Origin of the sequence: Streptomyces sp. NPDC002463 (genome assembly GCF_042889835.1) — a bacterium.
Lineage (GTDB): Bacteria > Actinomycetota > Actinomycetes > Streptomycetales > Streptomycetaceae > Streptomyces > Streptomyces nymphaeiformis.
On record NZ_JBIARL010000002.1, the window covers coordinates 1 to 52924 of the forward strand.

A 52924-nucleotide genomic window follows, 5' to 3' on the forward strand; every position below is an offset into this window, starting at 1 on the left:
CAGCCCCACACATCGTCAACAGTGACGTCCCCACCCATGTCCGGCTCAACGAGCGTCGGGCCCAACAGTCGCAACAACTGCGGCTGCAGTACTAGGCCCCCACGATCGAGCTAACCGCTGAGCTCGCTCCCCCTGGCCTTGGAAAGGTAAGACTCCTCATTCAGATATTGGTTCCACGAATCCACGAAATGGGAGGCGAAATCGCCCACCCCGGAGACGTAGGACTCAATATCAGAGATCGAACGCCCCGCCTGCTGAAATATCTCATGGTATGGAAGGTTCCCATGTGCCAGATCATTCCGCGCCAGCGCCAGTTTTTGCAGAGATCCAGGCCATCGAGGATTCGGAAACGGATCCCCTGGCAGTTGGTAGATTTGCCAGAGTCGGTAGAAGTGCTCCGGCTTTAGAGTTTTGCCATCCAGTGGGGGCTGGGGATGACTTCTCTCAATAGGGAACCTTGCCACTTCACTGCAAGTTTCGAGAGTGGTGGCAAATGACCGACGGTCCCACATTTTGGAGTGATCTTGGAGGGTGCGCAGACTTTCGAACGTGGTATGCGCAACTACCTGACGAACGCTCGGTATCAGATCCATTGTCTGGATACCTGCGGAATTCAAATCTTCATGCGTCCGTTGCACGCAAGTTTTGATCAGTGACTCAAGCTCGGCCATCGTGCAAACAATGGCGAGTGCCCTTGCATCCCTACTGCCTGAGGTCCAGCCTGCTGTATCAGTCTGATTGGTTTGAGTGAACGCCAGGAATACCTTGAGCTCGCCAGTCCGCTTCAGCAGACGCGCCAGATGGTCAAGGATTTCCTTCTTCAAGCCATCATGCTTGACCACTGAAGATTTCCTTCGCCCGAGTCAGCCTGCGGTCCAGCATCGTGCGACTATTGCTTCCCCCGCCACTCGATGCTCGCAGTTCTCCATCCTCGATCCAGCCGGCTGCCGGAACGACTGGCTGACTTCCCGACTGGAAGAGTTCGGCAATCCCCACGAGGCACGCCTCGAACTGCACGAGGGGTGTAGTGCTCGTACTCGCCCGCAGGTACGGCCCATCACAGATCTCGTGGAGAAACCTGACCGACTTCTCGAAGATTTCGCGCTCGCCCACGTAGTCGAAACTCTTCTGAAAGAGCCCCATTGACTTGTTGAGGAAACCCTCGACTTTACCGTCGAACTTGTTGCGGTGATTCTTGTAGGCGAAGAACTTCAGTACCTGCTCGGCTTGAGTTCCGTCTTCCTGGCTTCCCTGCTTCAGTTTTAGCAGCTTACTGAGATCTTCATTTTGTGCCAACTCTTCGATGAAGACGTTGAACTCGCCCCGATAGACGCAAGCACGCACCTCCTGGGGCGTCAGGCGAATCCCGCCTCGATTAAGCCTTTCGAAGACATCGAAGCGAACGTCGAGATTACTCTTATCGGTCAACGCAACAACCTGCAATGGCTGCCGCCCAAAGAATACCTTGAGATTCTTGGGTAGTGACGCGAACGTTGCACCGTTCAGCTGGCTGAGCTTCTCCAAGCCCACAAGCTTCAGAGGTCCTGGACGATTCACTGCAGCGGCTTCTTCTGCATCGACAGAGAGGAAGTGCGCTAGAGACGATAGCCGCTGCAGGCCGTCAACGACCTCCCATTGAAAGCCCACATTCGTCGCGACGAAGATAGGAGGGATGGGGAGGCCCAAGAATACGGACTCTACGAATAGCGACGAGGCTTCCGCGTTCCAGCGAAACATGCGCTGATAGGCCGGCGCCACGTTCAGCTCTTCCTCAGCCATCATGCGAACAAGTTCACGGACTGAGAAATCGTGGGAAGCGACGTCAACCTTCCGCCGCTCTTCGTCCAGTTGTTGAATAAATGACTCCGGAAGCTGTTCAGTCATTCCAAACCCCACCCTAGGAAATATGTGACGTCGACCTAGTTTTTGCGCAGTGTTACTACGGTCTCGGAGACGTCGGCCTTCTTGTAGTTGCGAGCTGCTTTGTTCAGCGACGTCAGAGTACGCTTTACCAGATAAGGATCCTTGCGTAGAAGCCTCCAACCCCTCAATTCAGATTCCTCAACGCAGATATCTGCCAGCCTAACTGGAACGTCTTTGTAGTACGAGTCCTGCACGACGAGGTGCAGGAATCCGCCATTCCGTGTCACTCTGGTGATCTCGTTCAGTCCCTGACCGAGGTCGTTTAGGTACTGAATTGCTTGCTTTCGATAGTAGCCACTGGAAGCCTTGCTCGAATGGCTAGAAATGGCCTCAAGCATCGAAGTAGCTACTGGCCCCAACTTTAGGTCGGCTGCTTCTGCCTTCCTGATAAGCGTCGTCCCCATGAGGGCCGACCTCAAGGTTCGATCACGGGAAATGTCGATACCCAAGACAGCAAGCTCGCGGGTGTACGCCACCGCGTAGTCAATCCTCGTCAGGTATGGCGGTGAGGTCAAAACGACATCGACGGATTCGCTGGCTACTGGGAGCGCACTACTGAGTGCCGTCGAAAGTTGAACCGGCACATTCGAGGGATTTTGATTCTCAAGTACGCGGGATGTAAGGAAGTCTTGTTCGCGCAGAACTCGGGAATCAATTTCGGAACTTTCAAGCGAAATTAGATCCTCATCCGATTTGGCCCGCTTAACCCAGGTAGGGTTACTTCCTTCGAAGGAACGAGTTAGTGACCTTATCGTGCGGAACAGTGCAACATACGCCAACGTTGAAGTTCCGGGGTCAAGGGATGCCAGGTGTTGGGCCCAATCCCTAATGCGACCGGATGATTTTGGACAGAACCACGCAGCGAGTGGATCTCCTGATGCCTCTCCGTTGGCAGCGGGGACGTCTGTCGGAGATACCCGAACCGAGGCTGCATCGCAGGAGTTAGCGCGTAGCCGAGCAACCATATTTGCCACCGGGTTGCGATCGATGCCAATCGACCTAAACCCCTCGTGCTGTGCCGCGAGTGTCGTCGTGCCGCTACCATTCCACGGGTCAAGAATGACCGCTGTCTCCGGCAGCGCCTGCGAGGCCAGCAGTGCGCGAGCCCAGTCGTACGAAAACCCGGCATAGTAAGGGAATACGTCTGCCAGCCCTGAAGTATCCTCGGAAGGCCGCTTTGGGGAGAGACTTGAACGCCCATGACTCCGGTCCAAAGGAGACACCCCGGGCAACTCGGGTTGGGCGGCGCGATAACGCGCTGTAGCGGCGATCTCTTTCACTGTCCCTCGTCGGCACTCGGCAGATGCGATCAAGATAGTAACGCAGGATTAGCCCCTACCACGCTTCCCTCATCGGTGCAAGTCGCGTAGCGTCTTGCTGTGAAGGTCCCTGGGGCAGCCAACGGCTAGCGGTCCAGGCGCGGCTCACGCCCTAGTAAGGGAATGCGCAGACTTGCTGGCAGGGCTGCCCCCGTGCGTCAGGTCCGCCAGCGCTGCCCACCTGGGCCGCAGGCAAGGTGTCTCGTTTGGCCCACCCGTGGACGGGCGGAGGTACGCAGACTTCTTTCTGGCTTCTGACTGCTAGAAGGTGAACGTCGCACAAGCCTTCCGGAGACGTGTTCGAGAGGCGTGGCGACGCAAGTGGCCCCGGGGTAGTCCCGGGGCCACTCCTTTCAGATTGGGGCTACACCGTTACCCGAACGCTGCTGCCGGCAGCCGAGAGCTGTCGCCGCCTCCCTGAGTAGAGGGTTGCGAGGTCGACAGGCGTTGGCCGCGGCTTGTCGCTACGCGGAGGGCGTCCCGGAGGGCTCCGACCAGGTCCGCAGACAGGTCTCGAAGGGCCTTCGCATCCGTCTGCTCGTCGTCAAGTACTTCTAACGCGTGTGTCACGAGCTTGTCGGCTAGGCCGAGCTGGATTGCTTCAGTGGTGTCGGCGAGGCGAGACAGGTGGCTATTGGTGTCGTCAGTGCTCAGGTAGCAGGGCTTTCCATCGGGGCCCGACCACGGGAGGAGGCGGAGCTCGCTGTGGGCTTTCATCCTTCCGTCCTTCTCTCTTCGATCGTGTGGTGAGTGGTGAAGAGCGCCTCGGCGCGGTCGCCGGGGAGGATCAGGCGAGCCACCTCGATCACACGGCCTGTGATGTCGGCAGACACCCGCGTGATCGCGAGCACGGCCAGCGTCGTGCTGATCCGGAGGGTGGAGGCCTCTTCCGGGGTGGGGAGCCGGGCGGTGACCACTTCTCGGGTCTCCGCCCGTCCGGGGCGAGGCCACGGCAGTTCGCCCGGCTCCAGGTCGCGCGGGACGTAGATGCGGGCCAGGCTGTGCGGCCTCTCTCCCTGATGGGTGAGGCAGAGGAACTCCGTCAGTGGGGTGCGCGAGGGGACCTTGAGTAGGGGGATGAGGTCGCCGCGCGCTCGGAGGTTGGTGGTGCGGATCGTGACGTGGAGGTCTGCGTCCGGGGTGAGGCGGCCGTCGGTGTACGTGAGTCTGCGGAGAGGGCGGCGGACGAAGTTGCCCTTGCCGTGAATCTTCTCGATTAGGCCCTCGGCCTGGAGGAGCGCGAGGGCGTTGCGCAGGGTCGGGGTGCTGACCTTGTAGTCCGCGGCGAGTCGGGGCTCCGAGGGGAGACGGGCGCCGGCCTTCAGGTGGCCGGTGGTGATCTGGGTCCGGAGGTCCGCGGCGATGGTGTGGCGGAGGGACGGCATGGGGCGGTCACCACCTTCTGAGCACTCGTACGGCGATCAGTCGCGTACGGGTGTGCATGGTCAGGAGTTCGCCCGATTCGAACAGGAGGCGTTTGGCGCCGCCGGGCAGTTGGCGGACGTCAGCCACTCGGCACGGCTGACCGCCGATCTGGATGACGTCGCCGCGCTGCACGGTGGTCGTGGTGATCTCGACCGGGGACGCGAGGGCGCCGCGGGAGGGAAGGCCGTTCACGAGGTCGCCTCCGGTGACGTGGCCGCGGAGTGGCAGGAGCAGGCGCACGCCTCATAGACGACCGGGATGCCGATCGGTGCCGTCGTCGGGGAGGAGTGCGCGCACTCGTGGTGGGTGCCGATCCGGCATGCGCTGGACCGGTAGGGGGTGGTCGCCGCCGGGGGGACGCGGGTCATCCGTGGACCTCCGCCGGCGCGAAGCAGGTGTGGGCGAAGAGGTGGTGCCGGATCGGCTCAGAGCTCTGGCGGGCGCACTGCTCGCCGGCCAGGACGTACGGGCGGACGAGGGCCGTCTCTTCGCCCGGGAGGAAGTTCGTGCGGTCTCCGAGCTGCCAGAGGAACAGCGTCAGTTCGTCGGACGGTTTGGGGTGGATGAGCGTCGGGCGCGTTGGCGTTAAGGCCTCGCGGTGTCGGGCCCTTGGGGCGTACCGCTCTCTGGTGCGCCTGATGGCGCGGCGGATACGGTTGAGCATGCTGATCAGCTCCTATCGCTGATGGCCAGGTCCCCGGACATCGCCCGTCGCGGGGACCGCTTTGTTCACGGCGGCCCATAGGGTGCGGCCGCCCAGGCTGGTGGCCAGGAGACCGAATCGGTCCGCCGCAGCCACGACCTCCAGGACCTCCTGCCATGTCTCGGTGGGGAGGGACTCCGGTACCTCCGCTTCGATCGATGTGTGCCGCGGGTGCTCTTCCAGGCGTGTGGTGAGTCCGACGGCTGACAACCGGGCGGCGAGGGCCTCCGCGCTTACTTCTGGAGCAGGCACAGGGCAGCCTCCGTCACCGGCGATCACTTTGAGTGAAGCTAGTTAACTAGGTTAGAGCTAGTGGACTAGATTCTCCATATGTCTGAGCAGCCGCCCTACCTCCGCATCGCCGACGAACTCCGGCGGCGGATCGCGGAGCACGAGTGGACCCCTGGAGACCGGCTGCCCTCTCGGGCCCAGATCGGCCAGGAGTGCGGGGTGGGCGAGAACGTCGTCCGTCGGGCCCAGGAGCTGCTGATCTCCCAGGGGGTGCTGGAGGGGCGGGCCGGGTCCGGGACCTACGTGGCCGAGCCTCGGCGGCGGGTGCGGATGGTTCGGTCCGCGGCGCGAGAGCAGCCGGACGGGTCGCCGTTCCGGGCCGACATGAAGGCCGTCGGGCGGAGTGGCGGCTGGGAGAGCCGGACCGATGCAAAGGTGCCAGCGCCGGCCGAGATCGCTGCGCGGCTCGGGATCGGTGAGGGCGAGCCGTGCGTCCGGACCGTGTACGAGTTCCTCGCCGACGGGCGGCCCGTGCAGTTGTCGACGAGCTGGGAGTCGTACGACCTCACCGGCGGGACCCTCGTTGTCCTTCCCGAAGGTGGCCCGCACGCCGGGGCTGGCGTCGTGAACCGGATGGCCGAGATCGGCGTCATCATCAGTCACGCCGTCGAGCAGCCCGAGCCGCGGCAGGCCACTGCCGAGGAAGCGTCACTCCTCGGTATCCAGAAGGCCGCGCTCGTCACTCACATCCGGCGGACGTACTACAGCGACCAGGGGCGCCCCGTGGAGACGGCAGACATCGTCGTACCCGCCGCTCTCTGCGAGATCGTTTATGAAATCCCGATCAAGAGGTAGTTCCCCTCAGTCCCGCAGGTCTGGCCATCCATCCCTGTTTGAGTAGCTCTCAAAGCGGTACCGGGGCGAGCGCTGAGAGATCACACCGATCGGGGGAGCGGAAATGCGGTCATCGATGACTTGCCGCTATCGCTGCCTGTGCTTCCCTGTTGCGCTCATTCCGTGCTGCGCGCACGAGCTCCCTGGCTTGCTTGACGCGCTCCTCGTCGCCATGAGCAAGGGCAGCTGAAAGATCATCTTCTGCCACCCTTAGCTGCCGCTCCGCTTCAACCAGATTCGTGGGTAGCATGTGACATCCCTCATCGCTAGCTCGGCGCGTTGGTACGCTGCGCAAGCAAGTCTACCCACGGAACCGTCCCGTCGATCAGGGGCTGATCCGTGGTTGAGTCGCCGGTCGCCAAAATCAACCACGACGTGACGGCCGGCCAGGCGTGGGATCGTAGCTTCAGGGCTGTTTGCTTAACGTCCGTTTCTGCGTCTTCCAATATCTCCAGAGGCACCAGTCGGCCAGTTTTCAGGGCCCTTTTCTGTAGCCTCTCCTTGGCTTCCATCAACGGGCATTGCGCCAAGAGGACGTGGACCGAGCATCCGGCCTGGGATAGTTTATTAATGTACTCCGACATGTGGGCTGGGCGACCCAGTGAATCAATCAGAACATCTGTCGCACTGGCGCAAGCGCTCGGATAGTGAACACGATACGTCAAGTAGGAGGACTCATCCTGAACCACTCCACTGCCTAGGCCTGACTTGTACTCGGGTATCCTTTCTCGTATATCGTCACAGTTCACAACGGTGATTGGCGTCTTCGCGTTGCCGTACGTTGCTCGGTGTGAATCTACGAGTGGGGAAAGTCGTGTGGTTTTCCCGGATCCTGGAATGCCGCAAAACAGATATGCTTGCCTAGTCCTTCTGCGGCGAGTGGGTGACTTAAGCGCAGGGCAGGCGGCGCTGTGCACCGGCCTACGGAAGCGGTGCCAGCTGCCTGCGTCCTCGTATACGTCCGCAGTTGTGACGCCGCCATCTTCGGCAAGCATTTGAAGGTAATTAGCCAATCCTGGCTTTTCCGTGGACATGCGCAGGACGCCTGCGTTCCCATGCCACCAATCGCGTTCGTATCGAATAGCCCGGTCGAGTAGATCCAAGTAAAGTCTTTCGTACTCGCTGTACATGATTTCCCCTTGTGGTGCCCCATGTTTCGTCGCGACTTGCGCAGGGTGATTGGGGGACTAAATCAGGCCATGGCTATTGATTGCGACGCCGCTAGGCGCTTCGGCGAGACGACCGCTACCTCAAGGCTAAGATCCGGTCGCTTGCGCTGCATCTTGGTAGATTCTGCGGTCAGGAGAGCAATGGTTCAGGGCTCAGCGAGACGTTCCCGGCGGCTGTCTGGAGGTTTTGCTGCTCAGTCGCACGCAGTCGAGGCAGAGTTGATCTGAGAGGAGGATCCAAGAGACGGGCTCCGACCGTTGAGTGGCTGACGGCCCGCCACTACTGCCAGAGTCGGATGATTCCCGGGCCGCGCGTGGTCGCTCGATGACGACCGACAGTGACAGATTTGCTACCGCAGCTTGGGGTGAAGCCCTCAGGTCCGCGGTGCCGGTCCATACGGGGTTTCCGCCTAGGGTTGTCCGTCAGGCAAGGCGGGGGTTTCTCGCCAGCACGTCATGGCATACGTGGCGAGCATGCTCGCCATGGCTCCGAAGGCCCGCGAGCTGTATGTCCAGGCGCTGAGCGAGCTCGACGTGCCTATTCCTGACGAGGAGACGGCCGGCCGACGTCTCCTCGTGAGCCTCGCGTTCGGTCTCGTGCAAGGCGTGCTGAGTCCCAAGGAAGTGGGCGACGGCCTTTCGATGACCGTTACGGCACGCACCCAGGAGGAGACGCAGTTCCTCTCTGTCGTAGCGGAGTACAGCGAATGGATCGAACCGGACGATCTCCCGGCACGGGAACGCGAGCTACAAGCGGCAGCCCAGTTGTTGGCGGCTTCTACCGACCTTGGTCCCGGCATCCGTGTGCCAGCCTCGTGACACGACTGACCCACTGGCCTCGGCGCGCTCTCGTGCCAGATCTGTGCCAGATCGAGCGGTCAACCACGGACACCCGAAGTCCGGCGCGGGGTGAACGCCTGTCGAGAGCCTCGACGCGTGGCGCGCACGACGACCAGGGAGGGCGTATCCCCGTATGGCGCCAGGCTTACAAAGCAGATGTCGGCGGTTCGAAACCGTCCGCGCCCACCAGTGCAAAGGCCCTCAGTCGATCTTGGCTGGGGGCCTTTGGCGTCCATGTGCGAGATCGTTTACGAGATTCCCGTCAACCGGTGACGGAGGCTGCGATCGACTCGGGAGGGGTGCGGGTGCCGGATGATCTTCAGTTCAGGTGGGAACTGGTCGGTGTAGGGGGCGCCACGTACCGAATCGCCGATGGAACTTCGGAGCATCGAGCCCATGTCGGCTACTGCACGGACGCCCTCGCCGACCTGCTGTATGCCGTGACAGGGCTTTACGGGGACTCGTCCGGCGAACGCGTCTCGTTCGACCTTGAACCCGTGGAGACGAGGTGGCTGCTCCGGCGCGAAGGATCGGATGTGGCCATCACCGTCTTCGAGTTCCCGGACGGGGCGACGAGCTGGGGATCGTCTGACGAGACGGGCGGCACCCTTTCCTGGAGCTCTGCCCAGTCCCGTAGCGCGCTGGGTCACGCGGTGTTGGAAGCGGCCGAGAGCGTGCTGAGGGAGCACGGTGAGGCCGGGTACCTGGAGAAGTGGATGCGGTACCCGTTCCCGGTCGCCGCTCTTCAGGACCTCCGGCGATTGCACCGCCGAGGTGACGACTGCCGGCACGAGCAGTGCCGGAGCAGCCCTGAGTGGTGAAAGCAGCCGATGACGCCAGGGCGATGGTGGTGGCACAGCGAGCGGCTGTCCGATGAGGAGCCGGAGCTGTTCGTCCAGTACGACGTGGACATCTTTCCGGGCCTGGAAGTCGGGCATCCCGGGCACCTCGTCCATGTGGCGTTCGGCAGGGGCCATCCACCGGTCGGGGAGGCCGCGGACTATCGGCGGCCGTTCGCTGATCGGCGACAGGTGACATCCGGATCTGACATCAATGGCGGTGGACGACAGCAGTCCTGTGCGGCCCTTCGTGGTGTCCGCGAGCTTGGATGTGTGCTCGGCAGATGCCGGCGGTTGACTGGTGATCGTCCGGGGCGAGGGCGTGGCTTCGTGGCCGCCCGCTTCCGGGCTGGTGGGAGTGGGTGTGGTCGGATGAGGGGATGAGCACCCTGTACTTGTTCGCGAGCGCCGCCGAGCCCGTTTTCGATATTGCCCGTGTCATCGAGGACGCGCAGGCCGACGGCTGGGACGTCTGCCTCGGGCTCACCCCTACGGCGGCCCGCTGGCTCGCCGGGTCGCTCGACGGGCTCGCGGTGCTCACCGGGCATCCCGTGCGGTGGGACTACCGGCTTCCCGGTGAGCCGGATGTGTGGCCGGCCGCCTCGGCCGTTCTTGTCGCGCCGGCTACGTTCAACACGGTCAACCGTTGGGCGCTCGGCATCGCGGACACGTTCGTCGTCGGTGTCGTGGCGGAGGGCATCGGCAAGGGGATTCCCATGGTCGCCGTGCCGTGCGTGAACGCGGCCTACGCCCAGCACCCGCAGTTCGAGCGCTCCGTGGAGACGCTGCGGGGGGTCGGGGTCTCCGTGCTGTACGGCGAGGACGGGTTCGTAAGCCATGAGTCGGGGGAGGGGGCGGCCGGGCTCTTTCCGTGGCGGCATGCCCTTGATGTCGTGCGTGAGGCCGTCGTGGCCGGCTGAGCCGCGGTCCCCCTCGGCGGTGCAAGTTGACGTGGACGCGTCCTGGCCGGTGTACTCCGAGCATGGCTGAGGTGGGGGACGTGCCCGAACCAGGGGTGCAGGGCGGCGAGATGACGCCGCAGCGGTACATCGAGACCAGGCTCGTCCAGTACCAGGGCTGGTACGACGCCAAGGCGACCCGGATGAAGGCGATGCATCTGCGGATGCGGACCGTGTCCGTCGTCGGCGGTGCGCTCGTGCCGGTGTTCGTGAACCTGGACCTGGAGTTCGCGCGGATCACCGCCACCGTGCTCAGCGTCGTTGTCGTCGCCGCCGTCTCGCTGGAAAGCGTCTACCGCTACCGCGAGCAGTGGAAGAACTACCGCTCGACGGAACAGCTGCTCGGGCACGAGCGCGTCTACTTCGAGACCAAGGTCGGGCCGTACCACGACCTGGCCAGGCGCGATGCGTTCTCCGTCCTCGTCGCCCGCGTCGAGAAGGCCATCGCCAACGAGAACTCCGCCACCCTGAACGTCATGACCCTCGGCGGGCAGGTCAACTCCGACGTGCAGCAGCAGGGGATTCCCGCTGCCCGGAAGGAGCCGGGGCCGGAGCCGGAGCCGGAGACGAAGGCGGAGGAGGCCGAGCGGGGGGCCTAGCCTGTGGGCCCCGGTCTTGCGGGGCCCACAGCACTAGTTCCTCTGGGGCGTCAGCACCACTTGTAGTCCACCCGCGTCGAGTTGTACGCGCAGTTGTCGACCCATGCGCCGTTCGACTTCCGGAGCGTCGCCGTGTCCTTGTCGTTGTTCCAGACGTACGCGGCGCGGTTCTGGTAGACGTTCGCCGCCGTGTTCGTGCCGCGGCCCGTGCGGACCGTCACGATCTTGCCCGCGCCCAGCGTGAAGCCGCCGAAGGTGTACTTGTGGCCGGCCGCGTCCGTGACCGTCCAGCCCCGCAGGTTGACCGCTCCGGCGGTCGTGTTGCGTATCTGGACGTACTCGGCGTTGAGGCTGGTGTTGGACCGGGTGTCCGTGCCCGGGCTGTCGTAGTAGATCTTGTACAGGTGGACCGATCCGGCGGCCTGCGCCTGCGAAGGCAGCAGCAGGATGCCGGAGGCAGCGGCCGCGGTCACGGCCGCGAGCGTGCGTACGCGAAGCATGAAAGTCCCTCAGTTCTCTGCCGGGCACCCGCCGATGGGGCCTGGCGAGCCCACAGAATACGCACACCCTTCACTCCTTCCGCACAAGTTCCGGCCAGTTCCGGTCGACCGTCCTAGACTCGTCGTATGAGCAGCGTCCCGCTGCGGATCACCGTCCTCGGGTCCGCCACCCCCTTCCCCCGGCCGGGCAACGCCTGTTCCGGCTACCTCGTCGAGGGCGGCGGCGTGCGCGTCTGGGTGGACGCCGGGACCGGCACCCTCGCCGAGCTCCAGCGGTACGTCTCGCTCGGCGAGGTCGACGCCGTCTGGATCTCCCATCTGCACGCCGATCACAGCGCCGATCTGCTGACCGCCTACTACGCGCTGCTGTACGCCGGGCTCGATCTGCCGCTGCCCGTCCCCCTTTTCGGGCCGACCGGCATCGCCGACCGGCTCGCCGGCTTCCTTACGAATGGGCCCGACCGCAGCCCCGTCGAAAAGGCCTTTGCCGTGCAGGAGTTGCACGACGGGCATCTCGCCCGCGTCGGTGGGCTCAGCCTCCTGGCCCGTGCCGTCGAGCACGGCGGGCTGCCCGCCTTCGCCCTGCGCGTGGAGGATGCGGAGGGACGCTCGCTCGTGTACTCCGGGGACTGCGAGCCCTGTCCCTCGCTCGTCGAACTCGCCCTCGAATGCGATCTGTTCGTCTGTGAGGCGGACGGCCTCGTGCCCGGGCACCATTCCGCCGCTCAGGCCGGAGGGAGCGCTGCCGCCGCACGTGCCGGGCGGCTCGTCCTGACCCATGTCGGGCCGGTGACCTCCCCTGCCGACGCCGTCGCCCTCGCCGCCGCCGAGTACCCCGGAGATGTCGTCCATGCCGATCCCGGGCTTCGGTTCGAGGTCGGATAGTTGGGGGTCGGATAGTTGGGGGGTTGGGGGTTGGGGGTTGGGGGTTGAGCCCGAGCCCCAGCCCTCACCAGTGGCGTGTCCGCGTCCGGCTTACGCGTCGAAGTCGTACTCCAGGACGTACGACGACGCGTCCAGCGTCATCTCGTTGAGCTCCACCGCCATCCCCGGTCCAGTGAACGCCGTCCGTCCGATCAGCACCACCGGTGTCCCGAACTCCAGCGCGAGCCGGTCCGACTCCTCCGCCGTCGGCATCCGGCAGCGGATCTCCTCCCGGAACCGCACCGGCCGGTGCCCCAGCTCCGTCAGCCGTGCGTACGTGCCGCCCGGACCGGTGTCCGGCTCGGTGATCGGCGTCCCCCGTACGAGCTCCGCGGAGAGGTACGACACCGAGAGCAGCACCGGCTTCGCGTCGAGGACGAAGCGGCGGCTCCGGACGCAGACCGGCGCCCCCGGAGCCAGGTTCAGCGCTCCCGCGACCCGGTCCCCGGCCTCCGTCTCGCCCACCTCGATCTGGTCGACGACAAGGTCCCGGTCCTCGATGTCCGCCGACCAGACCGAACGGCCGCTGCCCCACTGGTCCCCGGCCAGGCGCGGGATGCCCCGGCGGCGCAGCGGACGGAAGACCCGGACGAAGACCCCGGCACCCTTGCGCGCCTCGGTGAGTCCCTCCGTACGCAGCACGGCCAGGGCCTGGCGAGCGGTCATGCGGGCCACGTCGTAGGTCGTCATGAGGTCGTTCTCGCCGGGGAGCCGGTCGCCCGGCGCGAAGGCGCCCGACTGGATCGCGGTTCTCAACTCGTCGGCGATGCGCTGGTACTTGGGCCGACGAGCGCTGTCCTGATCAGTCACGGGTGGACCACTCCCTTCGTTGCGGGACACCCTACGGCGCGCTCCTCGGCCCGGGGGTACGCCTGTACGCCGTCCCGCCCGGTCGATCCATCCATCGGGGGACATCTCTAGAGATACGTTGACAGGGCGGGGTCGCCGCGCTTCCCTGAGTGTCCCCAGGCTTCAGGATTCGGGACGGAGGGGATGCGTGCAGCCACTGCCCGAGGTCGGTGACCTCGTCCGCGACACCGCCACGGGGCGGGTCGGTTTCTATGTGGAGAGCGTCTCCGGGCGCTTTCTGATCCGCGCCGTCCACGGCGGCGGCGAGTGGGAGGCCGAGCCCGTCGACGTCCAGCCCGCCACACCTCTGCACGAGCTGCGGGCCCGTACCGCCGAGATCAACGCACGGAGCAGACGCGGGCTCGGTGGGTGACCCGCCCCTTCGAGGGTGCCGGCTTCGCGTTCGGAGCGGTTGTCAGTGGGGCGCGCCACACTGGAGGCATGTGCCGAAGCATCAAGACGCTCCGCCCGCCCGTCCTGCCCGAGGAGGCGACCGAGGACGACATCCGCGCCGCCGCCCTGCAGTTCGTCCGCAAGGTATCCGGCTTCCGTGCGCCCGCCGCCCACAACCGCGAGGTCTTCGAGCGGGCCGTGGACGAGATCGCCGACGCGACCGCGAGACTTCTCGACGGCCTGGAGGTGCGCGGCGCCCACCCCGCCGCCGTCAGGACGCGGGAGCCTCGGGCCGTCACCGCGTAAACGGGGGAGCCTCGAGCCGTCACCGTCAGGACGCGGGAGCTTCGGCCCGCCCCCGCGTAGGCGCGGGAGTCTCGGCCCGTCGTCGTCAGGACGCCGGCGCGGGAGTCGCAGCCGGGCGCCGTATGAGGTACGCGGCGAGGCCGCCCGCGAGGAACAGTGCGAGGGTCGACACCCCCGCGCTGAACCAGGTCGCGCCCAGCCACTGACCGCCCAGCCAGCCGAGCCCCACGCTGTACGAGGCCCAGGTCACGCCCGCCAGCGCCGACCACGGCAGGAACTCCTCGACCCGCCGCTTCGCCGCGCCCGCGCCCAGCGAGACCACGGAGCGGCCGGCCGGGGCGAAGCGCGCGAGGACCACGAGCAGTCCGCCACCCCGTGCGAGCGCGGTGCCGAGACGTTCCTGCGCCAGCGAGAGGCGGCGTGAGCGTCCGATCGCCCGGTCCAGCCTGGCCCCGCCGCGCAGTGCCAGGCGGTACGCGAGGAAGTCGCCGAGCACCGAGGCGCCGGCCGCGCAGAGGAGGAGGGGGAGGAGGGAGGGCACGCCGTGGGACACCCCGGTGGCCGTTGCCGCCGTCGTGGCCGCGGTGATCACCAGGAAACCGCTCGGCAGCACGGGGAGGAAGACGTCGAGCAGGATCGACGTCGCCACCACCGGGTAGATCCACGGGCCGGCGGTGAGCGACCGCAGCGAGCCCAGGCTGTCGAGCAGATTCACAGGCCAGAGCCTACGCGGGGGCGGGCGCCGGACCGCCGGTGGGTGCGATGCGGGGAGGCCCGGGCCCGTAACAGCCGCGGGCCGATGAGGACCGCGTGCTGAGGAGGGCCGCGGGCCGCTAAGAGTCACGGGCTGATGAGGGCCGTGTGTTCATGAGAGCCGTGTGCTCATGAGAAGGGCCGGAAACCGTGGTGTGGTTTCCGGCTCCTTCCGGTACGTGTGCCGTGAGCTCGGACCCTTGGGCGTGCGGTGCGGTCAGGCCGCGACCGGCGCGCCCCGCTCCTCCCGTGCCTTCGCGTCCGTCGCCTCTCCGGCGCCGAAGAGCCGGTCGAGGGCCAGGGCGCCCGGGCCCGTGAACACGAGCAGGGCGAAGGCCCAGCAGAACATGGCCGCGTTCTCGCCGCCGTTCTGGAGCGGGAAGAGCGCCTGAGGCTGGTGGACCTCGAAGTACGCGTACGCCATCGAGCCCGAGGCGAGGAACGCGGCGCTGCGGGTGCCGAGCCCGGCCAGGACCAGGGCGCCGGCGCCGAGCTGGATGACGGCCGCGTACCAGCCCGGCCACGTGCCGGCCGGTATCGCGGTGCCGCCGAGGAGCCCGAAGAGGGAGGAGGCGCCGTGGCAGGCGAAGAGCAGGCCGACGACGATGCGGAAGAGGCCGAGCGCGTAGGGCTGGGCCTGGTTCAGGCGGGCGGTGAGGCTCACGGGGGCGCCCGGGGTGCCGGGGGCGTTCTCGGCCCTGGTGGTGTTCGGGTCGGTCATGGGAGGGGACTCCTTCGGTCTGGCCTCGTTCGTGGGGAACGGGGCGCGGGGGGACGGAAACCGATGAGGCCGTAAGGTTAGGCACCCCTCACTAGTGCTTGCAAGTTCAACATTCGGCCACCGGGGAGTCTGTGGTCAGGCTCACTCCCCGGCGGCCGTCGTTGACGCGCGCTCAGGGGGTGGCTGGTCAGCAGCCGTTGAGGACGGACTCGAGGGCGCTCTTCTCGGCGGAGTCGATGCTGAGGTCGTAGGAGTACTTCACCTGCACCCACGCCCTGACGTACGTGCAGCGGTAGGCCGTCCGCGGGGGCAGCCACGTCGCCGGGTCCTTGTCGCCCTTGGCCTGGTTGACGTTGTCGGTGACGGCTATGAGCTGCGGCCGCGTGAGGTCGTTCGCGAAGGCCTGGCGCTGCGCGGTGGTCCAGGAGTTCGCGCCCGAGCGCCAGGCCTCGGCGAGCGGGACCATGTGGTCGATGTCGAGGTCGGACGCGAGGGTCCAGGTGGCGCCGTCGTACTCGGAGTACCAGCTGCCGCTGGTCGCGGCACAGTTGGAGTCGGTGACGACGTTCACGCCGTCGCGCTTGAGGACGGTCTCGCGCGTGTTGCAGGTGCCGGACTGGGTGATCCAGTGCGGGAAGAGGTCCCTGCTGTATCCCGTGGTGGAGCCTGCCGCCTTGACCGTGAGCGCGGCCAGGTAGGTGCGGGCGGTCGCGGCGCTGACCGGGGTCGGCATGGCGGCCTGCGCCGCGGGGGCGGTGGCGAGGAGGCCGGTGACGGTGAGGGCGGCGGAGGTGGCGAGAACGGCGAGTCGACGCGCGTAGATCATGCCGGAGGGCATGTGAACTCCCTTGATGTGGGGGGACCTTGGCCTGCTGCCGTCCCCGCTGGGTGCCGGGCGGTCGGGCCCGGTCATCGTGGCGGCGCGAGGTTTCCGTGGGGGGTGCGCCAGGTAACAGGGTGGCGACATGAGCACGTCACATCAAGAGGTGCGGCACTCCTGATGGAGCGCCAGATTCCGCCGGGTGGGCGGAGGTTCGGCGCGGGCGCGCCCCGTGCGCGGCCGGGATGTTTCGGCGCAAACCCCTCGTGCGCGGCTGGAAGGTCCGGCACGACCCCCTCGTGCGCGGCCGAAAGGTCCGGAATGAGCGCCTCTCGCGCGGCCGAAAGGTCCGGCGCGAACCCCTCGCGCGCCGCCGGGAGTTCCGTACGAACGCCTCGCGCGCGGCCGGAACATCCGGCCGCGCGCGAGGGAGGGGGGAGGGGAGAGGGGTTACGTCAGGACGGTCAGCGTGATCGAGCCGTCCGCCGCGGGCTCCACCCGCAGCCGGGTGAGGTCGGCGACGTGCACGTCCGGTGCGAAGGCCGCAGCGCGCGGGCCCACGCCCACGACGCGCATGCCGGCCGCGCGGCCCGCCTGGATGCCCGCCTCGGAGTCCTCGAAGACCACACAGTCCGCCGGGTCGAAGCCCAGCGTCGCCGCGCCCTTCAGGAAGCCCTCGGGGTCCGGCTTGCTGGCGCCGACGCTCTCCGCGGTGACCCGGGTCTCCGGCATCCGGAGCGCGGCCGCGCCCATCCGGGCCTGCGCCAGCGCCTCGTCGGCCGAGGTCACCAGGGCGTGCGGGAGGTTGGCGATCGCCGCCATGAAGGCGGGGGCGCCGGGGACGGGTACGACCCCGTCGAGGTCGGCGGTCTCCTCGGCCAGCATCACCCGGTTGTCCGCGTGGTTCTCCTCCATCGGGCGGTCCGGGAGGAGGACGGCCATCGTCGCGAACCCCTGGCGGCCGTGGACCACCCGGAGCACCTCGCCCGCGTCGAGCCCCTGCCGGTCCGCCCAGCGGCGCCAGCAGCGTTCGACGACGGCGTCCGAGTTGACGAGGGTGCCGTCCATGTCGAGGAGGAGGGCTCGGGCGGTGAGCGTTGCCGGGGTGGTGGCAGGCATCGGGTCTCCAGAAGGGGTGGCGCGGAGAACGAAGCGGTCCCGCCCACCGGTCAGGGAGTGCGGGCGGGGCCACTTTGTTCTTCTACGATACAAAACCGGGGGCCGTCTTGGCCAACCGGTCCACCGCCCTCAGGTGAGCGAGGTGCTCCGCTCCAGCGCCTCACGCGTGTTCGGGCCGTACACGCCCTTCGGGTCGCCCTCGATGTACATCCAGGACTGGTAGTTCTTCACCGCGCGCCAGACGTCCTGGTCGTACTTCCCGTCGATCTTGTCGTGGTACGCCCCCGCGAGCGTCAGTCGCATCTGGAGCTCGACCACCTCGTCGCCCTTCGAGCCGAGGCTCAGCGTGACCGCCGTCTCCTCGGTCGGCTGCGCGGACGGTGTGGCCGTCGTCGGCGCGGCGGTCGTCGGAGTCTCCGAGGGGACGGCGGCCGGAGGGGCGGCCTGGCTCGTCGACGCGCTCGGGCTCGCCGTGGTGCTCGGGGAGGAGGTCGGGGACGGCGACGCGGAGGTCCGCTCCGGGGTCGGGGAGGACGTGGTCGGCTCCGGGGTCTCGGAGGAGGGGGACGGCGCCTCCGACACGGCGACGTTCAGGGACGCGCTCGTGGTCACCTCCGGCACGGCCGCCCGGTCGTCGGTGTCGTCCGCGCCGCCGAGGACGGCCGCGGCCAGGGCCGCGGTGCCCGCCACGGCGACGGCGGTCACCGCCACGGCCATGACGCCGCGCCTGCGACGCCGGGCCCGCGCCTGCTCCTGACCGTGCCCGGGGGGTACGTCGCCGACGCCGCGGAGCAGCAGGGGCATCGTCTCGGAGGGGTCGCCCGAGGCGCCGGGGTGGACGAGGTCGGGGTACGGCTCCGAGCCGTGGCCGGTCGGGTACGGCTCCGAGCCGGGGCTGATCGGGTACGCCTCGGAGCCCGCGCCGCCCGCGTACGCCTCAGGGCCCGCCCCATCCGCGTACGCCTCGTGCGTCACCGGTATCGGTGCCGTGAGGTCTGCCGGTGCCGTGAGGTCGCCCGGGCGGATCGCCGCCAGCTGGGCGGTCGGCGGGTCCTCCGTCGCGTACGCCGGCAGATGGGTGGTCTGCTGCCCGTCGGGCCCGACCCCCGCCCCGTACGCCGGCATGTGCGCGGTCGGCTGCCCGTCCGGCCCAGGTCCCGCCACGCCGGCCTCCGCCCCGTACTGCAGGTCCGCCCCCGCCCCGTACTGCCCCTCGGGCGCGTCCAGGGTGACGTACGGCCTGATCCGCAGCGGGTCGAAGTCCTCGGCGCGCGCCATCTCCGCCGCCCTGGCGCAGGCGCAGCCAGGTCTGTGTACACCGCATTCAGGACAGACGTGTCCGGTCATGATGGGTCCCCTCCCCGATACCACTGCGAGCGATTATGCAGCCCGCCCCTGTACGGCGGGCGAACGGCCGTGCCCTTCCGCAGGCCATAACAGGACATTCAGATCAGGATGGAGGAGCCGCCGCCCACGGGATCCGGACACCGAGGCGGACACCGAGGCCGAGACCGAGGCGGAGACGAGACGGAGGCCCCATGGCCCAGGACACCAGCCCGTCCCAGCTGGGCGACGCCCCCGTGCCCGGGGAGGGGCAGAGCCGCCGCACCGTCGTCGTCGCGATCGGCGCGCTGCTGCTCGGCATGCTGCTCGCCGCACTCGATCAGACCATCGTCTCCACCGCGCTGCCGACCATCGTCAGCGAGCTCGGCGGCCTGGAGCACCTCTCCTGGGTGGTCACCGCGTACCTGCTCGCCTCGACGGCCGGGACCCCCCTCTGGGGCAAGCTCGGCGACCAGTACGGGCGCAAGAAGCTCTTCCAGGGCGCCATCGTCCTCTTCCTCGTCGGCTCCGCCCTCTGCGGCATCGCCCAGAACATGCCGCAGCTCATCGCCTTCCGTGCCGTCCAGGGCCTCGGCGGCGGCGGCCTCATGGTCCTGTCCATGGCGATCGTCGGCGACCTCGTCTCGCCCCGGGAGCGCGGCAGGTACCAGGGCCTCTTCGGCGCCGTCTTCGGCGGCACCAGCGTCCTCGGCCCACTGCTCGGCGGGCTCTTCACCGAGCACCTCTCCTGGCGCTGGGTCTTCTACATCAACCTGCCCATCGGCGTCGTCGCACTCTTCGTGATCGCCACCGTCCTGCACATCCCGGTCCGCTCCACCCGGCACACCATCGACTACCTCGGCACCTTCCTCATCGCCTCGGTCGCCACCTGTCTGGTCCTGGTGGCCTCCCTCGGCGGCACGACCTGGGCGTGGGGCTCGCCGCAGATCATCGGGCTCGCCGTCCTCGGAGCCGTACTCCTCGTCTGGTTCCTGTACGTCGAGCGCCGCGCCGCGGAACCCGTGCTGCCGCTCAAGCTGTTCCGGATCCGGACGTTCAGCCTCGTCTCGGTCATCAGCTTCGTCGTCGGCTTCGCGATGTTCGGCGCGATGACCTTCCTGCCGACGTTCCTCCAGGTGGTCCAGGGCGTCACGCCGACCATGTCCGGCGTCCACATGCTGCCCATGGTGCTCGGCGTCCTGCTCACCTCGACCGCCTCCGGCCAGATCGTCTCGCGCACCGGCCGCTGGAAGGCCTTCCCCGTCGCCGGCACCGCCCTCACCTGCATCGGTCTGCTGCTCCTCCACCGGCTGACCGAGACCAGCTCGACCTGGGCGATGAGCGTCTGCTTCTTCGTCTTCGGCGCCGGACTCGGCCTCGTCATCCAGGTCCTCGTCCTGGTCGTGCAGAACGCCGTCGCCTACCAGGACCTCGGCGTCGCCACCTCCGGAGTCACCTTCTTCCGCTCGATCGGAGCATCCTTCGGCGTCGCCGTCTTCGGCACGATCTTCACCAGCCGGCTCACCGACGAACTCGCCACGGTGTTCGCGAGCGCAGGCACGGAACTCCCGCCCGGCACCGGCCCCGGCCGGGTCGCCGCCGACCCGCGCGCCATCGCCCAGCTCCCGCCCGAGCTGCGGCCGTCCGTCCTCCACGCGTACGCCACGTCCATCACGGACGTCTTCCTGTACGCGGCGCCCGTCGTCCTCGTCGCCTTCGTCTTCGCCTGCTTCCTGAAGGAGGACAGGCTGCGCGGCTCGGTCCCCACGCCCGACGCCGGCCAGACCGTCGCCACCCGCCCGGCCGAACGCCCCTCGTACGACGAGTGCGCCCGCGCCCTGTCCCTCCTCGGCTCCCAGGAGGGCCGCAAGGCGCTCTACGCGGAGATCACCGAGCGCGCCGGGCTCGACCTGCAGCCCGCCGCGAGCTGGCTGCTGCTGCGCGTCCGCCGCCACGGGACCGTCGAGCCCTCCCGGCTCGCCGAGGTCACCCCCGTACCCCTACGGGTGATCACGGAGGCGTCCCGGCAGGTGGAGGAGCGGCGCCTGGTGGCCCGGGAGGGGGTCCAGCTGGTCCTCACCGAGGACGGCGTACGAGCGGCGGCGGTACTGGCCAGGGCCCGGGAGGAGTCGCTCGCCGAACTCCTCGGCGACTGGTGGCGACCCGACCGGCCCACCGACCTCGTACAGCTGGCGGAGGAGCTGACGGCCGAACTGTCCGGCCCGGACGGGAAGCGCCCCCCGAACCTGGAATGACAGGGCTCACGGGACGCACCTCCCCATGAACGCCCAACCCCCTGGAACGAGCCCCTGGAACGACGGGGCTCAGAGCTCCTTGCCGTACCAGATGTCCATGTACGGCCCCGAGCAGTACGCGGGGATCTCCACGTACCCGTGCCGCGTGTACAGGCCGCGCGCCTCGACCAGGTCGAGGCGCGTGTTGAGGACCATCCGGCGCGCGCCGAGGCCACGCGCCTCCTCCTCGAGCTGCCGCAGCAGCGCGCCCGCGCCGCCCGCACCGCGGAAGGCGTGCCGCAGGAAGACCCGGGTCAGCTCGGCGCGTTCACCGTCCAGCATCAGGACCCCGCCGCAGCCGGCCGGCTTCCCCTCGAAGCGCGCCACCAGGAACTGCCCGGTCGGAGGCGTCAGCAGCTCGACCCCGTCGTTCGTCAGCCCCTCGTCGATCTCCGCCTCGGTCGCCGGCCGCTTCCAGTACCGGCTGGCCACGTCGTCGTAGTAGTCGCGCCGCAGAGCCGTCGCGTCCGGGGTGTCGACGCGCTCGGGAGTGAAAGTCCAGGTCATGCGGGCCATTGTGCGACCCGCACGACGAGCCGCGCCGCCGAATTACTTCGGCGAAGCCTGCTGGACGACCTCGAACGACCACAGGGTGGATCCGGTGGCAGCGGGCTTCGGCCGCTCGCCACCACCCTGGTGGGCCTCCTTCATGGAACCGCTCATCCAGTTCTGGAAGTCCTCCTCGCTGCGCCAGCGGGTGTACACCAGGTACTGGTCGGTGCCCTCCAGGGGCCGCAGCAGCTCGAACCACTCGAACCCGTCGGACCCCTCCACGGCCCCGGCCCGAGAGGCGAACCGCTGCTCCAGCACCTCACGCTGCTCGGCCGGCACGGTCAGGACGTTGATCTTCACCACGCTGGGCATACGACCCTCTCAGTACGTACGGGCCGGGCGCCGCGCCCGGCTCTGAGTGGACGCTATCCCAGGTACGGAGCCGAGCGGTGCTCCAGGAAATGCCGGATGCGCAGCCTCTGGGTGTGGTGCACGGGGAGCGAGGCGAGTTCCCGGGGCGCCACGAAGCGAAGCAGATGGCCCTGCTCGTCGGTGACGACGGCCGAGGCTGCCACGACGAGGCTGTTCGGCTCGGGGGCGTAGGACCTCATGGCCCGCCGGGCCGAGGGCCGGTCCGAGCCAGGAATCCCCGCCTTTCCCGGCAGGGGAGCGGTCAAGATGCTCAGGGAGGCACGAAAACGCGATGTCGGGAGGCACGGCATGCACAGCCCTGAGTCGGAGACCGAGGCGGATGCGATACGGAACCTGGCCGCGCGCTGGTCGGCTCTTCTCGGGGACGGTGACTTCGTCGTGTCGCCCGTCGGGCTGTGGATGGGGCTCGGGGTGGTGGCGGCGGGAGCGCGGGGGGCGACCGGGGACGAGTTGGGGGCGCTGCTCGGGGTGCAGGGGGAGGCGGCCGCCGAGGCCGTGACGCGGGTCGGCGGCGGGTCGCGGCCCTGGACGGCGTCGGGGCGGCTACCGGGGTGTGGAGTGCGGTGCCGGTGCGGGAGGGGTTTCGGCGGGGGGTGCCCGACGTGCGGTTCGGGGTGTTGCCCTGGGCCGCTCTTTTCGCGCTGCCTGATGAGGTGTTGCCCGCCACCGATGACATGTCCTTCGGCGAACTCCCTGATTTTCAAGGGGACGTCGATGCTTGGGTACGGCGGGTCACCGGTGGGCGGATTCGGCGGATGCCGGTCGAGACGGAGGGGTCCGAGGATCTCGTGCTGCTCAACGCGCTTTCCCTGAAGGCTTCTTGGGTGTCCGCCTTCCCCGCGCATCTCACCCGTGACGCGCCCTTCACCGATCGGTGCGGCGCCACCCGGGCCGTGCCGACCATGCGGAGGCGGATTCCGGCCGGGTGGGTCTGGGGCGTGGACGGGGTCACCGTCGTCGAGCTTCCCTGTGACGGTGTGCGGGTGCGGTTCCTGCTCGGGCGTGAGGGGGACCGGCCCGCCGAGGTGTTGCCTGCCGCCTGGGCGGGGGGCGGGGAGCGGCTGGTGCCCGTGGGTGATTCCGTCGAGCTCGCCCTGCCGCGGTTCTCCCTTCGTACGACCGTCGACGTGCTTCCTCATCTGGCGGCGCTCGGCGTCGTCCGGGCCCTGAGCTCCGGCGCCGACTTCTCGGGGATCTCCGCGGCGGACCTGTTCATCGGCGGGGTCGCGCAGTCGGCCGTCGTCGATGTCGCCGAGGACGGTGTCGAGGCGGCCGGCGTCACCCAGGTGGCCATGACCCGCAGCTCGGCCGATTCCCGCCGCACGGAGCGGATCGCCTTCGACCGGCCGTTCGGGGTCGTCGTACTCGACGGTGCCGCCGAGCTGCCGCTCTTCGTCGGGTGGCGGTCCAGCGCCCCGCTTGACGATCCCCGACAGCAGGCGTAGTCCGGAATGAGGGGATCCATGTGGTTTCCGGGAGGGATTCGGAGAGGAGTCCCACCATGCTGGGCGACGAGCTGGGAACGATCACGGGTGAGATGACGGGGATGCGCGTGCTGGCCGCGGACGGTGGCCATGCCGTCGTCGAGACCTCGTTCAGGGCGACGGGCACGCTTCTCGGCGTGGCCGTCAGGGACATGGGGACGTACGAGTCGGTCTCACGGCCCGACGGCACGCTCTTCGGCGAGGGCCAGGGGGTCACGATGACCCCGTCCGGAGACACGATCACCTGGCACGGCAGCGGTGTGGGACGGTTCACCGAGTCCGGCGGGGTCAGCTGGCGTGGCGGCCTCTTCTGGGAGACCGCCTCCGCCGAGTTCGCCCGGCTCAACGGGGTCGCCGGAATGTTCGAGTTCGAGACCGAGGAGAGCGGGAAGGTGTCGGGCACCCTCTGGGAGTGGAAGTAGGCCCGGTCAGTTGATGACGCGGGCCAGCAGCAGGCCGTCGTAGCCCTTCGTGCCGACCGTCTGGAGGGCCGTCGCGTCGAGGCGGGGTTCCGCGGCGATCAGGTCGAACATCTCGCGGGTCCCGGTGATCGCCGGGTCGTCCGGGTGCGGGGTGGCGATCCTGCCCTCGCGCACCACGTTGTCGACGACGATCACCGTGCCCGGACGGGAGAGCTTCAGCGCCCACGCCACATAGCGCGCGTTGTTGACCTTGTCCGCGTCGATGAAGACCAGGTCGAAGGGGCCCGCGCCCTCCGTCTCCAGCTGCGGAAGGGTGTCCAGGGCCGCGCCCGTGCGGACCTCGACGATCTTGTCGAGGCCGGCGCGGGCGATGTTGGCGCGGGCCACGTCCGCGTGCGCCGGGGAGTACTCCAGGGTGATCAGCCGGCCGTCGGCGGGCAGCGCGCGGGCCAGCCAGATCGTGCTGTAGCCGCCGAGGGTGCCGATCTCCAGGACGTTCCGCGCGCCCTGGATCGAGGCGAGCAGGTGGAGCAGCTTGCCCTGGTTGGGGGCGACGGCGATCTCCGGCAGGCCCGCCGCCGTGGAGTCGGCGAGCGCTGCCGTGAGTGCCTCGTCGGCGGGGGCGATCGTCTCGGTGAAGTAGTGGTCCACTGCCGTCCACTGAGGGTTCGTCATGCGGAGGAACGTACACCTGGGGCCCCGGCCGGACGCCGCCTTTTCACCCGTACGGCGAGCAGTGCCGCGAGCAGCAGGCCGCCGCCGACCGTCAGGAGCCAGGCCGGGACGCCGCCCAGGGTCAGCAGCCGGTCGGTGTACTCGGTCTCGCGGTACGGCGTGTCGGCGACGGTCCGCAGGTGGTGGTCGTCGTCGATCCGCTCGGGGTGCGGGAAGTGCTGCTCCAGGACGGTCAGGCGGACCGGCCGGTCGCCCGCGAGCTCCGCGACGGCGCCCTCGGGCCGCTCGATCGGGCCGGCGAACGTCACCTCGGGGCGGTCGCCGCCGATGGGGGAGCGGGGCTCCATCCGGTGGTCGGCGAGGACGTAGAGGCCGAGCGTCTGGGGTGTGCGGGCGAGGCGGGAGAGGCGCATGGGGTAGACGAGTTCGGGGGAGGCGAAGGCGATCCGCAGCGGGGTCAGTTCGCCGTAGAGGATCGCGCCCTGCTCCTGCGGGGCCAGGCGGACGGCGACGTACTCCCATTTCCGCTCGACGTACGGCTGGAGGGCGCCGGTGAGCCGCTCGGGCAGGTCGAAGCCGTTGGTGCGCAGCCAGTCGCCGAGGGCCTCGGGGTCGGTGGCGGTGAGCCGGGCCACGTCGAAGGGGCCGAGCCGTTCGCGTCCGACGACGCCGACGCCGCCCATGGTGGGTGGTGCGGCGGCGGCCCCGTCCCCGTTCGTGGCGTCGAACGGCCAGTCGCCTTCGCGCGGCCAGAAGTAGTACCGGTCGCGCTGCTCGGGCTCGGTGAGCCGGTCGAGTTCGTCGAAGAGCGCCGGGTCGCCGAGACGGACGTCGGCGCGGCCCGGCACCGGCATGATCCAGGCCGCGCGCTTGGCGTTCCCGTGGACGTTGAAGCGCATGACGACGGTCTCGGTGTGGCCGTCCCAGCGGACGGCCGACTCCTCCCGGTCGACGCCGATGCGCTGGGCCTTGTCCGGGATCATGGCGCCGCAGCCGCAGGCGTACGCCGGTGCGACGAGCGAGCCGAGTTGGAGCGCGAGCAGCGCGATGATGGTGGTCAGGATTCTGCTGTGTGTCCCCCGCATGGGAGCTCAGACGTACCCGGGGAAGATCCGGTTCCGCCGGTAGGGGTCATGCGGTGCGGACCCGGAGTTCCTTCACGCCGTTCAGCCAGGCCGCCCGCAGTCGGCGTGGTTCGCCGACGAGGGTGAGGTCGGGCAGGGTGTCGGCGATCGCGTGGAAGATCAGCTCGATCTCCTTGATCGCGAGGGACTTGCCGAGGCAGAAGTGGGGTCCGCCGCCGCCGAAGCCGAGGTGGGGGTTGGGGTCGCGGGTGATGTCGAAGCGTTCGGGGTCGGTGAAGACCTCGGGGTCGTTGTTGGCGGAGGAGTAGAAGAGGCCGACCCGGTCGCCCTTGCGGATCTTCTGCCCGCCGAGTTCGGTGTCCTGGGTCGCGGTCCGCTGGAAGGAGACGACGGGGGTCGCCCAGCGCACGATCTCCTCGGCGGCGGTCGCGGGCCGCTCGCGCTTGAAGAGTTCCCACTGGTCGGGGTGGGTGAGGAAGGCGTGCATGCCGTGGCTGATGGCGTTGCGGGTGGTCTCGTTGCCGGCGACGGCGAGCAGGAGCACGAAGAAGCCGAACTCGTCGGAGGAGAGGTTGCCCTGGCCCTCGGCGGCGACCAGCTGGCTGACGATGTCGGCGGCGGGGCACTCCTTGCGGGCGGCGGCCATGTTCATCGAGTAGCCGATGAGTTCCATGGCGGCCTCGGCGCCGATCTCCTCGGTGATGGCGTACTCGGGGTCGTCGTACGCGACCATCTTGTTCGACCAGTCGAAGATCCGGGAGCGGTCCTCCTGGGGGACGCCGATGAGTTCGGCGATGGCCTGGAGGGGGAGTTCGACGGCGACGCGGGTGACGAAGTCGAAGGTGCCGTCGGCGTCCGTGTCGCGCTTCGCCTCGGCGACGATGGCCCGGGCGCGGTCGTGCAGGGCGGTCTCCAGGTTCCGGATCGCGCGGGGGGTGAAGCCGCGCTGGACGATCTGGCGAACCCGGGTGTGCTCGGGCGGGTCCATGTTGAGCATGATCAGCTTCTGGACCTCGATCTGGTCGCGGCTGATGTGCTCGTTGAAGCGGATGACGGCGGTGTTCTCGTTCGAGGAGAACAGTTCGGGGTGGGTGGAGACGTACTTGACGTCCGCGTGGCGCGTGACCGCCCAGTACCCGCTGTCCGCGAAGCCGGTGACGCCGGCCGGCTGGGGGCACCACCACACGGGCGCGGTCTGCCGCAGCCGGGCGAACTCCGGGAAGGGGACGCGGTCGCGGAGCAGATCGGGGTCGGTGGCGTCGAACCCCTCGGGGAGCCCCTGGGGGAGATGCCCTTCGGGGAGTCGACCTCCGGGGAGATGGGGGCAGGCCATCGGCAACACTCTCCATATCTGATGGACCATCAGAAGTTGCCGGGAAAGTTAGTAACGAGTTCTACAAGTAGCAAGGGGCGGAACGGGAACTGTTGCGTCCCGGACCCTTGCGTACCGGCGGTAGCAGTCATAAGACTGCACTCAGAACTAGAACGCGTACTAGTTCCCCGTGACGCCGACCGACCGGGGTGCCGGGACACCCCGTCCGGTCGAGGAGAGGACGAGCTCATGGCCGCGGAACCCGTCATCGTCGAAGCCGTACGCACCCCCATCGGCAAGCGCGGAGGCGCGCTCGCCAACCTCCACCCCGCCTACCTCCTGGGCGAGACCTACCGCGAACTCCTCGGGCGCACCGGCATCCACGCCGACTGCGTCGAGCAGATCGTCGGCGGTACGGTCACCCACGCAGGCGAGCAGTCCATGAACCCGGCGCGCACCGCCTGGCTCACCATGGGCCTGCCCTACGAGACGGCCGCCACCACCGTCGACTGCCAGTGCGGCTCCTCCCAGCAGGCCAGCCACATGGTCGCCAACATGGTCGCGGCCGGCGTCATCGACATCGGGATCTCCTGCGGCGTCGAGGCCATGTCCCGCGTCCCGCTCGGCTCCGGCTCCAAGCACGGTCCCGGCAAACCGTTCCCCGACGAGTGGAACGTCGACCTGCCCAACCAGTTCGAGGCCGCCGAGCGCATCGCCCGCCGCCGCGGACTCACCCGCGAGCGCGTCGACTCCCTCGGTCTGCTCTCCCAGGAACGGGCCGCGGTCGCCTGGTCCGAGGAGCGCTTCAAGCGCGAGACCTTCGCCGTCCAGGTCCCCACCACGGAGGCCGAACAGGCCGCCGGACAGGGCATGTGGCGGCTCGTCGACCGCGACGAGGGCCTGCGTGACACCACCATGGAGGGCCTGGGCCGCCTCAAGCCCGTCATGCCCACCGCCATCCACACCGCCGGGAACTCCTCGCAGATCTCCGACGGCGCCTCCGCCGTCATGTGGGCCTCCAAGCGCATGGCCCGCGCCCTGAAGCTGAAGCCGCGCGCCCGGATCGTCGCCCAGGCCCTCGTCGGCGCCGACCCGCACTTCCACCTGGACGGGCCGGTCGACGCGACGCGGGCGGTCCTCGGCAAGGCCGGGATGTCACTCAAGGACATCGACCTCGTCGAGATCAACGAGGCCTTCGCGTCGGTGGTGTTGAGCTGGGCGCAGGTCTTCGACCAGGATCTGGAGAAGGTCAACGTCAACGGCGGCGCCATCGCCCTCGGTCACCCCGTCGGCGCCACCGGGGCCCGGCTCATCGCCACCGCCCTGCACGAACTGGAGCGCACCGACAAGGAGTTCGCGCTCATCACCATGTGCGCGGGCGGGGCGCTCGCGACCGGGACGATCATCCAGCGGCTTTGACCGCGTCCTCGACGAGGGCGGAGAGGTACGCGGCGGCCGAAGGCTCACGCGCCAGCGCCGCCGCCTGGCCGGCCCAGAGGTTCACGTACTCGGGCCGGCCCCGCTCCGCCGCGGCCCGGCGGATCGGCCCCATCAGCGCGTTCTGCACGGGATACGGCGGTACGAGCTCCTCGTGGGCCGCCATCTCCCGGACGAAGCCGTTCGGGATGCCCCGCGCCGGGCGCCCCGAGAAGAGCCGGGTGAGCACGGTCGTCCGGGCCCGAGGGGTGCCGAGGACCCGCCGGTGCGCCTCGCTCGCCCCCGACTCGCGCGCGGCGAGGAAGCCGGTGCCCACCTGGACGGCGTCCGCGCCGAGCGCGAGCGCGGCGGCGACCCCGCGCCCGTCGGCGATCCCGCCCGCCGCGACCACCGGGACCGTCACCGCGTCCGCCACCTGCGGGACGAGCGAGAAGGTGCCGACCAGGGACTCCCGTACGGGACGGAGGAACGCGCCCCGGTGACCGCCCGCGTCGCTGCCCGAGGCGACGACCGCGTCCACCCCGGCCTCCTCCAGGGCCACCGCCTCCTCCACCGTCGTCGCCGTGCCGAGCACGACGATCCCGCGCCGCCGGGCCTCCGTGACCAGGCGCCGGGGAGGCAGGCCCATGACCAGGCTGATCACCGGCGGGGCGGCCGCGATCAGGGCGTCCAGCTGCGCGTCGAAGTCGGGCCACGCGCGTACGTCCTCGGCGCTCGGCGGCCGGACCCCCAGCTCCTCGTAGTACGGGCGAAGCCGTTCGACGTGCTCGGCGAGTGCGGAGGCGGGGAGCTCGGCCCGCTCTCCCTCCTGAGGCACCCAGAGGTTGACGGCGAAGGGGCGGCCGGTCGCGGCGCGGAGCGCGGCCACGAGCGCGGTGATCTCCTCGGGGGTGTGGATGTGCGCCCCGTACGAACCGAGGCCGCCGCCCTCGGAGACGGCGGCGGCCAGCTCGACGGAGGAGAGGCCCCCGCCGAAGGGGCCCTGGACGACGGGGAGCGGGATCCCGACGAGCTCGCCGAAGCGGCCGGGCGGGAGGACGGGGTGTGCGGGGTGTGCGGGCATGGGCCACCTCCGGTGTCGCGGCGGACCGTCCGGTGGGGGCCGCCGATGCCGGGAACACTAGACGAGGCTAGACGACCGGTCTACTAAATCTCGCGAGAGGGAGAGCGGCGCGGACGAGAGGGAGAGCGGCCCGGAAAACGCCGCAGGCCCCGCCCCTCCGTGAGGAGGGCGGGGCCTTGCGGATGCGCGCTGCGGCAGGTGCTTCTTAGTACCAGCCGTTGGCCTGCCAGAACGCCCAGGCGGCGTTCGGGGAGCCGTAGCGCTCGTTCATGTAGTTGAGACCCCACTTGATCTGGGTGGCGGGGTTCGTCTTCCAGTCGGAACCGGCCGAGGCCATCTTGGAGGCCGGGAGGGCCTGGACCAGGCCGTAGGCGCCCGAGGACGAGTTGGTGGCGGTGTGGTTCCAGCCGGACTCGTGCTCGACGATCTTGCTGAAGGACGCGAACTGCGCCGGCGGGACGATCTGGCGGGCGATCTCCTGCTCCGAGGCGGCCGAGGCCGAACCCGTCGTGCCCATCACCGCGGCCGACGTGCCGACGAGCACGGCGGCGGAGACGGCGAAGGTCTTCTTGTGGGCGTTGACACGAGTGGCGATCGAGCGGAACAAAACGTCTTACCTAACGTCGGGGACAAGGGTCGCGCCGGGCGCTTTCGGCATGCCGGAACCAGAGCCCGGGAGACCCGGAAGCTGGGGGAACCGGCCTGCCGTGGCGCTCTCGGACGAGATGTCCTGAGCACCGGCTGCCTGGCGACGTCCACCAGAGAAGCAGGGTCGGAACGGCCGGGCAAGGACCCCCAGTACGAGGGAGGTTCGGACCCGGGGGGTCGGCGAGGGTGGGTGGGTGTGCGGTGTTTTCGCAGGTCGTGGCCTGCTGTGAGGCGGTTTGGTCAGGTCTGACCGTCTACTATTTCGCCTCGTACGTGACGTACGTCCTATGGGGCGCCTCACTCGGGGAGGCCTCTTCCGGGGCCTCGAATGTGACCTGGGCCTCGAAGTTCGCCCGCCGCGTGGCCCGCCGCAGCGCCCTCAGGAGCGTCCCGCCGACCGTGAGCGTCAGGACGACCGTCAGAGCGGCGCGGCCCAGGTCCCAGCCGAGGGAGGTGGCGAGGACGTACGCGAGGAAACGGACCAGGTTCTCGTGCACCGGATCCCCGGGCACGAAGGAGATCGCCTGGCCGATGCCGCCGACCGTCACCCAGCCGTAGAGGTTGGTGACCGTGCCGTACGCGAACGCCGCCACGAATCCGTACGCGGACAGCATCAGCAGCTCGGCCCGCCCCCGCAGCCTGTCCGGGCCCGGCAGCAGCCCCGCGCCCATCGCGAACCAGCCCATCGCCAGCATCTGCGTCGGCATCCACGGACCCACCCCGCCCGTGAGCAGCGCCGACGCGAACATCGTCACCGCACCCAGGACGAAACCGAAGCCCGGCCCGAGGACCCGGCCGCTCAGCACCATCAGGAAGAACATCGGCTCCAGACCGGCCGTCCCCGCTCCCAGTGGGCGCAGCGCCGCGCCCACCGCGGCGAGCACGCCCAGCATCGCCACCGCCTTCGCGTCCATCCCGCAGTCCGCGATCGTCGCCACGACGACCGCGATGAGGAGGGGGAGGAGCAGGGCGAAGAGCCAGGGGGCGTCGGCCGCGTGGTTCGTGACCGCCGCCGTCCTGTCGGCGAAGAGCGGCCAGCCGATCCCGATCAGACCGACGAGGGAGACGAGGAGGAGTGCGGCCACCGAGCGCGGGCCGAGGCGGAGGGGACGTGCCGTCTTCACAGGGCCGCCTCCACCTGCTCGACCGTGAGCCACGGCCGCGGCGCCAGGATCTTCGCCACCTGCGGCGAGAACGCCGGCGAGGACACCACCACCTCGGCCGTCGGGCCGTCCGCGACCACCTCGCCGTCCGCGACGATCACCACCCGGTGCGCCAGCTCCGCCGCCAGCTCCACATCGTGCGTCGCGAGCACGATCGCGTGCCCGTCCGCGGCGAGGGTCCTCAGGTGGGTCACGAGCCGGGCCTTCGCCGCGTAGTCCAGGCCGCGCGTCGGCTCGTCGAGCAGGAGCAGCGGCGGGCGGCCCGTCAGGACCACGGCCAGCGCGAGGGCCAGCCGCTGGCCCTCGGACAGGTCGCGGGGGTGCGTGTCGTCCGCGACCCCCGGCAGCAGTTCCTCCACCAGGGCCCGGCAGGTCCCCGGCTCCGCGCCCGCGTCCGCGTCGGCCGCCGCGCACTCGGCCACGACGGTGTCCGCGTACAGGAGGTCCCTCGGTTCCTGCGGTACGAGGCCGACCTGGCGGATCAGGTCGCGGGGGTCGGTGGCGTGCGGGGCCCGGCCGGCGACCCGGACGCTGCCGGCCGTCGGCTCGATCATGCCGACGAGCGTGGAGAGCAGGGTGGACTTGCCCGCGCCGTTGCGGCCCATGAGGGCGACGGTCTCGCCGGGGGCGACGGTCAGGTCGATGCGGCGGAGGGCCTCGACGCGGCCGCGGCGGACGGCGAGGCGTTCGGTGAGGAGGAGGGGGGCCGTGGCGGGTGCGGGTGCGGGGCGGGCGCGGCGTCGTCGGAACAGGGAGAAGCCCCCACTCCTCCCCCTACGCCCGAGGGCGTGGGGGGACCCCCACTTCCCGAAACCGGGGGCTCCGCCCCCGGACCCCCGCGCCTCGAACGCCGGCGGGGCTGGATTCTCGGGAACCCGCCCCTCCAGCCTCGCCTTCAACGGCGTCGCCCGCCGCCGCGCATCCCGCACCGTAAGCGGCAGCGGATCCCACCCCGCCACCCGCCCCAGCGCCACCACCGGCGGATGTACCGGCGAGACCGCCATGATCTCCGCCGGCGGGCCCATGACCGCCTCCGGCAGGAGGAGGACCTGGTCCGCGTACTGGACGACGCGCTCCAGGCGGTGTTCCGCGAGGAGGACCGTCGTGCCGAGGTCGTGGACCAGGCGCTGGAGGACCGCGAGGACGTCCTCCGCCGCCGAGGGGTCGAGCGCGGAGGTCGGTTCGTCGAGGACGAGGACCTTGGGGTGCGGGGTCAGGACGGAGCCGATCGCGACCCGCTGGCGCTGGCCGCCGGAGAGCGTGGCGATCGGGCGGTCGCGGAGCTCCGCGAGGCCCAGGAGGTCCAGGGTCTCCTCGACCCGGCGGCGCATCACGCCGGGCGCGAGGCCCAGGGACTCCATGCCGTACGCGAGCTCGTCCTCGACCGTGTCGGTGACGAAGTGCGCGGACGGATCCTGCCCCACCGTGCCCACCAGGTCGGCGAGCTCGCGCGGCGGATGCGTGCGGGTGTCGCGGCCGTCGACCGTCACCCGTCCGGTCAGCGTGCCGCCCGTGAAGTGGGGGACGAGACCGGAGACCGCGCCGAGGAGCGTCGACTTGCCGACGCCCGAGGGGCCGACGAGGAGCACGAGCTCCCCCTCGGGGACGGTGAGGTCCACGTTCCGCAGGGTCGGTTCGGCGTCGTCCTCGTACCTCACGGAGACGTTCTCGAAGCGGATCACACGTTCTCCTTGGATACGGGTACGGGCGCCACGAACGCCGGCACCAGGCCCACCAGGACCGACACCGCCGGCCACAGCGGCAGCTCCGGCGCCTCCAGGGGGACGACCCCGGGGTGCAGCGCCTCCGGGGCGTACGCGTTCGCCCGGATCATCAGGACCGCGACCGCCATCCCGGAGCCCGCGACCAGCCAGGCCCGCGCGCCCCAGCGGTCGGGCCGGTAGCGGGTACGGACGGTCCTGCGGCCGCCGAGCCGGAGCCCGGCCATCGCGGCGAGCAGCCCCGCGCCGAGCAGCGGGAGCCCGTACCCCGCGCCCTCCGCCGCGAGCAGCCCGTACGAGCCGGCGCACACGCCGAGGAGTCCGCCCAGGGTCAGGACGTTCGTGGTGCGGCGTACCGCCGCCGGGACCTGCGCCGTCCGCCCGTACCCGCGCGCGTCCATCGACGCGGCGACCGCGATCGACCGCTCCAGGGCCCCCTCCAGGACCGGCAGGCCGATCTGGAGCACCGCCCGCACCCCGCCCGTGGGCCGGCCGCGCAGCCGGCGGGCGGTGTGCAGCCGGGCCACGTCGGCGACCATGTTCGGCGCGAAGGTCATCGCCACGACGACGGCGACCCCCGCCTCGTACAGCGCGCCCGGCAGCGACTTGAGGAGTCGCGCCGGGTTGGCGAGGGCGTTCGCGGCGCCCACGCAGATCAGCAGGGTCGCCAGCCTGGCGCCGTCGTACAGCGCGAACACCAGCTGTTCGGCCGTCACCCGGCCCCCGATCCGTACCCCTTGGGCCCAGTCGGGCAGCGGCACCTCGGGCAGCGTGAACAGCTCGTACGTACCGGGGACGGGGGAGCCGAGCAGCAGCGAGAACACCACCCGCAGGGCCACCACGAACAGGCCGAGCTTCACGAACGCGCCGTACGAACGGGCCCAGGGCGCGTCCGTGCGCCGGGCCGCCACCACATATCCGGCCACCCCGACGAGCAGCCCGAGCAGCAGCGGGTTCGTGGTCCGGGAGGCGGCGACGGCCAGGCCGAGCGCCCACAGCCACCACGCGCCCGCGTGCAGGGCGTTGGCCCGGCTCGCCTCGGGGGCGGCAAGGACACGGACGGCGCCACTCATCGGCGCCGGCGGGCCTTCCATATCGCCGCCCCGCCGAGGGCCAGGACGGCCGCGCCGCCGGCGAGCACGCCGAAGGACGGGCCGCCGCCGTCGGAGGAGGCCTCCGCCTTCGGTGCGGCGGGTGCGGCGGACGCCTTCTCCGTGACCTGCTCGCCGCAGCCCCGCGCCGGGTAGCCCGCGATCCCGCACAGCATGGCCGCGCTGTCGTACCGCAGCGGCTTCGCCACCGCGGCCAGCGCCTCCGCGCCCGTCGCGTCCTCGCGGACCTGCGCACAGCCGACCTCGATCAGCTTCTTCGGCGGGGTCTCGCCGGGCGGCGCGTCCAGCGGACCGCCGAAGTCGACGACGACCGCGATCCGCTTCGTGCCGTCCTTCTTCTCCACACCCCCGCAGATCCCGGAGAAGTCGGGGGTGACGGAGGGCCGGGACATGTCGTCCGTGCCGTTGCTGATCGCGAACCGGAACCCGAGGGCGTCGCCGTCGGCGGGCCGGGCGGTCGCCGGACCCTGCGTGGCGTACGTCCACGGCTTTCCGCCGGCGCTCTCCCAGAACGACCAGTAGCGGTAACCGGCCGCCTGCGCGGGGGCCGCCGCGACCGCCGTCAGGGTCAGGAGCGCCCCGGTCACGGCACCCGCGGCCCTCGTCGCCGCGCTCACTTCTTGCGGCCGCTCACGAGGAAGCCGATGCCGACGGCGAGGACCGTGCCGATGCCGATGATCCACCAGACGTCGAAGCCGGACTCGTCCTCGGTGGAGGAGGCGGAGGTGTCCGGGGCCTTCGGCGCGGGGCCGGTGGCGTTGAGCTGCTCGACCAGGTCCGTCGTGCCGAACCTGCGCGGGTCGGTCTCCGTCGAGCGGGCCGCCAGGATCAGCTGCGCGTACGCGGCCGGGCCGCCCTCCTTCGCCCAGGCCGCGGAGTTCTTCTCCAGCCACGTCAGGGCCGGCTCGGCCTCCTTGGTGGCACCGGCGGCGGCGAGCGCGACGACCGCGTCGGCGGTGTTGCCTATGTCGGGCTGCTCGGTGGTGTCGGTGGCGCCCGGCATGGGCGGCAGGGTGAGGTGGCCGGTCTTCGCGAGCGCCTTCGACAGGTAGGAGGCGCCGTTCAGCGCGGCCCGCCCGACGGTCGGCTTCGACAGGTCGGTGCAGGCCGGCGGCTGCTGGGGGGAGGCCTTGGTGGCGACGACGCTCTTGCCGAGCCCGGCGAGGGTCGCCGCCGCGGTGGCGTCGGCGTTGGCCAGGAGCTTGCCCGTCTTGTCCGGCTGGTACGCGAACGCTCCCGCGCCCTCCTTGTCCGAGCACGGCAGGGCGAACGTCAGGAGCGCGTCGTACGGGCTGCGGCCCTCGGCGGAGGTGAACGAGCCGGGCCGCACGCCGATCGCGGCGAGCGCGCCGATCACGACCGACGTGGAGTTGGCGTCGCTCGGGCCGCCGACGCCGTAGCCCCAGCCGCCGTCCTTGTTCTGCACGGTCCGCAGCCAGTCGGAACCGGCCTTGACGGCCTTGTCGATCGCGCTGGGGGCGGCGGCCTGGCCGCGCACGGCGCGGAGCGCCTGGACGGCGACGGCGGTGGCGTTGGTGTCCCGCATCGTCTTCTCGTCGCAGGGCTTCGACACGTCCGCGCGGTACGAGGCGAACGAGCCGTCCTCGCACTGCTGGCCGAGGAGCCAGCTCACGGCCTGGTCGGCGGGCTGGAAACCGGTGCCGCGCTGGGCGAGGAAGGCGAGCGACTGACGCCAGACACCGTCGTACGTCGGGTCCTTCGTGCCGTACAGGCCGGCCGGGAGGGTGCCGGTCGAGGGGGTCGGGGACGGCGCGGCGGCGGCCGGGAAGGCCGCTCCGGTGCCGAGCGCGACTGCGGCGGCGGCGAGCGCGGCGGCGCCGCGGCGGACGGTGTTCATGGGGCCCTCTCCTGCGGCCGGGCACCGGCACGCCTCGGGGCACCAGGCTCCGGCTCCGTATTCCTCGACGGTGCCGGCGGTCACGTCCCGGGCGGGGCATTCCGACGTGCCGATCTCGGGAGAGACGGCTCACGGAACGGGGTGTCCCCTGCTCGAGCGAAGCCGAGAGCTCGGGGAAGGGTCGGTGCCGGATTTCCACCGGCTTCCCCCCGTACGGGCATGATGACGACGGGCCCACTCTACCGGCCCGTATGCCCGCCGCTCCGGGGGTGGGAGGCGCTTCACACCGGGTGGGGAAGGACGCTCCCCGGGAGCTCGTCGCTGTGCCATGCTGACGCCGCCACGACACCACGACGACGGCGTCTTCACGGGGGTGCGGAATGCGGGCGTTGGCCGAGAGCGACCCGGGGACGGTCGGTCCCTACCGGCTCCTCTACCGGCTGGGCGAGGGCGGCATGGGCCGCGTCTACCTGGGCCGCTCGCGCGGCGGCCGGACGGTCGCGCTGAAGGTGGTGCACGGCGCGCTCGCCGGTGACCCGGGCTTCCGGACGCGCTTCGCCCGCGAGGTGCGGGCCGCCCAGTCCTTACGCGGAGCCGGTACGGTCCCGGTCCTCGACGCCGACCCGGACGCGGAGGTGCCCTGGCTGGCCACCGCGTACGTGCCGGGTCCCGCGCTCTCCGAGGCCGTCCTGGCGCACGGCCCCCTCCCCGAACCGGCCCTCTGGCGGCTGCTCTCCGGCCTCGCGCACGCCCTCGACGGCGTGCACCGGGCGGGGCTCGTGCACCGGGACGTCAAGCCGTCGAACGTCCTGCTCTCGCCGTCAGGACCCCTGCTCATCGACTTCGGCATCGCCCGCTCCGCCGACGAGACGGCCCTGACGGGGACGGGCCTGGTCGTCGGCTCACCCGGCTTCATGTCGCCCGAGCAGGCGGAGGGGCGGACGGTCGGACCCGCGGCCGACCTCTTCTCGCTCGGCGCGGTGCTGGCCTTCGCGGCGACCGGGCGCGGACCCTTCGGTGGCGGTTCGGTGGCGGAGCTGCTGTACCGGCTCGTCCACCACGAGCCCGACCTCGCCGGGGTGGAGGGGCCGTTCGCGGAGCTCGTACGGCGCTGCCTGGCCAAACGGCCGGAGGACCGCCCGCAGGTGACCGAGCTGGCGGCGGCCGCGGACGCCCACCGGGAGGATTCGGGGAGCTGGCTGCCGGCGCCGGTGGTCGCGGCGATCGCGCAGAAGGCGGAGGAACTGCTCAACGCGGAGACGGAGTTCGAGCCGGATGCCGGGCCCGCTTCGGTGCCCACGGGTTCGAGTACGGGGACGGCGCCCGCGACCGCCGCCACCACCGTCCTCCCTCCGCCGCCCCCCACAGCCGTTCTGCCCCCGCCCCGCGCCGCTGTCCGGGGGCCGGCCGCCTCCGCGCCGCGGGCCCGGGCCTCCTCGACCGGAGTGCCGACCGCGCGGGAGCGCGCCGTGCGGGCGCTGACCACTGGTCTGGGGAGGCCCCTGTTCGGCCTGTTCTACCTCGTGCCGATGGTGGCCTTCCTCGTGGGCGGGGTCGATCTCCTGAGCCGGGCGGAGGCGTACCCCTCGCTCTCCGACCAGGCGCAAGGCCCCTACCAGTGGGCGATGGACGACTGGTGGCGCGTCCCCGCGACGCTGCTCCTGATCGCCGCGACGGCCGGACTCCAGGGCTACCGGGGGCGGCTGCTCACGGTCCGGCCCGGCCGGGTCCGGCTGTGGTCGGCCGGGGTCGCCCTCTACTGGATCGCGCTGATCGCCGTACTGACCCTCCACCTCCTGTGGTTCCTGTTCGTCCACAACGGCTACGACTACTACGAGCACGGCGGGCAGCACTGGCTGTGGTGGGTGGCGATCCCGGTGATGGTGCTCGGCGGCGGAATCTCCCCCCTGGTCCTGGTCATGTCGCTCATCCGCCTGTTCAAGGCCTGACGTCTCAGACCGCGATGTACGTGACCGGGTCCGCGCCCGCCACGGGCTCCGCGCGTCCGAGCTTCACCAGGCGGCGGACGTGGGCCTCGGCCTCGCTGACGGCGATGTTGCGGGAGCCGTACGGGATCTGCTCCCAGGGGCGGTTCCACTCCATGCGCTCGGCGAGCTGCCAGGGCGTGAGCGGGGTGGCGAGGAGGGCGAGGAGGCCGGTGAGGCGTTCCTCGTGGTGGTCGAGGAGTTCGCGGACGCGGCCGGCGGCGTCGGCGAAGGCGTGCTGGTGGGCGGGGAGGACCTCGGCGACGCCGAGGCGGCCGATCCGTTCGAGGGAGTCGAGGTAGTCGCCGAGGGGGTCGGTCTCGGTGACATCGTCGGGGTCCTCGTACAGGCCGATGTGCGGGGTGATCCCGGGCAGCAGGTGGTCGCCGGAGAAGAGCCGGCCGTGGCCGGGCAGCCGGGAGGGGTGCTCCTCCTCCAGGTGGAGGCAGACGTGCCCGGGGGTGTGGCCGGGGGTCCAGATGGCACGCAGCCGGCGTCCGGCCAGGTCGAGGAGTTCGCCGGGGACGATCTCGCGGTCGGGGAGGGCCGAGCGGAGACCGGGCAGGGTCCGCATCCGGCCGGCGGCGCGGGCGGCCCGGAGCGGGGCGATGTGGTCCTCGGGGGCGCCGACGGTGGCGAGTTTGCGGGCGAGGTAGTCGAACCAGGTGCCGGGTTCGGACTCCCGAGTGCGGCGGACGACGGCCGTGTCGGCGGCGTGCATGGCGATCCAGGCGCCGGACTCCTCCCGGACCCGGCCGGAGAGGCCGTGGTGGTCGGGGTGGTGGTGGGTGATGACGACGCCGTGGATCTCCCGCACGGACAGACCCAACGCGTCGAGCCCGCCGGTGAGTTCGCCCCAGGAGGCCGGGTCGTCCCAGCCGGTGTCGACGAGGACCGGGCCGCGGTCGGTGTCGAGGACGTGGACCAGGGTGTGGCCCAGCGGATTGTCCGGGATGGGCACCCGCAGGGACCAGACGCCACCACCGTGCTCGGTCACCTGGGTCATGAGCGTCCTCGTCTCTGCGTACCGGTACGGCCATTGCCCACCATAACTAGAACTGGTATCAGTTCTGAAGCATCGTCAGGAAACCCAGTGGGCCAATTCCATCTCCTCGGGAGGCAGCGGTCATGACCGAGCTTGTGGAGCACGGAAAGCTGTTCATCGGCGGGGAGTTGACCGACCCGCACGGCGACGTGGTCATCGAGGTGATCTCCCCGCACACCGAGCAGGTCATCGGCCGCGTCCCGCACGCCTCCGAGGCCGATGTCGACCGGGCCGTCGCCGTCGCCCGGAGGGCCTTCGACGAAGGGCCCTGGCCGCGGATGACGGTCGAGGAGCGGATCGCCGTCGTCACCCGCATCAAGGACGCGATCGCCGTGCGGTACGAGGAGATCGGCCGCTGCATCAGCGCGCAGAACGGCTCCCCGTACTCCTGGTCCGTCCTCGCCCAGGCGCTCGGCGCGATGATGGTCTGGGACGCGGCGATCACCGTCGCCCGGGACTTCCCGTACGAGGAGCGGCGCGGCGGCGTCCTCGGGCCGCTGCTCGTGCGGCGCGAGCCGGTCGGTGTCGTCGCGGCCGTCGTCCCGTGGAACGTGCCGCAGTTCACCGCCGCCGCCAAGCTGGGGCCCGCGCTGCTCGCCGGATGCACGGTGGTCCTCAAGCCCTCGCCGGAGTCGCCCCTCGACTCGTACATCCTCGGCGAGATCGCGGCGGAGGCCGGGCTCCCCGAAGGGGTCCTGTCGATCCTGCCCGCCGACCGCGAGGTCAGCGAGTACCTCGTCGGGCACCCCGGCGTCGACAAGGTGTCCTTCACCGGCTCGGTCGCCGCCGGCAAGCGGGTCATGGAGGTCGCCTCCCGCAACCTCACCCGCGTCACCCTCGAACTGGGCGGGAAGTCGGCCGCGGTGATCCTGCCGGACGCCGACCTGGAGACCGCCGTCGCCGGGATCGTCCCGGCCGCCTGGATGAACAACGGGCAGGCGTGCGTGGCCCAGACCCGGATCCTCGCGCCCCGCGCGCGGTACGAGGAGATCGCCGAGGCCTTCGCCGCGGCGGCCGGCGCGCTCGTCGTCGGCGACCCGCTCGACCCGGCCACCCAGGTCGGACCGCTCGTCGCCCGGCGCCAGCAGCAGCGCTCCCTCGACTACATCGGGATCGGCCAGGCGGAGGGCGCGAAGCTCCTCACCGGCGGCGGACGCCCGGACGGCCTCGACCGCGGCTGGTACGTCGAGCCGACCCTCTTCGGCGACGTCGACAACTCCATGCGGATCGCCCGCGAGGAGATCTTCGGCCCGGTCATCTGCCTCCTGCCGTACGGGGACGAGGCAGAGGCCCTGCGGATCGCGAACGACTCCGACTTCGGCCTTTCCGGCAGCGTCTGGACCGGTGACGTCGAGCACGGCATCGACTTCGCCCGCCGGGTCCGCACCGGCACCTTCAACGTCAACACCTTCAGCCTCGACATGCTCGGCCCCTTCGGCGGCTACAAGAACTCCGGCGTGGGACGGGAGTTCGGCCCCGAGGGCTTCGGCGAGTACCTGGAGCACAAGATGATCCACCTGCCGGCCGGATACGGGGACGCGTGATGGGCGACCGCTGGCACGTCGAGGTCGACCGGAGCGTCTGCATCGGCTCCGGCATGTGCGTCAACCACGCCCCCGGCGGCTTCCGCCTCGACGCAGCCCGCCAGTCCCACCCGGTGGAGCCGGAGACGGACGCGGGCGAACGCCTCCTCGCGGCGGCGGAGGGCTGCCCGGTGGAGGCCATCCTCATCACCCTGGCGGACGGAGGCGAGCCGGTGTTCCCGCCGGAGGAGTGACGGGGAGGGCCGGGCGGGACGGCACTGTCGTTCCCTTGTGCAAAACTATGCCCCTTGGTACGGGGGCAAGAGGCCTTCGTGTGCGCTGATTTGGGAGTGCTGTGCGCAAGGCGAAGTTGGTGGCCGCGGCCGCCGGTGTGATTCTGCTCGTCGCGGGCTGCGGCAGCGAGGGCGGTGCCGACAAGGGCGGTTCGTCCTCGGCCGGTTCCTCCTCGGCCGGTTCGGCCTCGACGGGCGGTTCCGGCGCGGGCGGTTCGAGCGACCAGAAGCTGGACGCGGCCGCGGTCACCAAGGAGTTGACGGACGCGGCGACGGAGGCCGGCTTCACGCAGGACTCCTCGGGCGAGCAGGTTCCGGCCGAGGCCAAGGACTGCATGGTCAGCTGGACGGCCGACGCCGAGAAGGCCGCCGACCCGGCGAAGTCGTACGCGTCCACGGTCTCGACGCTGACCGGGACCGGCTGGACCGAGGAGCGGAGCTCCGGTGTGGGCGGCTCGGTGATCAAGTCGCTGACGAAGAGCAGCTGGAAGCTCCAGGCCAGCAACCACTCGGCGGGCCCGCTGAAGCTGGTGATGTTCGTGGCCGTCGACAGTAGCCCGGAGTGCGCGGCGGTCCTCGCCAAGAGCAACGCCAAGGCGCAGCAGGGCTCCTGACCCCGCACCGCCCGCGCCCCCCCGGCGGCTGGACCGCCGGGGGGCGCGGGCGGGGCCGCTCGGTCCGTCGGTTCCTGCCGGGTGGGCCGCCGGGGCGCGGGCGGGACGTCTCAGGCCGATGCCTCCGACGCCTCCGGTGCCGTCAGGTCGATCAGTCGGCAGACCGTCTCGATGTCGATCTTCACCTGTGCGATCGACGCGCGTCCGGACAGCCAGGTGATCAGCGCCGAGTGCCAGGTGTGCTCGATCACCCGGACCGCCGAGAGCTGGCCCGGGGTCGGGTGCTCCGCCCCCATCGCGTCCAGGATGATCGCGGTCGTCAGCCGGGAGACCGTGTCGACCTCGGGGCTCACGCTGCGGTCGGCGAAGGTCAGCGCCCGCACCATCGCGTCGGCGAGCTGCGGCTCCCGCTGGAGCGCCCGGAACGCGCGCATCAGGGTCTCCGCGACCCGCTGCGCCGGGTCCGCGCCGGCGGGCGGCCGCTTCCGCAGCGTGGTGTGCATGTGCTGGAGCTGGTCCTGCATGGTCGCCACGAGCAGGTGGATCTTGGAGGGGAAGTACCGGTAGAGGGTGCCGAGGGCGACCCCCGCCGCCTCGGCGACCTCACGCATCTGCACGGCGTCGAAGCCGCCCCTGGCGGCGAGCTGGGCGCTGGCGTTCAGGATGCGGCGGCGCCGCGCCTCCTGGCGTTCCGTGAGGGGCGGTGACGCCGGTCTGTGGTCCGCTCTGTCGACTGCGGTCATGTGGTCCCGTTCCGTGCGTCTTCCGTGCGGTGGGGAGCGACAGTATGGCGTCACGCCCGCCGTGGCGCGAATCACCTGTTCGGGCTCTCACGACGGAGCTACCTGCCGGTAGATTCTGTGCTCCTTGAAGGATCAAGCACGCTCAAGTCTGTAACTTGTTCTAGATTAGCGCGAGCGGTTACGCTCCGGCGAAACGTACGCTCGAAGGGGGTCGCGCAATGACCGCTGAGGCCATAGAGGCAAGCCCCCGGCAGGGCGTCACCGCCGCCGGTGACGGTCCGCTGCGGATCGCTCTCCTCACGTACAAGGGGAACCCGTTCTGCGGGGGCCAGGGCGTCTACGTCCGGCACCTGTCCCGCGAGCTCGCCCGCCTCGGGCACACCGTCGAGGTCATCGGCTCCCAGCCGTACCCGACGCTCGACGAGGGCGTACCCCTCACCGAGATAGCCAGCCTCGACCTCTACCGCTCGCCGGACCCGTTCCGGACCCCGAAGCGCGAGGAGTACCGGGACTGGATCGACGCCCTCGAGGTCGCCACCATGTGGACCGGCGGCTTCCCCGAGCCGCTCACCTTCTCCCTGCGGGCCCGGCGCATGCTCGCCGCCCGCCGCGGAGACTTCGACGTCGTCCACGACAACCAGACCCTCGGGTACGGACTCCTCGGCGGCCCGCGCGCGATCGGCGCGCCGCTCGTCACCACGATCCACCACCCCATCACCGTCGACCGGCAGCTCGAACTCGATGCCGCCGACGGCTGGAAGCGCCGCGCCTCCGTCCGCCGCTGGTACGCCTTCACCGGCATGCAGAAGAAGGTCGCCCGCCGGCTGCCGTCCGTGCTCACCGTCTCCGGCACCTCCCGCCAGGAGATCGTCGAGCACCTCGGCGTCCGCGAGGACCGCATCGAGGTCGTCCACATCGGCGCCGACACCGACCTCTGGTCCCCGGACCCGTCCGTCGCCGAGGTCCCCGGCCGGATCGTCACCACCTCCAGCGCCGACGTCCCGCTCAAGGGTCTGGTCCACCTCGTCGAGGCGCTCGCCAAGCTCCGTACCGAGAACCCCGACGCGCACCTCGTCGTCGTCGGCAAGCGCGCCGAGGACGGGCCGGTCGCCCAGGCCATCGAGCGGTACGGGCTCGACGGCGCCGTCGAGTTCGTCAAGGGCATCAGCGACGCCGAGCTCGTCGACCTCTACCGGTCCGCGCAGGTCGCCTGCGTGCCCTCGCTGTACGAGGGGTTCTCGCTGCCGGCCGCGGAGGGCATGGCGACGGGGACCGCGCTGGTCGCGACGACCGGTGGGGCGATTCCGGAGGTTGCCGGGCCCGACGGGGAGACGTGTCTGGCGGTGCCGCCGGGGGACGCGGGGGCGCTGGCCGCTGCGCTCGGGCGGGTCCTTGGCGACGCGGAGCTGCGGGCGCGGCTGGGCGCCGCGGGCCGCGCCAGGGTTCTGGAGCGGTTCACCTGGGCGCGTGCGGCTCAGGGCACCGCCGAGCTGTACCGCGAGGCCGTGGCCCGGCAGGGTGCCGGAGTCCGCCGGTGACGCCTGGCCGTCGTCGCCGGGTGCAACCCGGTGGGTGGGTTGTGCCCACCCGTTCCGCCCCTGCGGAACGCCTGCCCACAACCTTCCTCAACCCCGAAAGCAGGGTCTCGTGCTGACCGTCGACTTCACTCGCTTCCCGCTCGCTCCCGGTGATCGTGTGCTCGATCTGGGCTGTGGCGCGGGGCGGCACGCCTTCGAGTGCTACCGGCGCGGTGCCCAGGTCGTGGCCCTCGACCAGAACGGCGAGGAGATCCGCGAGGTCGCCAAGTGGTTCGCCGCCATGAAGGAGGCCGGGGAGGCCCCCGTCGGCGCGACCGCGACCGCGATGGAGGGCGACGCCCTCAACCTGCCGTTCCCCGACGAGTCCTTCGACGTCGTCATCATCTCCGAGGTCATGGAGCACATCCCCGACGACAAGGGCGTGCTCGCCGAGATGGTCCGCGTCCTCAAGCCGGGCGGCCGGATCGCGATCACCGTGCCCCGGTACGGCCCCGAGAAGGTCTGCTGGGCGCTCTCCGACGCGTACCACGAGGTCGAGGGCGGCCACATCCGCATCTACAAGGCCGACGAGCTGCTCGGCAAGATCCGGCAGGCCGGCCTCAAGCCGTACGGCACGCACCACGCGCACGCCCTGCACTCGCCGTACTGGTGGCTGAAGTGCGCCTTCGGCGTCGACAACGACAAGGCGCTGCCGGTCCGCGCGTACCACAAGCTCCTGGTCTGGGACATCATGAAGAAGCCCGCCCTGACCCGGGTCGCCGAGCAGCTGCTCAACCCGGTCGTCGGCAAGAGCTTCGTGGCGTACGCGACCAAGCCCCACCTCCCGAAGGCCGACCTCGCGAAGGCCGACACCGTGGACGCCGCCAAGTGACCTCTCCCGAGCGGATCGCGGAGCACCTCGTCCTGCCCGGGGTGCTCACCGCCGAGCAGGCCGCCGAGACCGTGGCCGGGATACTCGCGGTGCAGCGCGAGGACGGCGCCATCCCCTGGTTCCGAGGCCACCACCTGGACCCGTGGGACCACACCGAGGCCGCCATGGCGCTCGACGCGGCCGGCGAGCACGCCGCCGCGGCCCGCGCCTACGCGTGGCTCGCCCGCCACCAGAACCCCGACGGCTCCTGGTACGCGGCCTACCACGACGGCGACCCGGAACAGGTCACCGACCGGAGCCTCGAATCCAACTTCGTCGCGTACATCGCGGTCGGCGTCTGGCACCACTACCTGTCCACCGGCGACGACTCCTTCCTCGACCGGATGTGGCCCGCCGTCTACGCGGCCGTCGAGTTCGTCCTCGGGCTCCAGCAGCCCGGCGGCCAGATCGGCTGGAAGCGCGAGCCCGACGGCACCCCGGTGGGCGACGCCCTGCTCACCGGCAGCGCCTCGATCCACCAGGCGCTGCGCTGCGCCCTCGCCATCGCCGAGGTCCGCGAGGAGGCGCAGCCCGACTGGGAGCTGGCCGCCGGGGCCCTCGGTCACGCGATCCGCCGGCATCCCGAGCGCTTCCTCGACAAGTCCCGCTACTCGATGGACTGGTACTACCCGGTCCTCGGCGGCGCGGTCACCGGGGCCGACGCGCGCGCCCGCATCGAGGCCGACTGGGACCGGTTCGTCGTCCCCGGCCTCGGTGTGCGCTGCGTCGTCCCGAACCCGTGGGTCACCGGCGGCGAGAGCTGCGAACTGGCCCTCGCCCTCTGGGCGACGGGGGAGTCCGACCGGGCCCTGACGATCCTCCAGGACATCCAGCACCTGCGCGCCGGGAACGGCATGTACTGGACGGGGTACGTCTTCGAGGGCGCCACGGAGGCCGACAAGGCCGTGTGGCCCGAGGAGCAGACCGCCTGGACCGCGGGCTCGCTCCTCCTCGCGGTCGCGGCCCTCGGCGGCGAGGAGGCGACCGTCGCCGTCTTCGGCGGCGAGCGTCTGCCCGTCGGCCTGGAGCCCGACTGCTGCGCCTGAGTCCCCGGCCGAACCTGGCCCGATAAGTGCTTGACGCACGCACATTTCCTTGCGCGGAGCACCCCTTACCGCGCTCTAGGATATGCACGTTCATGGCTGGCATGGACATGCATAACAGGGAGAATCGGTCACAGATGGACCGTGCGGGGTCGGTCAAGGACCTGGCGAGCGAGCTGCTCGCACTGAAGAAGGCGTCGGGATCCAGCTTCGTCCAGCTCAGCGAGAAGACGCACTACGCCAAGTCGTCGTGGGAACGCTGGGTCAACGGCAAGCAGTTCCCGCCACGCGACGCCGTGGAGCGTCTCGCCCTGCTCTGCGGGACCGATCCGGCTCCGCTGCTCGCGCTCTGGGCCGAGGAGGAGGCCCGGCGCGCGGCACCCGAGCCCGAGGCCGGAGCGGAGGCCGGGGCCGGGGTGGAGCCCGAGGGCCGAGCGGGGTCCTGGACGGCGGTGTTCCGGCGGCGCCGCGTCCTGTGGGCGTCGGTCGTGCTCGCCGTCCTCCTGGTGGCGGGCGCGGTCTCCTACAGCGCCCTCTCCGGATCCGGCGAGCCGCCGGCCGCCCCCCGTCCCCAGCCCGTCGTGACGGTCGCGGGACCGGCCACCGGCTGCACCCTCACGCACTGCGAGGGCCGTGACCCGAAGAAGATGAACTGCGGCGCCGACGCCGTCACCGTGCGCACCGGCTCCATCCCCAAGGACCTCGTCATCGAGCTCCGTTACAGCCGGGCCTGCCGGGCCGCCTGGGGGCGGATCTCCTTCGCCCAGGTCGGTGCCACCGTCGTCGTCAACAACTCCGACGGCGCCGCGCAGGCCGACGTCGTGCACTTCGACCGGGACGTCTACACGCCGCTGATCGCGGCGCCCGACGACGGCTCGGTCTGGGTCTGCGCGGCCCTTCCGAAGAACGGCCCGCGCAGCTGCACCGGCCGCTTCATTCCGAGCGAGGAGAAGGCGCAGCAGCCGTAGCGGGTGCCGCGAGCACTTCGCGCGCCGCCTCGTCCTGGCGGGCGAGGAGGGCCGTCCAGTCCTTGGTGACGGCCGGGTTCCGGTCCAGCCAGTCCTGCTGGACGGCCGCGAGCCGGGTGTAGGCCAGGGTCAGATAGCCGGTCGTGCTCTTGCAGCGCAGATCCGCCCGCAGGATGTCGCGGCCGCCGAGGCGGGCCCGCTGGGTGGGCAGGGTCTTCAGCAGCGCCGGCGGGTTGCTCTGTCCAGGGAAGCCCGCCCGGTCCATGCACTGCTGCCAGCGGCCGGTCGCGTCCCGGAACCTCGGGTCCTTCTCCAGGGCCGCGCGGGCCTGCTCCTGGCCCTCGTAGAGCAGGATCTGCGTCCGGATCCAGCGGGCCCGGCCGTCGCCGAGCACGCGGGTCTCGGCCTCGGCGAGGCAGCCGTCTCCCGGCCGGGACACGCTCATGCCGAGGTCGCCCTTGACCGTCACCCGCTTGGCCTCGTCGCCGAAGAGCGCCTTCGCGTATGCGGGGGAGGCCTCGGGACTGCCGGGCTTCGGCGGCTTCTCGCCGGGCTCCGCCGGGGCGGGCGGGGTCGAGGAAGGGGGCGTCTCCAGGCCGAAGGGACGCGGCCGTTCGTCCTCGCCGGAGCCCGCCGGGGGCGTGGCCTTCGGGGCGTACCGGAAGCCCTGGCGGGCCATGCAGTCGATGGCGTACCGGCGCTGGGCCTCGGCGCTGCGGGCCTGGGCGCCGGTCCAGGCGAAGACGCGGTCGGTCACGGGCGGCAGCCGGTGCAGCCGCTCCAGGGCGGCCGTCGACACGAGTGCCTCGTCGGAGACCTGGGGCGCGTCCTGGGCGGAGGCCAGCAGTGTGCCGCCGACGACGGCCGCTCCACCCGCGAGGACAGCGGTGAGCGTGAGCAGGACACGGCGGGGACGACGGGTCCCGGTCATGGTGCGGATGCCTTTCGTCGGCGGGAGAGTGGGCGGGGCCCGGTGCACCCCTGTAGCACCGGCCCCCGTTCACGCGTGGTGCGCGGGCTTCGCTCAGAAGCAGTGGATGGTCGTCGACGGGCGCAGCAGGAGGGAGCTGGCCTGGGCCTCCTGCCAGCTCGCGAGGCTGCCGTAGAAGACCTGGCTGCCCGGGTTCACGCAGAACAGCAGGCCGCCGCCGTAGTTGATGTCGCGGTAGTAGTGGCTCTCGTAGCCGCCCGTGCTGGAGTTGCTGGCGGCCCTGACGTTGTCGTTCACGACCTCGCCGGAGCCGCGCGTGCCGGGGTTGTCGTTGAAGTAGTCGTTGGTGAAGTTGGCGTCGCTGTTGTAGTAGTCGTGCGAGCCGCTGTCGCCCAGCTGCGCCCAGTACGCGCAGTGGTATCCGGCGCCGCACATGTAGCCCGCGGAGGCCGAGGTGGCGGTGACGACACCGCCGCCGATGAGCAGCGCGGTGGTGGCGGCGACGACCGCCGCCTTCTTGCGGAGCCCCGTGACCATGCCCATGTTTCGTTCCTTCTGTTGTCGGCGATGCGTGCGCGACCGCACGCGGGCGTAAGACTTCCGTCCGGCGCCCGGTCCCGTATTGGAGAAAACCGCCGGATCCGCAGGTTCAGCCCGCGATCCAGGAGCTCGACGCCCCCCGCTCCGAGAGGAAGCGGCCGGGAGGCAGCCCGGTCATCGACTTGAACTCGAGGCTGAGGTGGGCCTGGTCGTAGTAGCCGCACCGGGCGGCCGTGTCGGCGGGCCTGCCGCCCGCCGCCAGCAGCCGGATCGCGCGGTTCAGGCGCAGGATCCGGGCGAGCCGCTTCGGGCTGAGGCCGATCTGTTCCCGGAAGCGGCGCTCCAGGTGCCGCAGGCTGGTGCCCGTGGCCGCCGCGACCTCGCGGATCTGCAGGGTCCCGGCGGACCGCTCCAGGAGCCGCCACGCCTCCAGGACGGCCGGTGCGGGCCCGTCGGCCCCGTCCGCTCCCGCCGACCACCGCAGCAGCGTCTCGTCGAGCAGCGCGAAGCGCTCGGCCCAGCCCGGGGCGTCCGCCAGGGCCTCGCTCAGGCTCCGGGCGCGGTCGCCCAGCACCTCGGCGGGGTCGGCGAGGACGTCGGCGAGCTCCGCCAGCGGGGCGCCGCCGAAGAACCGGTGGGCCGCCCAGGGGGCGAGGGCGAGCTCCACGCCCTGGACGTCGCCGCCGTGCCCGAGGACCCGCGCCTTGGTGTGCAGCCCCGACACCAGCGAGATGTGCCGCCCCGCCCCGCGCACCCTCAGCTCGCCGCCGAAACCGATGAGCAGCGACACCCGCCCGCTCGGCACCACGAGCCGCTCCTGCGGTACGCCCGCCGTCGAGCGGTACCCCCGGTAGGTGCCGATGCCCGGCCCCAGCCGGGCGTCCGGCCTCCCGTAGTACCACCGGCACCTGCCGCCCCCCGTACACACGCGGCGTCTCACCATCGACTCCTCTGACCTCCCGCGCCCGGATCCGTCCCGGGCCGGAGATCCACTGTCGGGAGGGTCCGGAGACGGTGCCAGAGGTGACGGTGTCCCAGGGATGCGGAGGGATGTCCCTCGCCCCTGACCTGCGGAGATGTCCAGGGACAGGGATGGCGGAACCCGTACGGAACCCGTATGCGGCTCGTGCGGAACCCGTACGGATCCGCACCGGTGGCGGCCGCCGGGGTCCCGGGTGAGGCTGGCGGCACCGTCACCAGGGAGGTCCCGTCATGCCCAGAGGTGTTTCACGCGGAGTCGTGGCGCTGCTGCTGTCCTGCACCCTGCTCCTGACCACCGCGGCGTGCAACGACGACACGAAGAGCACCAGCAGCGCCGCGACCCCGTCGGCCTCGGCGAGCTTCGAGCAGCAGAAGCTGGCGAAGACGCGGTTCGTGGCCAACGCCGGTCTGGCCGCGGGCGCCACGTACCAGTGGATCGTGAAGCCGTACCGCGCCGGCAAGTTCAAGAAGGGCGCGGACGGGCGGACCTTCGCCCTGGTGAAGGCGGGCCTCGCGGGCGCGTTCACGTACAACCGGCTCAAGGCGGCGCTGAACAACGCCAAGGGCGACCCGCTGCTGTCGAAGGCGGTCGCGCCGCTCGCCGCGGGCATCGAGTCGCTCAAGGAGCTGGGGGCGAAGCTCCGCAAGGGCGAGGTGGGCGACGCGGACGTCGGCGCCTTCGAGAACGTCATCAACAGCGTGAAGGACGCGGGGAGGAGCGCCGGTGCCGAGGTCGTGGACCAGGTGCCCAGCACGTCACAACTCGGCGGCTGAGTCCATGGGCCGAGCTACGAGCTGAGCTCCGCCAGGAGGCGGAGCGTGGCGGGGTCCGGTGCCGTGACGAGGAGGTCCGTCACCGGGCCCCGCCGCCATTTCTCCAGGCGCTCCGCGATCCGCCTCCGGGGGCCGACGAGCGAGATCTCGTCCGCGAAGGCGTCCGGTACGGCGAGCACGGCCTCCTCGCGCCGCCCGGCAGCGAACAGCTCCTGGATGCGGCGGGCCTCCTTCTCGTACCCCATGCGTCCCATCAGGTCGGCGTGGAAGTTCCGGGCCGCGTGCCCCATGCCGCCGATGTAGAAGCCCAGCATCGCCTTGACGGGGAGGAGTCCGGCCGCCACGTCCTCGCAGAGCTGCGCCCGGACCATGGGGGCGACCAGGAAGCCCTCGGGGAGCGCGTCCGGCAGGGCGTACACCTCGGACCAGCGGTCGGGCGTCCAGTAGAGGGGCAGCCAGCCGTCGGCGATGGCGAGGGTCTGCGCGATGTTCTTGGGGCCCTCGGCGCCGAGCAGGACGGGGACGTCGGCGCGCAGCGGATGCGTGATCGGCTTGAGGGCCTTGCCGAGGCCGGTGCCGTCGGGGCCGGTGTACGGGTGGGAGTGGTGGCGTCCGTCGAGCCGTACGGGGGCCTCGCGGCGCAGCACCTGGCGGACCACGTCCACGTACTCGCGGGTCGCGGTCAGGGGGGAGCGGGGGAAGGGGCGCCCGTACCAGCCCTCGACGACCTGCGGTCCGGACAGGCCGAGCCCGAGCAGCACGCGCCCGCCGGAGAGGTGGTCGAGGGTGAGCGCGTGCATCGCGGTGGTGGTGGGGGCGCGGGCGGCCATCTGCGCGACGGCGGTGCCGAGCCGGATGCGGCTGGTGTGCGCGGCGATCCAGGTCAGCGCGGTGAAGGCGTCGGAGCCCCAGGCCTCGGCGGTCCACACGGAGTCGTAGCCGAGCCGCTCGGCCTCGCGGGCGAGGTCGAGGTGGGCGGGGGAGGGGCCGCGGCCCCAGTAGCCGAGGGCGAGTCCGAGTCGCATGCCCCACATCCTTTCTGACGCTCCGTCAGATACGTGTTGCGGGGACTGTACGGCAACGGCCCCCCGCCCGGAAGGGATTCCGGGCGGGGGGCCGTGTGCGGGATGCCGCGGGTGTCAGCCGCGCTGGATGCCCGTGGTGTCCTGGAGGACGCCGCGGCGGCCGTCCTGCGTCTGGGCCACCAGGGCCGGACCGCGCTGCTCGACCGCGAGGTACCAGGTACCCGGGGCCAGCTCGGCGATCGGCGCCTGCGAGCCGTCCTCCGCGTACAGCGGACGGGCGACCGGGACCGCGAACCAGAACGGCGCGAAGTCCGCGGCCGGCTGCGGCGCCGGGGCGGCCGCCTGCGGCTCGGGCTGGTGCGCGGCCTGCGGCTGCGGGGCGGCGGCCTGCGCGCCGAACGGCTGGCCCGCACCCTGCGAGGGGTCCTGCGGCCCGCCGTACGGCTGCTGCTGCGCACCCGGGTAGCCGTAGCCGCCGGGGACGCCCTGCTGGCCCGGCTGGCCGTGCTGCATGCCGTACGGCGACGGGGTCTGCGGCTTCGGCGCGCCGACGAGCGGGGCCTTGAGGGCGGGAACCAGCGGACCGGCGACGGCGGCACCGGCCACGGCCAGGGCGGCGATGAGGCCGAGGATCAGGCCGGCGCCGGCGTTGTTCGCCTCGAAGATCCACATGAGCAGCGTCCAGGCGGACACGATGGTGAACGAGGTGCCGACCTGGCCGAGGTCCAGGCCGACCACCTTGCGGGGCTCCGGGAGGGAGCGGGAGACGACGACGAGAGCGGCGCCGGCGATGCCGACGAAGAAGGTGCCCCAGCCGAGGTACGAGAACTCCCACGAGTTCGGAGTGTCGACCTTGTCGCAGATGGCGGCGCTGGCGTCACAGCCCGCGATGCCGAGGAACGAGGCGATGAACAGCACCACCGCTGCACCGATCAGCACGCCATCGCCTCGGGTGAGGGAGCGGATATTCACGTAAGAGTCCTTCGTCGGGTCGTCGGTCGTCGCATCGGGAGGCGTTCAGGTTCATGACACGGGGGCGGCCCCATGGTACGGAGCGAATCTATCGCCCGTCGGTTCTACCCCTTGAGGTAGGTGGCGATGCCGTCCGCCAGCCCCTGGGCCGCCTTCTGCCGCCACGTCGACGACGTGAACAGCTGTGCGTCCTTCGGGTCACGCATGTTGCCGCACTCGACGAAGACCTTGGGGACGGTCGAGAGGTTGAGCCCGCCGAGGTCGTCCCGCACGTCCAACCCCGTACCGTCACCGATGTAGTTGGCGGGTGAGGTGCCGGTGGCGCGCGCGAAGGTCTTCACGATTCCCTCGCCGAGGGTACGGGACGGGGCGACGATCCTCGCGGTGTCGGCGGCGCCCGCGCGCACCTTTGCGGGAAGGATCACATGGAAGCCGCGGTTGCCGGCGGCCGAACCGTCCGCGTGGACGGAGACGACGGCGTCGGCGCGGGCCGCGTTCCCGATCCGGGCGCGCTCGTCGATGCAGGGTCCCCAGGGGCGGTCGCCGTCATGGGTGAAGACGACCTCGGCGCCGCGTGCGGTGAGGAGGTCCCGCAGCCGGCGGGAGACGTCGAGGGTGAAGGTGGCCTCGGTGTAACCGGCGTTGGTGGAGGTGCCGGTAGTGTCGCATTCCTTGTGAGTCGTCCCGATGTTGACCTTTTGGTTGATTTCAGCGGAATGGCTGAAATTGCCGGAGTTGTGGCCGGGGTCGATGACGACGGTCCTCCCGGCGAGCGAGCGGCTCGCCTGAGCGGCGCCCGGCGAGCGGGTGGGCCGGGGGGCGGTGGAGGGCGAGGCGAGCGGCGGCCGCGACTGGGCTCCGCTCTCGCTCCGGGGTCCCTCGGTTCCTCGTGCTCCCTGAGCCTTCCCGCTCGATGACGAGGCCTGTGAGGTCGCGCACCCGGCGAGCGCGGCACAGCAGCCCGCGGCGGCGAGGACGAGGGCGAGGGTGCGGCGGGCGGTGTTCCGGTGGTCGTACGGCACCCCGCGACTTTAGGCCCTGTGCGGGGCGGAATGCCGTAGGGGTGCGTCGCAGGTTCGTCACCGGCGTCACGGAACGGTGGACGCGTGTGGGCGAAGCGTGAAGGGTAGGGAAGAAGAGCGGCGGTGGGGTGTCACCGCGCATGGACCACGAGGGGGAACCGTGGTGGGGGAAGAACCGAACGACGCGCGTCCCGAACCGAACGACAGACC

General features: G+C 70.6%; 57 protein-coding genes and 1 pseudogene. 21 read left to right on the forward strand and 37 right to left on the reverse strand.

Annotation, left to right across the window (positions count from 1 at the left end; all coding sequences use genetic code 11):
• Positions 1-110: 110 nt before the first annotated feature.
• The 8 genes from ACFYX3_RS05070 to ACFYX3_RS05105 all read right to left on the reverse strand — a co-directional run bounded on the left by ACFYX3_RS05070 (position 111) and on the right by ACFYX3_RS05105 (position 5622).
• Positions 111-842, reverse strand: a complete 732-nt coding sequence (locus ACFYX3_RS05070; RefSeq protein ID WP_389008158.1) for a HEPN domain-containing protein — start codon at positions 840-842, stop codon at positions 111-113.
• Positions 829-1884, reverse strand: coding sequence for a DUF262 domain-containing protein (locus ACFYX3_RS05075; RefSeq protein ID WP_389008161.1), 1056 nt, complete (start codon positions 1882-1884; stop codon positions 829-831). Before ACFYX3_RS05075 ends, ACFYX3_RS05070 begins: the two co-directional genes overlap by 14 nt.
• Before the next feature lie 35 nt (positions 1885-1919).
• Positions 1920-2399, reverse strand: coding sequence for a hypothetical protein (locus ACFYX3_RS05080; RefSeq protein ID WP_389008164.1), 480 nt, complete (start codon positions 2397-2399; stop codon positions 1920-1922).
• 1556 nt (positions 2400-3955) lie between these two features.
• Positions 3956-4627, reverse strand: coding sequence for a GntR family transcriptional regulator (locus tag ACFYX3_RS05085; protein WP_389008167.1), 672 nt, complete (start codon positions 4625-4627; stop codon positions 3956-3958).
• A gap of 7 nt (positions 4628-4634) precedes the next feature.
• Positions 4635-4859 (reverse strand): hypothetical protein, encoded by a 225-nt coding sequence (locus tag ACFYX3_RS05090; protein WP_389008170.1) that lies wholly within the window; start codon positions 4857-4859, stop codon positions 4635-4637.
• Positions 4856-5035 carry a hypothetical protein gene (locus tag ACFYX3_RS05095; RefSeq protein WP_389008173.1) on the reverse strand — a complete coding sequence of 60 codons (180 nt, stop codon included), beginning with the start codon at positions 5033-5035 and terminating at the stop codon, positions 4856-4858. The genes ACFYX3_RS05090 and ACFYX3_RS05095 overlap by 4 nt, the downstream gene beginning before the upstream one ends.
• On the reverse strand, positions 5032-5331 hold the full coding sequence (locus ACFYX3_RS05100; protein ID WP_389008176.1) for a hypothetical protein: 300 nt from the start codon (positions 5329-5331) through the stop codon (positions 5032-5034). Before ACFYX3_RS05100 ends, ACFYX3_RS05095 begins: the two co-directional genes overlap by 4 nt.
• A gap of 12 nt (positions 5332-5343) precedes the next feature.
• On the reverse strand, positions 5344-5622 hold the full coding sequence (locus ACFYX3_RS05105; protein WP_389008179.1) for a hypothetical protein: 279 nt from the start codon (positions 5620-5622) through the stop codon (positions 5344-5346).
• A 78-nt stretch (positions 5623-5700) separates the two neighbouring features.
• On the opposite strand from ACFYX3_RS05105, the gene ACFYX3_RS05110 reads away from it, so the two are divergent.
• The gene (locus ACFYX3_RS05110; RefSeq protein WP_389008182.1) at positions 5701-6456 is read left to right on the forward strand and encodes a GntR family transcriptional regulator; all 756 of its coding nucleotides are present in this window, start codon (positions 5701-5703) and stop codon (positions 6454-6456) included.
• Positions 6457-6761: 305 nt separating this feature from the next.
• Here the strand turns inward: ACFYX3_RS05110 and ACFYX3_RS05115 are convergent, their stop codons facing one another.
• Positions 6762-7625, reverse strand: coding sequence for a zeta toxin family protein (locus tag ACFYX3_RS05115; RefSeq protein WP_389008185.1), 864 nt, complete (start codon positions 7623-7625; stop codon positions 6762-6764).
• A gap of 522 nt (positions 7626-8147) precedes the next feature.
• Between ACFYX3_RS05115 and ACFYX3_RS05120 the strand changes: the two genes are divergently transcribed.
• The 4 genes from ACFYX3_RS05120 to ACFYX3_RS05135 all read left to right on the forward strand — a co-directional run bounded on the left by ACFYX3_RS05120 (position 8148) and on the right by ACFYX3_RS05135 (position 10901).
• Positions 8148-8483, forward strand: a complete 336-nt coding sequence (locus tag ACFYX3_RS05120; RefSeq protein ID WP_389008188.1) for a hypothetical protein — start codon at positions 8148-8150, stop codon at positions 8481-8483.
• A gap of 290 nt (positions 8484-8773) precedes the next feature.
• Complete coding sequence (locus ACFYX3_RS05125) at positions 8774-9325, forward strand: hypothetical protein (protein WP_389008191.1); 552 nt, start codon at positions 8774-8776, stop codon at positions 9323-9325.
• Between the two features lie 398 nt (positions 9326-9723).
• The gene (locus ACFYX3_RS05130; protein ID WP_389008194.1) at positions 9724-10263 is read left to right on the forward strand and encodes a flavoprotein; all 540 of its coding nucleotides are present in this window, start codon (positions 9724-9726) and stop codon (positions 10261-10263) included.
• Between the two features lie 62 nt (positions 10264-10325).
• Positions 10326-10901: a DUF4231 domain-containing protein gene (locus ACFYX3_RS05135; RefSeq protein WP_389008196.1), complete on the forward strand. Its 576-nt coding sequence runs from the start codon at positions 10326-10328 to the stop codon at positions 10899-10901.
• A gap of 50 nt (positions 10902-10951) precedes the next feature.
• Here the strand turns inward: ACFYX3_RS05135 and ACFYX3_RS05140 are convergent, their stop codons facing one another.
• The gene (locus tag ACFYX3_RS05140) at positions 10952-11401 is read right to left on the reverse strand and encodes a lamin tail domain-containing protein (protein ID WP_389008199.1); all 450 of its coding nucleotides are present in this window, start codon (positions 11399-11401) and stop codon (positions 10952-10954) included.
• Positions 11402-11527: 126 nt separating this feature from the next.
• Here ACFYX3_RS05140 and ACFYX3_RS05145 point away from each other — a divergent pair, with 126 nt between their 5' ends.
• Entirely contained in the window at positions 11528-12286 is a 759-nt protein-coding gene (locus tag ACFYX3_RS05145; RefSeq protein WP_389008202.1) for an MBL fold metallo-hydrolase, read from the forward strand.
• A gap of 90 nt (positions 12287-12376) precedes the next feature.
• On the opposite strand, the gene ACFYX3_RS05150 is transcribed toward ACFYX3_RS05145, so the two are convergent.
• A complete protein-coding gene (locus tag ACFYX3_RS05150; RefSeq protein WP_389008206.1) occupies positions 12377-13135 on the reverse strand; it encodes a GntR family transcriptional regulator in 759 nt (252 codons plus the stop codon).
• A gap of 187 nt (positions 13136-13322) precedes the next feature.
• Between ACFYX3_RS05150 and ACFYX3_RS05155 the strand changes: the two genes are divergently transcribed.
• Both ACFYX3_RS05155 and ACFYX3_RS05160 read left to right on the forward strand, forming a co-directional pair.
• Positions 13323-13547 (forward strand): hypothetical protein, encoded by a 225-nt coding sequence (locus tag ACFYX3_RS05155; RefSeq protein WP_116161233.1) that lies wholly within the window; start codon positions 13323-13325, stop codon positions 13545-13547.
• Between the two features lie 68 nt (positions 13548-13615).
• The gene (locus ACFYX3_RS05160) at positions 13616-13873 is read left to right on the forward strand and encodes a DUF2277 domain-containing protein (protein WP_389008209.1); all 258 of its coding nucleotides are present in this window, start codon (positions 13616-13618) and stop codon (positions 13871-13873) included.
• Positions 13874-13958: 85 nt separating this feature from the next.
• Here ACFYX3_RS05160 and ACFYX3_RS05165 read toward each other — a convergent pair whose 3' ends face one another.
• From ACFYX3_RS05165 to ACFYX3_RS05185, 5 genes are all read right to left on the reverse strand, one after another.
• On the reverse strand, positions 13959-14588 hold the full coding sequence (locus ACFYX3_RS05165) for a DedA family protein (protein ID WP_376589178.1): 630 nt from the start codon (positions 14586-14588) through the stop codon (positions 13959-13961).
• Positions 14589-14843: 255 nt separating this feature from the next.
• Entirely contained in the window at positions 14844-15347 is a 504-nt protein-coding gene (locus tag ACFYX3_RS05170; RefSeq protein ID WP_389008213.1) for a DoxX family protein, read from the reverse strand.
• A 187-nt stretch (positions 15348-15534) separates the two neighbouring features.
• Positions 15535-16185 (reverse strand): HNH endonuclease family protein, encoded by a 651-nt coding sequence (locus ACFYX3_RS05175; protein WP_352024856.1) that lies wholly within the window; start codon positions 16183-16185, stop codon positions 15535-15537.
• A gap of 432 nt (positions 16186-16617) precedes the next feature.
• Positions 16618-17286, reverse strand: coding sequence for an HAD-IA family hydrolase (locus ACFYX3_RS05180; RefSeq protein WP_389008216.1), 669 nt, complete (start codon positions 17284-17286; stop codon positions 16618-16620).
• A 129-nt stretch (positions 17287-17415) separates the two neighbouring features.
• A complete protein-coding gene (locus ACFYX3_RS05185; RefSeq protein WP_389008219.1) occupies positions 17416-18564 on the reverse strand; it encodes a peptidoglycan-binding protein in 1149 nt (382 codons plus the stop codon).
• Positions 18565-18824: 260 nt separating this feature from the next.
• Here ACFYX3_RS05185 and ACFYX3_RS05190 point away from each other — a divergent pair, with 260 nt between their 5' ends.
• A complete protein-coding gene (locus ACFYX3_RS05190; protein ID WP_389008221.1) occupies positions 18825-20864 on the forward strand; it encodes a DHA2 family efflux MFS transporter permease subunit in 2040 nt (679 codons plus the stop codon).
• Between the two features lie 69 nt (positions 20865-20933).
• Here the strand turns inward: ACFYX3_RS05190 and ACFYX3_RS05195 are convergent, their stop codons facing one another.
• The 3 genes and pseudogenes from ACFYX3_RS05195 to ACFYX3_RS05205 form a co-directional block, all read right to left on the reverse strand.
• Positions 20934-21419 carry a GNAT family N-acetyltransferase gene (locus ACFYX3_RS05195; RefSeq protein ID WP_382661256.1) on the reverse strand — a complete coding sequence of 162 codons (486 nt, stop codon included), beginning with the start codon at positions 21417-21419 and terminating at the stop codon, positions 20934-20936.
• A gap of 33 nt (positions 21420-21452) precedes the next feature.
• Positions 21453-21767 (reverse strand): antibiotic biosynthesis monooxygenase, encoded by a 315-nt coding sequence (locus ACFYX3_RS05200; protein WP_359516569.1) that lies wholly within the window; start codon positions 21765-21767, stop codon positions 21453-21455.
• A gap of 53 nt (positions 21768-21820) precedes the next feature.
• Positions 21821-21928, reverse strand: a pseudogene (locus ACFYX3_RS05205) (DNA mismatch repair protein MutT); the annotation flags it as partial.
• Between the two features lie 573 nt (positions 21929-22501).
• On the opposite strand from ACFYX3_RS05205, the gene ACFYX3_RS05210 reads away from it, so the two are divergent.
• Both ACFYX3_RS05210 and ACFYX3_RS05215 read left to right on the forward strand, forming a co-directional pair.
• Positions 22502-23272 (forward strand): serpin family protein, encoded by a 771-nt coding sequence (locus ACFYX3_RS05210; protein WP_389009427.1) that lies wholly within the window; start codon positions 22502-22504, stop codon positions 23270-23272.
• Positions 23273-23328: 56 nt separating this feature from the next.
• Complete coding sequence (locus ACFYX3_RS05215; protein ID WP_382661253.1) at positions 23329-23733, forward strand: hypothetical protein; 405 nt, start codon at positions 23329-23331, stop codon at positions 23731-23733.
• A 6-nt stretch (positions 23734-23739) separates the two neighbouring features.
• On the opposite strand, the gene ACFYX3_RS05220 is transcribed toward ACFYX3_RS05215, so the two are convergent.
• From ACFYX3_RS05220 to ACFYX3_RS05230, 3 genes are read right to left on the reverse strand one after another with little or no spacing between them, the layout of a single operon-like run.
• Entirely contained in the window at positions 23740-24408 is a 669-nt protein-coding gene (locus ACFYX3_RS05220) for an O-methyltransferase (RefSeq protein WP_389008225.1), read from the reverse strand.
• On the reverse strand, positions 24405-25493 hold the full coding sequence (locus ACFYX3_RS05225; RefSeq protein ID WP_389008228.1) for a DUF2330 domain-containing protein: 1089 nt from the start codon (positions 25491-25493) through the stop codon (positions 24405-24407). The genes ACFYX3_RS05220 and ACFYX3_RS05225 overlap by 4 nt, the downstream gene beginning before the upstream one ends.
• A gap of 46 nt (positions 25494-25539) precedes the next feature.
• Positions 25540-26826: a cytochrome P450 gene (locus ACFYX3_RS05230; RefSeq protein WP_389008231.1), complete on the reverse strand. Its 1287-nt coding sequence runs from the start codon at positions 26824-26826 to the stop codon at positions 25540-25542.
• Positions 26827-27054: 228 nt separating this feature from the next.
• On the opposite strand from ACFYX3_RS05230, the gene ACFYX3_RS05235 reads away from it, so the two are divergent.
• Entirely contained in the window at positions 27055-28224 is a 1170-nt protein-coding gene (locus ACFYX3_RS05235) for a steroid 3-ketoacyl-CoA thiolase (RefSeq protein WP_116161247.1), read from the forward strand.
• Here ACFYX3_RS05235 and ACFYX3_RS05240 read toward each other — a convergent pair.
• The 7 genes from ACFYX3_RS05240 to ACFYX3_RS05270 form a co-directional block, all read right to left on the reverse strand.
• Positions 28208-29305, reverse strand: coding sequence for an NAD(P)H-dependent flavin oxidoreductase (locus ACFYX3_RS05240; RefSeq protein WP_389008236.1), 1098 nt, complete (start codon positions 29303-29305; stop codon positions 28208-28210). The two genes, ACFYX3_RS05235 and ACFYX3_RS05240, sit on opposite strands and share 17 nt — an antisense overlap.
• A 205-nt stretch (positions 29306-29510) precedes the next feature.
• A complete protein-coding gene (locus ACFYX3_RS05245; RefSeq protein ID WP_116161249.1) occupies positions 29511-29912 on the reverse strand; it encodes a transglycosylase SLT domain-containing protein in 402 nt (133 codons plus the stop codon).
• 298 nt (positions 29913-30210) lie between these two features.
• The gene (locus tag ACFYX3_RS05250) at positions 30211-31077 is read right to left on the reverse strand and encodes an ECF transporter S component (protein ID WP_389008240.1); all 867 of its coding nucleotides are present in this window, start codon (positions 31075-31077) and stop codon (positions 30211-30213) included.
• A complete protein-coding gene (locus tag ACFYX3_RS05255; RefSeq protein WP_389008243.1) occupies positions 31074-32798 on the reverse strand; it encodes an ABC transporter ATP-binding protein in 1725 nt (574 codons plus the stop codon). The genes ACFYX3_RS05250 and ACFYX3_RS05255 overlap by 4 nt, the downstream gene beginning before the upstream one ends.
• A complete protein-coding gene (locus tag ACFYX3_RS05260; RefSeq protein WP_389008246.1) occupies positions 32795-33931 on the reverse strand; it encodes an energy-coupling factor transporter transmembrane component T in 1137 nt (378 codons plus the stop codon). Before ACFYX3_RS05260 ends, ACFYX3_RS05255 begins: the two co-directional genes overlap by 4 nt.
• Positions 33907-34536, reverse strand: coding sequence for an SCO2322 family protein (locus tag ACFYX3_RS05265; RefSeq protein ID WP_389008249.1), 630 nt, complete (start codon positions 34534-34536; stop codon positions 33907-33909). The genes ACFYX3_RS05260 and ACFYX3_RS05265 overlap by 25 nt, the downstream gene beginning before the upstream one ends.
• 26 nt (positions 34537-34562) lie before the next feature.
• A complete protein-coding gene (locus ACFYX3_RS05270) occupies positions 34563-35807 on the reverse strand; it encodes a prenyltransferase/squalene oxidase repeat-containing protein (RefSeq protein WP_389008252.1) in 1245 nt (414 codons plus the stop codon).
• Between the two features lie 380 nt (positions 35808-36187).
• Between ACFYX3_RS05270 and ACFYX3_RS05275 the strand changes: the two genes are divergently transcribed.
• Positions 36188-37756, forward strand: coding sequence for a serine/threonine-protein kinase (locus ACFYX3_RS05275; RefSeq protein ID WP_389008255.1), 1569 nt, complete (start codon positions 36188-36190; stop codon positions 37754-37756).
• A gap of 4 nt (positions 37757-37760) precedes the next feature.
• Here the strand turns inward: ACFYX3_RS05275 and ACFYX3_RS05280 are convergent, their stop codons facing one another.
• On the reverse strand, positions 37761-38798 hold the full coding sequence (locus tag ACFYX3_RS05280; RefSeq protein WP_389008258.1) for an MBL fold metallo-hydrolase: 1038 nt from the start codon (positions 38796-38798) through the stop codon (positions 37761-37763).
• Between the two features lie 122 nt (positions 38799-38920).
• Here ACFYX3_RS05280 and ACFYX3_RS05285 point away from each other — a divergent pair, with 122 nt between their 5' ends.
• The 3 genes from ACFYX3_RS05285 (at position 38921) to ACFYX3_RS05295 (ending at position 41267) form a co-directional block, all read left to right on the forward strand.
• Positions 38921-40381, forward strand: a complete 1461-nt coding sequence (locus tag ACFYX3_RS05285; protein ID WP_389008261.1) for an aldehyde dehydrogenase — start codon at positions 38921-38923, stop codon at positions 40379-40381.
• Complete coding sequence (locus tag ACFYX3_RS05290; RefSeq protein ID WP_376589138.1) at positions 40381-40614, forward strand: ferredoxin; 234 nt, start codon at positions 40381-40383, stop codon at positions 40612-40614. The genes ACFYX3_RS05285 and ACFYX3_RS05290 overlap by 1 nt, the downstream gene beginning before the upstream one ends.
• 101 nt (positions 40615-40715) lie before the next feature.
• The gene (locus ACFYX3_RS05295; protein WP_389008264.1) at positions 40716-41267 is read left to right on the forward strand and encodes a hypothetical protein; all 552 of its coding nucleotides are present in this window, start codon (positions 40716-40718) and stop codon (positions 41265-41267) included.
• Between the two features lie 110 nt (positions 41268-41377).
• Here ACFYX3_RS05295 and ACFYX3_RS05300 read toward each other — a convergent pair whose 3' ends face one another.
• On the reverse strand, positions 41378-42010 hold the full coding sequence (locus ACFYX3_RS05300; RefSeq protein ID WP_376589134.1) for a TetR family transcriptional regulator: 633 nt from the start codon (positions 42008-42010) through the stop codon (positions 41378-41380).
• A 218-nt stretch (positions 42011-42228) separates the two neighbouring features.
• Here ACFYX3_RS05300 and ACFYX3_RS05305 point away from each other — a divergent pair, with 218 nt between their 5' ends.
• The 4 genes from ACFYX3_RS05305 (at position 42229) to ACFYX3_RS05320 (ending at position 46469) form a co-directional block, all read left to right on the forward strand.
• Entirely contained in the window at positions 42229-43548 is a 1320-nt protein-coding gene (locus tag ACFYX3_RS05305; protein WP_389008268.1) for a glycosyltransferase family 4 protein, read from the forward strand.
• A 109-nt stretch (positions 43549-43657) separates the two neighbouring features.
• Complete coding sequence (locus ACFYX3_RS05310; protein ID WP_389008271.1) at positions 43658-44419, forward strand: class I SAM-dependent methyltransferase; 762 nt, start codon at positions 43658-43660, stop codon at positions 44417-44419.
• Positions 44416-45504, forward strand: a complete 1089-nt coding sequence (locus ACFYX3_RS05315) for a prenyltransferase (RefSeq protein ID WP_389008274.1) — start codon at positions 44416-44418, stop codon at positions 45502-45504. The genes ACFYX3_RS05310 and ACFYX3_RS05315 overlap by 4 nt, the downstream gene beginning before the upstream one ends.
• A gap of 134 nt (positions 45505-45638) precedes the next feature.
• Complete coding sequence (locus tag ACFYX3_RS05320) at positions 45639-46469, forward strand: DUF2690 domain-containing protein (protein ID WP_389008277.1); 831 nt, start codon at positions 45639-45641, stop codon at positions 46467-46469.
• Here the strand turns inward: ACFYX3_RS05320 and ACFYX3_RS05325 are convergent.
• The 3 genes from ACFYX3_RS05325 to ACFYX3_RS05335 all read right to left on the reverse strand — a co-directional run bounded on the left by ACFYX3_RS05325 (position 46435) and on the right by ACFYX3_RS05335 (position 48868).
• Positions 46435-47400, reverse strand: coding sequence for a hypothetical protein (locus tag ACFYX3_RS05325; RefSeq protein WP_389008280.1), 966 nt, complete (start codon positions 47398-47400; stop codon positions 46435-46437). The two genes, ACFYX3_RS05320 and ACFYX3_RS05325, sit on opposite strands and share 35 nt — an antisense overlap.
• 93 nt (positions 47401-47493) lie before the next feature.
• Entirely contained in the window at positions 47494-47943 is a 450-nt protein-coding gene (locus ACFYX3_RS05330) for a hypothetical protein (RefSeq protein ID WP_389008283.1), read from the reverse strand.
• A gap of 106 nt (positions 47944-48049) precedes the next feature.
• A complete protein-coding gene (locus ACFYX3_RS05335; protein ID WP_389008286.1) occupies positions 48050-48868 on the reverse strand; it encodes a helix-turn-helix domain-containing protein in 819 nt (272 codons plus the stop codon).
• 284 nt (positions 48869-49152) lie between these two features.
• On the opposite strand from ACFYX3_RS05335, the gene ACFYX3_RS05340 reads away from it, so the two are divergent.
• On the forward strand, positions 49153-49695 hold the full coding sequence (locus ACFYX3_RS05340; protein ID WP_389008289.1) for a hypothetical protein: 543 nt from the start codon (positions 49153-49155) through the stop codon (positions 49693-49695).
• A gap of 14 nt (positions 49696-49709) precedes the next feature.
• On the opposite strand, the gene ACFYX3_RS05345 is transcribed toward ACFYX3_RS05340, so the two are convergent.
• The 3 genes from ACFYX3_RS05345 to ACFYX3_RS05355 form a co-directional block, all read right to left on the reverse strand.
• Complete coding sequence (locus tag ACFYX3_RS05345; RefSeq protein ID WP_389008292.1) at positions 49710-50720, reverse strand: LLM class F420-dependent oxidoreductase; 1011 nt, start codon at positions 50718-50720, stop codon at positions 49710-49712.
• 114 nt (positions 50721-50834) lie between these two features.
• On the reverse strand, positions 50835-51692 hold the full coding sequence (locus ACFYX3_RS05350; RefSeq protein ID WP_389008295.1) for a hypothetical protein: 858 nt from the start codon (positions 51690-51692) through the stop codon (positions 50835-50837).
• 104 nt (positions 51693-51796) lie between these two features.
• Positions 51797-52714, reverse strand: coding sequence for an N-acetylmuramoyl-L-alanine amidase (locus ACFYX3_RS05355; RefSeq protein WP_389008298.1), 918 nt, complete (start codon positions 52712-52714; stop codon positions 51797-51799).
• Positions 52715-52924: the final 210 nt, after the last annotated feature.

What these genes read in the sequence shown, in the direction of transcription:
- ACFYX3_RS05305 (WP_389008268.1), top strand. Translation starts at nt 42,229, where the DNA reads ATGACCGCTGAGGCCATAGAGGCAAGCCCCCGGCAGGGCGTCACCGCC.
- ACFYX3_RS05130 (WP_389008194.1), top strand. Translation starts at nt 9,724, where the DNA reads ATGAGCACCCTGTACTTGTTCGCGAGCGCCGCCGAGCCCGTTTTCGAT.
- ACFYX3_RS05285 (WP_389008261.1), top strand. Translation starts at nt 38,921, where the DNA reads ATGACCGAGCTTGTGGAGCACGGAAAGCTGTTCATCGGCGGGGAGTTG.
- ACFYX3_RS05345 (WP_389008292.1), bottom strand. Translation starts at nt 50,720, where the DNA reads ATGCGACTCGGACTCGCCCTCGGCTACTGGGGCCGCGGCCCCTCCCCC.
- ACFYX3_RS05215 (WP_382661253.1), top strand. Translation starts at nt 23,329, where the DNA reads ATGCTGGGCGACGAGCTGGGAACGATCACGGGTGAGATGACGGGGATG.
- ACFYX3_RS05075 (WP_389008161.1), bottom strand. Translation starts at nt 1,884, where the DNA reads ATGACTGAACAGCTTCCGGAGTCATTTATTCAACAACTGGACGAAGAG.
- ACFYX3_RS05230 (WP_389008231.1), bottom strand. Translation starts at nt 26,826, where the DNA reads ATGGCCTGCCCCCATCTCCCCGGAGGTCGACTCCCCGAAGGGCATCTC.
- ACFYX3_RS05100 (WP_389008176.1), bottom strand. Translation starts at nt 5,331, where the DNA reads ATGCTCAACCGTATCCGCCGCGCCATCAGGCGCACCAGAGAGCGGTAC.
- ACFYX3_RS05200 (WP_359516569.1), bottom strand. Translation starts at nt 21,767, where the DNA reads ATGCCCAGCGTGGTGAAGATCAACGTCCTGACCGTGCCGGCCGAGCAG.
- ACFYX3_RS05120 (WP_389008188.1), top strand. Translation starts at nt 8,148, where the DNA reads ATGGCTCCGAAGGCCCGCGAGCTGTATGTCCAGGCGCTGAGCGAGCTC.
- ACFYX3_RS05190 (WP_389008221.1), top strand. Translation starts at nt 18,825, where the DNA reads ATGGCCCAGGACACCAGCCCGTCCCAGCTGGGCGACGCCCCCGTGCCC.
- ACFYX3_RS05195 (WP_382661256.1), bottom strand. Translation starts at nt 21,419, where the DNA reads ATGGCCCGCATGACCTGGACTTTCACTCCCGAGCGCGTCGACACCCCG.
- ACFYX3_RS05240 (WP_389008236.1), bottom strand. Translation starts at nt 29,305, where the DNA reads ATGCCCGCACACCCCGCACACCCCGTCCTCCCGCCCGGCCGCTTCGGC.
- ACFYX3_RS05140 (WP_389008199.1), bottom strand. Translation starts at nt 11,401, where the DNA reads ATGCTTCGCGTACGCACGCTCGCGGCCGTGACCGCGGCCGCTGCCTCC.
- ACFYX3_RS05110 (WP_389008182.1), top strand. Translation starts at nt 5,701, where the DNA reads ATGTCTGAGCAGCCGCCCTACCTCCGCATCGCCGACGAACTCCGGCGG.
- ACFYX3_RS05270 (WP_389008252.1), bottom strand. Translation starts at nt 35,807, where the DNA reads ATGAACACCGTCCGCCGCGGCGCCGCCGCGCTCGCCGCCGCCGCAGTC.
- ACFYX3_RS05290 (WP_376589138.1), top strand. Translation starts at nt 40,381, where the DNA reads ATGGGCGACCGCTGGCACGTCGAGGTCGACCGGAGCGTCTGCATCGGC.
- ACFYX3_RS05300 (WP_376589134.1), bottom strand. Translation starts at nt 42,010, where the DNA reads ATGACCGCAGTCGACAGAGCGGACCACAGACCGGCGTCACCGCCCCTC.
- ACFYX3_RS05175 (WP_352024856.1), bottom strand. Translation starts at nt 16,185, where the DNA reads ATGCCCTCCGGCATGATCTACGCGCGTCGACTCGCCGTTCTCGCCACC.
- ACFYX3_RS05340 (WP_389008289.1), top strand. Translation starts at nt 49,153, where the DNA reads ATGCCCAGAGGTGTTTCACGCGGAGTCGTGGCGCTGCTGCTGTCCTGC.
- ACFYX3_RS05085 (WP_389008167.1), bottom strand. Translation starts at nt 4,627, where the DNA reads ATGCCGTCCCTCCGCCACACCATCGCCGCGGACCTCCGGACCCAGATC.
- ACFYX3_RS05180 (WP_389008216.1), bottom strand. Translation starts at nt 17,286, where the DNA reads ATGCCTGCCACCACCCCGGCAACGCTCACCGCCCGAGCCCTCCTCCTC.
- ACFYX3_RS05280 (WP_389008258.1), bottom strand. Translation starts at nt 38,798, where the DNA reads ATGACCCAGGTGACCGAGCACGGTGGTGGCGTCTGGTCCCTGCGGGTG.
- ACFYX3_RS05225 (WP_389008228.1), bottom strand. Translation starts at nt 25,493, where the DNA reads ATGCGGGGGACACACAGCAGAATCCTGACCACCATCATCGCGCTGCTC.
- ACFYX3_RS05330 (WP_389008283.1), bottom strand. Translation starts at nt 47,943, where the DNA reads ATGGGCATGGTCACGGGGCTCCGCAAGAAGGCGGCGGTCGTCGCCGCC.
- ACFYX3_RS05145 (WP_389008202.1), top strand. Translation starts at nt 11,528, where the DNA reads ATGAGCAGCGTCCCGCTGCGGATCACCGTCCTCGGGTCCGCCACCCCC.
- ACFYX3_RS05160 (WP_389008209.1), top strand. Translation starts at nt 13,616, where the DNA reads ATGTGCCGAAGCATCAAGACGCTCCGCCCGCCCGTCCTGCCCGAGGAG.
- ACFYX3_RS05260 (WP_389008246.1), bottom strand. Translation starts at nt 33,931, where the DNA reads ATGGAAGGCCCGCCGGCGCCGATGAGTGGCGCCGTCCGTGTCCTTGCC.
- ACFYX3_RS05275 (WP_389008255.1), top strand. Translation starts at nt 36,188, where the DNA reads ATGCGGGCGTTGGCCGAGAGCGACCCGGGGACGGTCGGTCCCTACCGG.
- ACFYX3_RS05220 (WP_389008225.1), bottom strand. Translation starts at nt 24,408, where the DNA reads ATGACGAACCCTCAGTGGACGGCAGTGGACCACTACTTCACCGAGACG.
- ACFYX3_RS05235 (WP_116161247.1), top strand. Translation starts at nt 27,055, where the DNA reads ATGGCCGCGGAACCCGTCATCGTCGAAGCCGTACGCACCCCCATCGGC.
- ACFYX3_RS05185 (WP_389008219.1), bottom strand. Translation starts at nt 18,564, where the DNA reads ATGGCGCGCGCCGAGGACTTCGACCCGCTGCGGATCAGGCCGTACGTC.
- ACFYX3_RS05320 (WP_389008277.1), top strand. Translation starts at nt 45,639, where the DNA reads ATGGACCGTGCGGGGTCGGTCAAGGACCTGGCGAGCGAGCTGCTCGCA.
- ACFYX3_RS05170 (WP_389008213.1), bottom strand. Translation starts at nt 15,347, where the DNA reads ATGACCGACCCGAACACCACCAGGGCCGAGAACGCCCCCGGCACCCCG.
- ACFYX3_RS05115 (WP_389008185.1), bottom strand. Translation starts at nt 7,625, where the DNA reads ATGTACAGCGAGTACGAAAGACTTTACTTGGATCTACTCGACCGGGCT.
- ACFYX3_RS05135 (WP_389008196.1), top strand. Translation starts at nt 10,326, where the DNA reads ATGGCTGAGGTGGGGGACGTGCCCGAACCAGGGGTGCAGGGCGGCGAG.
- ACFYX3_RS05325 (WP_389008280.1), bottom strand. Translation starts at nt 47,400, where the DNA reads ATGACCGGGACCCGTCGTCCCCGCCGTGTCCTGCTCACGCTCACCGCT.
- ACFYX3_RS05095 (WP_389008173.1), bottom strand. Translation starts at nt 5,035, where the DNA reads ATGACCCGCGTCCCCCCGGCGGCGACCACCCCCTACCGGTCCAGCGCA.
- ACFYX3_RS05210 (WP_389009427.1), top strand. Translation starts at nt 22,502, where the DNA reads ATGTCCTTCGGCGAACTCCCTGATTTTCAAGGGGACGTCGATGCTTGG.